This window comes from Halomonas sp. TA22 (genome assembly GCF_013009075.1).
Taxonomy (GTDB): domain Bacteria; phylum Pseudomonadota; class Gammaproteobacteria; order Pseudomonadales; family Halomonadaceae; genus TA22.
Window position 1 is genome coordinate 571,747 of record NZ_CP053108.1, and the last position, 57,465, is coordinate 629,211.

Genomic DNA, 57,465 nt, shown 5'->3' on the forward strand with positions numbered 1-57,465 from the left:
CCGCGGCTCGTCGCCCCCCAGTCGGCAGTGATTTCGCGCAGGCTCGGCGAGCGATAGCCGGTTGAAACGCCCCCCTTGAGGGTCCACATCGGCGCCACGTTCCAGACGCCATAAAGGCGCGGACTGAGGTGGCTGCCGTAGTTGTCGTCATCGTCCAGGCGCAACCCCGCCGTCAGCGCAAAGGCATCCGTCATCAGCCATTCATTCTCGGCAAACAGCGAGTACTGGCTGTGGTCGACGTAGGTGCGATCGGAGATTCGGTTCGTGGTCGAGTCATCGAGCTCTTCATAGATGTAGTTAGCGCCAGCAGTGACGATATGGTTGCCAAGCGGTACCACCCAATTGGTGTTGGCCACCGTGTTGGTGATCTCGATATCGCGCTCCTTGTTGATGGTCGACTCACGCTGTACGTAGCTGGTGGAGGTTGCCACTCCCCAGCGGCCGTTATGGGTCAGCGCGGCATATTCGCGTTCATGCTCATTGAAGGAGTACTCATCGGCCGAGCGACCTGCATGGGATTCGCGCTGAGTGTTCTGGTGCCCCGCCTCAAAGGCAAAATCATGGTTGTCGAGCGGGGTCAGTGTGAGGCGTGCCGTCAGGTTCTCGAAATCACGGCTCTCGTAGCCGTTGATGATGTCATCCTCCTGACGGGTGTTGTACTGACCATAGACATGCAGACCCAGGAGGTTCGGCACCAGCGGGCCGGCGACGTAGATCTGGCTCTGGTGAGCATTGCCCGAATCACTGCTCTCCTGGATGGTGCTCTCCAGACGCACGTTACCGTGCCACTCCTCGGCGACCTTGCGGGTAATGATGTTGATGACCCCACCGATGGCGTCGGAGCCATAGAGTGTCGACATCGGCCCACGGATCACCTCGATGCGCTCGATGGCCATCAATGGTGGCAACCAGTCCTGTTCGAAGCCTGCACTACCATTGGGCCGTGACTCCCGCGAGCCCTGGCGGCGGCCATCGACCAGCAGCAAGGTATACTGCGCCGGCATGCCGCGCATGCTGACATCGACCCCGTTATCGCCAGCGCCGCCACCGGTGACGATCACCCCCGGCACACTACGCAGCGCATCGGTGATATCGCGATAGGCTCCCGTCTGCAACTCTTCTCGAGTAATCACGCTGATCGAGGCGGGAGCGTCCTGGACGCTCTGGGCGTACCCTGCAGCGGTGACGACCACATTGTCGAGTTCCAGATGGTTCTGGGCATTTGCTTGAATACTAGCAAGTGCCGCGATGGCTGCAGCCAGAGTGGTAGGACGGAAACGTGACACTAATGAGCTCTCCTTGAACACCAACGAGAACGGAAGGGATATCGTTACCAACAGCCAATAGCAATCGTTATCATTTGAATTGTGCATGAATCGTTCATTCGTGTCGTGCTACCAGCGTGTTGCGTATTGGGGAACGATCAGGCAGGAGGCGAGCGCCGAATTCCGGCAAGTAGCGGGTTGCCCGTCTCCGGGTCGGGGATCAAGGTGCACTCGATGCCGTAGAGGCGGCGTACCAGCTCAGGAGTCACGATGTCACGCGGCGGGCCTTCGGCAATGATGGCTCCGTCGAGCATGGCCACCAAGTTGTCGGCGTAACGGCAGGCACTTGCCAGGTCATGGACGACCATGACTATCGTGCGTCCGGCGGACGCCAGGCGGCGAATCAATTCGAAGACTTCGATCTGGTGGCCCAGATCCAGCGCCGAGGTGGGCTCGTCGAGCAGCAGTAGCGGGGTCTGCTGGGCGATGGTCATGGCGATCCAGGCGCGCTGACGCTGCCCGCCGGAGAGCGCATCCAGGTTGCGCTCGGCGAGTTCGTCGAGATCGGCGGCGGCCAGCGCCTCGGTCACCACCTGCTGGTCCTCCATCGACCACTGACGCAACCAACCCTGATGGGGCTGGCGCCCGAAGCGGATCAGCTCGCTGACGGTCAAGCCTTCGGGAGCATGGGTTTCTTGCGGGAGCAGCGCCAGACGGGTGGCCAGCTTGCGCGACGGCAGACGCTGGATGTCCTGGCCGTCGAGCAGTACGCTGCCGCGGCTCGGGGCATGCAGGCGCGCCAGGCCGGCCAGCAGCGTGGACTTGCCGCAGCCGTTGGGCCCGACGATCGCGGTCACCTTGCCCTGGGGCAGGGAGAGGCTCAACGACTCGATCACCGAGAGGCGGCCATAGGCCAGTCCCAATTCACGGGCTTCGAGGCCGGACGATGCGCTCATGCGAGGCTCCTCGTGCGTAACAGAATCCATAGCAGGTAAGGCCCGCCGACTACCGCCGTGACGATGCCCACCGGGATCTCGATGGGCGCGAACAGGGTGCGCCCGACGAGATCGGAAAGCACCATGACCAGCGCCCCGGCCAGCGCCGAGGCGACGATCGGCACACCGCGCGTGGACGAGAGGTAGCGGGCGATCTCCGGGCCAATCAGCCCGACCATGCCGACCGGGCCGGCCACCGCCACCGCCAGGGCCGTCAACACGACCGACAGGATCAGCGCCTGATGGCGGCGCCGGTTGACCGGCTGCCCCAAGCCCTGGGCCACCGATTCGGAGAAGCGCATCACCGAGAGAGCGCGGGCCAGCCACAGGGCGGCCATGAGCCCGAGCGGGAGCCCCACGGCCAGCGTCGTCACCGCGCTTTGCGGGCGTGCATTGAGGGTGCCCACCGTCCAGGGATAGGCGGCATTGGCCACGTCGATGGAGACCCGCGCCAGCAACAGTTGCGTCAAGGCGCCGAATACCGCCCCGACGCCGATACCGGCGACGATGAAGCGATAGCCGCGTACCCCGCCGCCGCCGACCAGGCCGAAGGTGAGCGCCGTGGCGGTGACCGCCCCGGCCAGCGCCATGGCCGGCGGCGCTATGCTCACGCCGATCCCCACCACCGAGGCCACGGCGAACGCCGTGGCGCCGTTGTCGATACCGATGATGCCGGGCGTGGCCAGGCGATTGCGGGCCAGCGTCTGCATCAGGCACCCCGCCAGTGCGAAAGCGGCGCCGGTCATGCAGGCCACCGCCAGCCGCGGCAGGCGCAGGTCGAGCACCATGAACGAGGCCATCATGTCTCCGCGTCCGGCCAGTACGGCCCAGAGTTCCGCAGGCGACAAGCGCATGCTGCCCAGGCTCAGGTAGGCCAGGGAGGCCAGCAACAACGCCGCGAGCAGCAACGCGTTGGCGGTGAAGGCACGGCGGTCGATCAGCAGACTGTTGTCATGGTCCCAGGCGATGCGCCAGGTACCGTTGGGTGCCCGCACCTCCTCGGGGGCGGGAGTCGAAAGCGTCATGGGCTGGCCGGATGGTGGAAACATCGAAGTCATGGCGTACCCTACAGTGTCGGCAGGCGGCGTGCACGCACTACGGCCACCAGCACCGGAGCGCCGCACATGGCGGTGAGCACGCCCAGCGGCAGCTCCGAGGGGGCGACGAGCAGTCGCGAGACGATATCGGCAAGGATCACCATCAGCGGTCCCAGCGGCAGGCAGAACCACAGGGTGCGGCGAATGTCCGGCCCCGCCAGCGCCCGCGCGGCGTAGGGCACCACCAGGCCGACGAAGGCGATGGGGCCGGCCAGGGCGGTGGCCGCCCCCACCATCAGGGCCACCGCGACGATCACCAGCAGGCGCACCAGCCAGGGACGGTGCCCCAGCCCGGTGGCGACCCGTTCGCCCAGCGCCAGCGACGCCAGCGGCCGGGCGATCAGCAGCGTGATCGCCCCCGCGACGATCAGACTGGGCGCGACGACGACCAGATCCTCCAGGCGCCTCCCGGAGAGGCTGCCCACCACCCAGAAGCGAATCTCGTCGGCGGCGCGCTGATCGTAGAGCAGCAGCAGCGAGGTCAGGGCACCGAGCAGCCCGGAAAAGGCCGCCCCGGCCAGCACCAAGCGCACCGGGTCGCCGCCCACTCCGCGCAACCGGGCCACGCCCAGCACGCAGAGACAGCCCACCAGGGCGCCGAGCTGGGCCACCCCCACCCGCAGGGTGGTAGCGCTGGCACCCAGCACCAGCACCAGCGCCACGGCGAAGGCCGCCCCGGCACTGACACCGAGCAGGCCCGGTTCCGCCAGAGGATTGCGCGCCACCGCCTGCAACAAGGCCCCCGCCACACCCAGCGCCATGCCTACGGCCAGTCCGATCAACGCCCGCGGTCCGCGCAGCGACGAGAGCACGAAGCGCGCCTCTTCATCGCCCTCCCCCAGCAGCGTGTGGAGGCCGCGCAGCGGCCCCACCTCCCCGGCGCCGAATAGCAAGCTGGCCAGGCATACCAGTATCAGTAGCCCGGCCAGCATCAGCCATGTCTGCATCAAGCGCGGCGGGGCCCCTGCCGCGGCTAGTTTGACCTGCATATCAATTCACGGCATCCCGTTCTTCTATCGTGTCGATCACGCCTTCCAGCACATCGAGAATGGCCTGTGCCGCCAGCGGCCCCATGGCGCTGGAGAAGAGCTGCCCGTCCACCGGCACCACCCGGTCGTTCCCGACCACCGAGAGGCGCTGGAAGGCCGGCGAGGTGCGTGCCGCCTCCAGAGCCTCCTCGCCCTCCTGATTCAGAGTGGCGAGGAACATCCAGTCCTGATCGATCCGGGAGAGGTTCTCCAGACTCAGCGGATCGCTGTGCGGCACGCCCTTACGCACCAGGCCGGCATCGGTCACCTCGAAGCCGGCAGCGGCAATGAAGCCGGTGCCGAACAGGTCTTCGTTCATCACCATCGGACCCTGCGGCATCCAGCGTACCAGGGCGGCAGTGGGCGGCTCGTCGCCAAGGCGCGCGGCGAGCTCGGCGGCGCGCTGGTCCACGTGCTCAATCAGAGCTTCCGCTTCCGCCTCGTCCCGGCCCAGCGCCTGGGTGAAGACGCGCAGTTCCTCGCGCCAGCTATCGGCGGTGAAGCCGCCGCTGGGCGGCACCACGACCGGCGCGATCCGCGAAAGTAGCTGGTACTGCTCCTGGGGCAGCAGCGGCGAGGCGAGGATCATGTCCGGCTGCAGGGCGACCACCGCTTCCAGGTTGGTTTCCCGGGCGGTGCCGACGATGGAGATATCCGATACCTCATCGGCGATATAGGTGGCGACATGCTCACCGCCACGAGTCGCCACCGCGCCCAGCGGGGTGACACCCAGGGCGATGGAGGCATCCAGCGCACCCTCGTAGAGCGTGACCACCCGCTCCGGCTGGCCCTCGATCTCAACGTTACCGTAAGCGGTTTCCAGCATTCTGGCCATTGCCGGGGCAATGCTCAGGGCAACCATGAGCAACGCAGCGCCCCACAGGCAGCTGAGACGAAGCGTACGTTGATGAATTCCGTATAGACGGGTCGGCATGGAGTACATTCCTGAGAGACGTGTGGCGCAGAATGATAATCACTATCAAAATCGGCTGCATGTTTCAAAGCCGCAACAGCGCGTTCCTCATTATGCAACACAGGCATAGATTTAGCATTCAATTGCATTCGTGAATGATTTTCAAGACTATTCTGCTGTGCGAGACTGTCCTCTACCACGGTCACTCGCTTAGAGAGCCTCCATGCACGATCTCGACGAATTAGCTGCTTTCGTAGCGGTAATGGAATCTGGCAGCCTGACCCAGAGTGCTCGTACGCTAGGCGTCGCGAAATCCACCTTGAGCCGGCGCATCAATCAGCTCGAGAGCCGGTTGTCGCAGCCGTTGTTGCGCCGTCAGGCCAACCGGCTCATCCCCACCGAAGCGGGCACTCTGTTTCACGCCTACAGCCAGCAGATTCTACGTCTGGCGGAGCAGGCGCAGCAGGCACTTGAAGCGTTGCGGGAGGAGGTCAGTGGTGAACTGATCGTATATACCCACGAGGGCTTTGCCAGAGGGTGGCTCGCCAGCCAGATGGAAGCCTTTGCCGAGCGTTATCCGGGCATACGCCTGACGCTGCGCACCCAGTTGTCGCCTCCCCAGCGCCCGGAGGATGCACCTCTGTGCCTCTGGCTGGGACCGCCTCCCGAATGCGGGCTGCGCCAGGAGAACCTGGGCATCATGAGACGTGGACTCTATGCCCACCCCGCCTACCTGGCGCGTTACGGCACCCCTACCCACCCCCGCCAACTGGCCGACCATGCCTGGGTCGACCTGATAAGAGAGGGGGAAGACGGCGTGTTCCTGCAGCATGCCGATGAGGGCGAGTACCACCTTATCCCTCCCCGTACATGGCTGAGCGTCGACCAGCATGCACTGCATATCGACGCTATCGCACGCGGCAAGGGGATTGGCATCATGCCGCACTGGATGGCCCAGCAGCGCTTGAAGCATCACCCCGACACGCTGACGCGCTGCCTGGAGGCATGGCATCCAGCGCCACTACCCGTCACACTGCTCTACGCCTTCGGCAGGCAACCCTGCAAGGTCTCCACCCTGCTCAAGCATCTGCGCCAGTCGATACCCGATGCGTGGCGCGTCGAGTACAGCGAGATGCTTGCCCAGAGCAATACCCACCTTTTGGAACATTGATCCGCACCAACTTCGTGCAACGCTCTATCTTTGCACTCAATCCATGCATCTTTATCCGCAACCTGGGCCGGTATTAAAGGCTCTCGATCTCTTAACCGACTGGTAAATCGGCTTTTTAGCGCGACTGGCAGACTTCTTGTAGGGATAAATGGAGTCCATGGGGTATCGGCAGCACAGCTGCCAGACAATTTGCTTTCCAATGGATGGCTAGGGTTCCGATCGCATCAATATTCACCCCAGATGCGATGACTGGTCCGAGAGCCATCGACCCGGCGCCTATCAGGCGCAAGGTTACACGGCGGGGGAAAAGCCCGGGAGGATAAGGTGCAGATGACTGCGCCGATGCCCTCGAGTTACCCAACGTCAATTGGAGGCCGTTATGCCCCGCACTCTGCCCAATCGCTCTATCCTTGCAGCGACGCTATCCACCACTCTACTCGCCACGGCCCTAAGTGCACCGATGACTCAGGCCCAGGAGCGCGATCAGTTCAGCGTCTGCTGGTCGATCTATGCCGGATGGATGCCCTGGGCCTATGCAGACATAGAAGGCATCGTCGACAAGTGGGCCGACGAATATGGCATCAGCATTGATGTCATCCAGGTCAACGACTATGTGGAATCGATCAACCAGTTCACTTCCGGTAATGTCGATGGCTGCGCCATGACCAACATGGATGCCCTGACCATTCCCGCAGCCAGCGGCGTCGACTCCACTGCCTTGATCATCAACGACTACTCCGATGGCAACGACGGTATCGTGCTCAAGAACAGCGACGATCTGGCCGACATCGAGGGGCGTCGGGTCAACTTGGTACAATTCAGCGTCTCGCACTACTTCCTGGCTCGGGCCCTGGAGAGCGTCGGCCTGACCGAGCGTGATATCGAAACGGTCAATACCTCGGACGCCGACATCGTCGGGCTATTCAGCAGCGCCAGCACCGAAGCTGTGGCGGCCTGGAATCCCCAGCTCAGTGCCATTGCCGACATGCCGGACAGCAATGTCGTCTATACCTCCGCCGAGATTCCCGGCGAGATTCTCGACATGATGGTAGTCAACACCGACACCCTGGCCGCCAATCCTGACTTCGGCCATGCCCTGGTCGGCGCCTGGTACGAAGTCATGGCGCTGGTCGAGGCTAGGGATGAACAGGCCCTCTCGATCATGGCCGATGCGGCCGGCACCGATCTCGAGGGGTATCTTGCCCAGCTCGATGCCACCTACCTCTATACCGATCCCACCGAAGCCATAGCACTAATGGAGGGTGATGAGCTGCTCGAGACTATGCAGCGCGTCGCCGAATTCAGTTTCGAGCATGGCTTACTCGGCGACATGGCGCCCGATCCTGGCGTGGTCGGCGTCGAGACGCCCAGCGGCGTTTACGGCGATGAAAGCAATATCATGCTGCGCTTCGATCCCAGCTATACCCAAGCCTATATCGACTCCCGCCAGTAAATGCGAGTGGGCGGCCTGCCCTGTCGGCCAGGCCGCCCACCGGTCACTTGTCCCGATGCGGAGTTCGCCATGAAACGCCTGATCAATCTTACGCCCTCCTACGGCGGTCGCTGGTTACTTGGCCTGGCACCCTTTGTGCTGCTGGCGATGGTGTATCTCAGCCTGTCCAATGCCCGACTCGCCGAGAACCCAGGCGATCGACTGCTTCCTGCGCCCACCACCATGGCCCAGACCTTCTACAACCTGGCCACGGCGGAAAACGTGCGTACCGGTCAGATCACTCTCTGGGCCGATACCCTGGCCAGCCTCGAACGGCTATTGCTCGGGGTGGCGATCAGTGCGCTGATCGGCCTGGTTGTAGGCATCGTCAGTGGCGGCCTGCCATTAATCCGCGCCAAGCTCTCCCCCCTGGTCACAGTGGCCTCACTGATCCCGCCGATGGCAATTCTGCCGATACTATTCATCGCTTTCGGCACCGGCGAGATGGCCAAGATCGGACTGATCGTGATCGGGGTGGCGCCTTTCCTGATTCGAGACCTGCAGGGACATGCGCTGCGCCTGCCCGACGAGCAACTAATCAAGGCCCAGACGCTGGGCGCCAGCTCGTGGCAGGTGCTGATCCGCGTACTGCTGCCACAATTGACGCCTCGCCTGCTCAACGCCACTCGCCTGGCGCTGGGCAGCGCCTGGCTGTTCCTGATCGCTGCAGAAGCCATCGCCTCCCAGGAGGGGCTTGGCTATCGCATCTTCCTGGTACGCCGCTACCTGTCGATGGACGTGATCCTACCCTATGTCGCCTGGATCACCCTGCTCGCGTTCCTGCTCGACCAGGCGCTTGCCTGGACCTCGCGCCTGGCATTCCCCTGGTATCACGCCGGTGAGGGGGATCAAAAATGAGGAACTCAAGATGAGTCTGCTCGAAGCGAAGCGCCTGGAGAAGCGCTACGGCAATCATATCGTGCTCGAAGGGCTCAATTTTCACGTCGAAGCCGGCGAGTTCGTCACCTTGGTGGGTGCCTCGGGTTGCGGCAAAACCACCTTCCTGAAGATGCTGCTGGGTACCGAGCGTATCTCGCGCGGCTCGCTGACCCTTGACGGCCGGCCGATTCCCGACGAGCCGGGCCCTGATCGTGGCGTGGTGTTCCAGAAGTACTCGGTGTTCCCGCATCTCACCGTACTCGGCAACGTGATGATCGCCGAGGAACTACGTCAATCGAAGCTGCTCGGGAAGTGTGTTGGAGCCGCACGCCGCCGCGCCCGAGACAAGGCCATGGAGCGAATCCGGGAAGTCGGGCTCGACCATGCGTTGGACAAGTATCCGCATGAGCTTTCCGGCGGCATGCAGCAGCGTCTGGCGATCGCCCAGGCACTGATGATGCGCCCCCGTATCCTACTGCTCGACGAGCCTTTCGGTGCTCTCGATCCGGGTATCCGCCAGGACATGCACAGCCTGATCACCCGCCTGTGGGAGGAGCAGCAATTGACCATCTTCATGATCACCCATGACCTCAAGGAGGCCTTCACGCTAGGCACACGGCTGTGGGTGTTCGACAAGACACGCCACGATCCCCAGGCTCCCGAGGCCTTTGGCTCCACCATCACCTACGACCTGCCGATCGACCAGCGCCAGCTACCGGAAGACCTTCCGGCGCAGCTTGCCGAGCGCGGCATCAAGACGCTGTCACAGGAGACGCTGCTATGAGCACGCCATCGGATGTGCACTACATCACCCATCTGCCGGGCGGTCATCACTGGTCGCTTCGGCTACGTCGCGGCACCACGTTGACCTTGACCGCCCATGAGGCGGACACCAATGTCGGACTGCTCTGCTATAACCCCGAAAATCTGCTTGAGCGTTTGAACCTGCCCGATACGCTGAAATGCCAGCACACTTTCAAGCTGACCCGGGGCCACTGCCTCTATTCCGACATGGGGCGTATCTTCGCCTCGATCGTCGAGGATGACCTAGGCTGGCACGACAGCGTCAGTGGCAACTTGATGCCTCGCCACCTGGTCGCCAAGGGCTGGCAGTCGGTCAGCTACCAGCAGGGCCACAACGAGTGGACACGTACCGGCCATGACGCCTTCCTGGTCGAGCTGGCCAAGTATGGCCTTAGCCGTCGCGATCTCGCGGCCAACCTCAACCTCTTTTCGCGCGTCGAGAGCGATGACGGGGGCAGACTGCGCTACGTGCCTGGTCACTGCCAGCCCGGTGCAAGCGTCACGCTACGTTTCGAGATGGACACTCTGGTGCTATTGCACACCTGCCCACATCCGCTGGATCCAAGTCTCGAATATCCGCGCCGCGGCGTGGAGATCGCACTGGGCACTGCGCAGCCCCCCACCGAGGAGGATATCTGCTACCGCTCGCGACCGGAGAACGCTCGCGGCTTCGAAAACAATCGCCTCTACCACCTCGGTCTGTAAGGGAGAACACCATGATCATCGCAAGCACCCTACGTCCCGAGAATGCGCTCAGTCGCACTACCGTCGACGCCGGCGATCACTTCATCGGCATCGTCAAGGCCGGCCAGACCCTACGTATCCTCGACCTGGAGGGCAATCAGGCCGCCGACACCCTGTTCTTCAATGCCCATGACAGCGCCGAGCGCTACAGCGCCATGGACACGGTTCGCGAGCAGGGCGCTGTCTATCTCACCGCCGGCTCGCGCCTGCTCTCCAACGACGGCAACCCGATGCTGACCATCACCGCCGATACCTGCGGGCGTCACGACACCCTGGGTGGCGCCTGTGCCAGCGAAAGCAACACCGTGCGCTACGACTTGGAGAAGCGCCACATGCACTCCTGCCGGGACAACTGGATGCTGGCAATCGCCAATCATCCCGAGTATGGCATCACCAAGCGCGACATCACCCACAACATCAACTTCTTCATGAACGTGCCGGTCACCGCCGAGGGCGGCCTGACCTTCGAGGATGGTATCTCGGCACCCGGCAAGTACGTGGAGATGGTTGCCGAGATGGATGTGGTGGTGCTGGTCTCCAACTGCCCCCAGCTCAACAACCCTTGCAACGGCTACAACCCGACGCCCATCGAACTGCTGATCTGGAAATAATGAGGCGCTGGCTCCTGGGACGACCCACGGAGCCCGACAAGGACGCGGGACGACCCGCACCATCATTAGGGACGAAGCACGATGTTCTCCAAGGTCCTGATCGCCAATCGCGGCGCCATCGCCGCCAGAATTCTACGTACCCTCAAACAGCTGGGCACCGGTTCGGTCGTCGTGTATGCCGAGGCCGATCGAGACGCCCCCTACGTCCATCAGGCCGACGAGGCGTGGTCGCTGGGTGAAGGCGGTGCCGCCGACACCTACCTGGATATCGGCAAGCTGATCGACATCGCCAGGCAGAGCGGCGCCGAGGCGGTGCATCCCGGCTACGGCTTTCTCTCCGAGAACACCCGCTTCATCGCCGCCTGCGAGGCGGCCGGGCTGGCGTTTCTTGGCCCCACTGCCGATCAGATCCGCGATTTTGGCTTAAAACACGAGGCACGTGCCTTGGCCGAGCGTGCCGGCGTACCGTTGGTGCCGGGCTCCGGCCTTCTCGCCAGCGTCGAAGAGGCCGTTACCGAGGCTGCACGCATCGGCTATCCGGTGATGCTCAAGTCCACCGCCGGCGGCGGCGGCATCGGCATGCAGGTCTGCGAGGATGCACCGGCCCTCGAGCGCGCCTTCGACTCGGTACGCGGCCTGGGCGAGCGCAACTTCGGCGATGGCAGCGTCTTCCTTGAAGCCTATATCGCCCGTGCGCGTCATCTCGAAGTGCAACTGTTCGGCGATGGCCGGGGTAAGGTCGTGGCACTCGGCGAACGTGACTGCTCCACCCAGCGCCGTCACCAGAAGGTGCTCGAGGAGTGCCCGGCTCCCAACTTGCCCGAGCGCGTGCGCAGCGAGCTGCACGCCACCGCCGTGCGCCTGGGCGAGGCAGTCAATTACCGCAATGCCGGGACCGTGGAGTTCATTTACGATGCCGAGCGCAAGACATTCTACTTTCTCGAGGTCAACACTCGGCTGCAGGTCGAGCATGGTGTTACCGAGGAGGTGTATGGCGTGGATCTCGTTGAATGGATGGTGCGTCTCGGCGCCGACGAACTTCCCGATCTCGACATATTGACCCGAGACCTCGCCCCGCAAGGCCACGCCATCCAGGCGCGTCTCTACGCCGAGGACCCGAGCCACGATTTCCGCCCCAGCGCTGGGCTGCTCACCGAAGTGGCATTCCCCAAGACGCCAGGCCTGCGCGTCGATCATGCCATTGAGGCGGGGCTTGAGGTCTCGGCGCTGTTCGATCCGATGCTCGCCAAGATAATCGTGCATGCCAAAGATCGCGATAACGCCATCGAGCGCCTGGCCGACGTGCTTGAGCAGTCCAGCGTCTATGGCATCGCCACCAACCGCCGCTGGCTCTCGCATGTGCTGCGTAATGCCCGCTTCCGGACGGCTGAGGTGCACACCCGTTGGCTGGGCGAACTCGACTGGGCGCCACCGGCCATCGAGGTGCTCAGCGCCGGCACCATGACCACGATCCAGGACTATCCCGGGCGCCAGGGGCATTGGGACGTGGGCGTGCCGCCCTCCGGCCCCTTCGACGACTGGTCGTTCCGCCTCGGCAACCGCCTGCTCGACAACCCGGCTGACGCCGCCGGGCTCGAGATCACCCTGACCGGCCCCACGCTGCGCTTTCATCGCGCCACCCAGATCGCGCTTGCCGGAGCAGAACTGCCCACCACCCTCGATGGCGACCCCGTGGCGTTCTGGCAGGTGCTCGACGTGCCCGCCGGAGCGACCCTCGCGCTGGGCAAGGCCAGCGCCGGTGCGCGTGCCTATCTACTGGTACGCGGCGGCATCGATTGCCCTGCCTACCTCGGTTCGAAAGCCACCTTCACCCTCGGCCAGTTCGGCGGCCACGCTGGGCGCGCCCTGCGCAGCGGCGACATGCTCGACCTGCCCGAGCTGGACGCTGCGCCGCCGCGTGCTCTGCCCGAGGCGCTCAAACCCCCAATCGGCGGCAAGGAGGCGAGCCATGACTGGGAGATCGCCGTGCTATACGGCCCGCATGGCGCGCCGGACTTCTTCACAGAAGCCGACATCGACACTTTCTTCGCCCATGCCTGGGAAGTGCACTACAACTCCAGCCGCACCGGCGTGCGCCTGATCGGTCCGCGTCCCGAATGGGCACGTGCTGACGGCGGCGAGGCCGGCCTGCACCCCTCGAACATTCACGATAATGCCTACGCCTTCGGTACCATCGACTTCACCGGCGACATGCCGGTGATCCTCGGTCCCGATGGCCCCTCGCTGGGCGGCTTCGTCTGCCCCGCCACGGTGGTGCGCGCCGAGCGCTGGAAACTCGGCCAGCTCACCGCCGGCGACCGCATTCGCTTCGTGCCAGTGGATCTGGCCATCGCCCGCCAGTTGGAAGCGCGCCAGCAAGCCCAGCTCGCTTCCCTTAGCGAGCAGCCGGCCATCGCTGTCGAAGAACGTCGCGGCAGCCCCATTCTGCGCGACGTGCCGGCCGAGACTGCCGGCGAGCGCATCGTCTACCGCCGTGCCGGCGACGACTTCTTGCTGGTCGAGTTCGGTGCCATGGAGCTGGACATTGCGCTGCGCTTTCGTGCCCATGCCTGGATGCTATGGCTTCAGAAAAACGCGCTACCGGGCCTGCGTGAGCTGACGCCCGGCATTCGCTCGCTGCAGGTCCACTACGAACCCAGCGAACTCGCGCTCGACAAGTTGCTTGCCCACCTGGAACGCGCCGAGCGCGAGCTGCGCGACGTCGAAGCACTCGAGGTCGAGGCGCGTACCGTGCACCTGCCGCTCTCCTGGGACGATCCGGCCTGCCAGGAAGCCATCGACAAGTATCAGAGAAGCGTGCGCCCGGATGCGCCCTGGTGCCCAAGCAACCTGGAGTTCATTCGTCGTATCAATGGGCTGGATGCCATCGAGCAGGTGCGCGACATCGTTTTCAATGCCCGCTACCTGGTGATGGGCCTGGGCGACGTCTACCTCGGTGCACCGGTGGCCACGCCGCTCGACCCCTCCCAGCGACTGGTCACCACCAAGTACAACCCGGCACGCACCTGGACCGCCGAGAACTCGGTGGGCATCGGCGGCGCCTATCTGTGCGTCTACGGCATGGAAGGGCCCGGCGGCTATCAGTTCGTCGGCCGCACCCTGCAGATGTGGAACCGTTACCGCCAGACCGAATATTTCGAGAGTCCCTGGCTGCTGCGCTTCTTCGATCAGCTGTGCTTCTTCGAGGTCAGCCACGAGGAGCTCACGCAGATTCGCCGTGACTTCCCCCATGGGCGCTATCCGCTCGAGATCGAGACCACGCACTTCAAACTCGCCGACTACCAGGCCGATATCGACGCCCGCGCCGAGAAGATTGCCGTGTTCCGGGAACGCCGCGAGACCGCCTTCCAGCAGGAGATGGCCAACTGGCGCGCCAGCGGCCAGCTCACCTTCGAAGACCAGGCCCCCGTGACCCTTGAGGCCGCCGAGCTTGGTGCGGGAGAGAGCGGCATCGACAGCCCCGTGACCGGCAGCCTGTGGAAGCTTCTGATCAGCGAGGGCGACTCGGTCGAAGCCGGCCAGGTCATCGCCCTGGTCGAATCGATGAAGATGGAGGTCGAGGTCACCGCCTTTCAGGCGGGCCGCGTGGCGCGGCTACCGATACACGAGGGAGCGGCCGTGGCCCCGGGCCAGCCACTGGTAATTCTGACCGCACTTGAGGAGGGCATGGCATGAGCGCACCGCAACCCGATACCCGCCTGGAGGAGTTCCAATCCATCCCGGTGATCGATATCCAGGCGCTGCTCGGCGATGACATCGAGGCCCGCCAGGCAGTCGCCAGCGAGCTCGGCCGTGCCGCTCGCGAGGTCGGTTTCTTCCAGATTGTCGGCCACGGCATTTCCCGAGCAATGCGGAAAAACCTGATCGAGCAAGCCAAGGCATTTTTTGCCCAGCCGCTCGACGCCAAGATGATGCGCTACATCGGTAATTACGATCATCACCGCGGCTATGTACCCCAAGGGGAGGAGGCACCCGACCCCAACAAGCGCGACCTCAAGGAAGCCTTCGACCTGGCCTTCGAACTGCCCGCCGACGACCCGGGCGTGCGCGCCGGCACCCCGCTGCTCGGCCCCAACCCCTGGCCGGATCTTGACGGCTTCCGCGAGCCCGTCGAAGCGTATTATCAGGCCACCTACCAGGTCGGGCGGGCGTTGATGCGCGGCTTCGCGCTGACGCTCGGCCTGCCAGAAGAGCACTTTCTGCGTTACGTCAACAAGCCACCCAGTCAGCTGCGCTTGATCCACTACCCCTTCGACCCCCATGCCGAGGATGTTCAGGGCATCGGCGCGCACACCGACTACGAGTGCTTCACTCTGCTGCTGCCCACCGCACCCGGGCTCGAGGTGATGAACGGTGCCGGCGAATGGATCGAGGTGCCCTACCGCGATGACGCCTTGGTGATCAATATTGGCGACATGCTGGAGATCTGGACCAACGGTGAGTTCGTCGCCACCTCGCACCGGGTACGCAAGGTGAAGGAGGAGCGCTATTCGTTTCCGCTGTTCTTCGCCTGCGACTACCACACCGTGGTGGCACCGTTGCCCGAACTGGTGGCACGACACGGCGGCGAGCCCCGCTACGCTCCACTCAAGGCCGGCGATCATCTCTATGCCCAAACCATCCAGACCTTCCGCTACCTGCAACAGCGCCTGGCGCGCGGTGAGATCGACCTGCCCGAAGGCGCACGAAATGTGGGCACTCTCGGCCAGCACGGTCGCCATCAGGAGGCAGACACATGAGTGTCGCCTGGCCCAACCTCCCGACGGCTTATCGCGGCGTGTGGAAGCGTACCCTGTATGCCGAGCCCAGCGCGCCGCCTCATACCCAGCTCGACACCACCACCCAGGTGATCTGGCTGCAGACGTCGAGCTGGCATGCCGACCTGCGCCTGCCCGCCGAGCGCCCCGACTTCACCGGCGTCAGCGGCCTCGCCGGCTGCTCACGCGAGCAGCTTATCTGGCTCGCCAGCCTAACGGCCTTCGCCGGGCTGACCCAGGTGGAGGGCGAGCTTTGCAGCTGGCATCGCCTGGCCGACCTCGCTCCGAGCCTTGAGCGCGACGTCGGCGCGATGCGCTTTCTCGACACCAACGCACTGGAGGAGCGCCATCCGTACGGCCACTATCTGGAGCACTGGGAACGATTAGCAAGCACCGGCGAAGAGCATCTGATCCTCAATGACAGGGGTCTGCCGACCTGGATGCAGCTCGGCGATCATGCCATCGCCATCGTGCACCGACCGTCTGGCCCGGGTGTCGAGGCTCTGTTCACGCCACCAGAACGCCTCGATGACGACACCCTGCGTTGGCGCGCAAGCCTGCGTTTGGACTACCTGTGCCGAGAGACCGACGGCTGGCGCGTGACGCTCTCGACTCATCCCTGGCGGGAAGAATTGACTTGTCGCCACTCCGTTTTGACCGAAGGACATGCCTCATGAGCGCTCAACGCCTGGATATCAACTCCCTGCACGCTGCCTATCGTCGCGGCGAATTCACCCCGAAGTCACTCATCGACACCTTGCTCACCGAGGCTGACGAGCGAGGACACGACCCGGCCTGGATCACCCGCCTGTCCCGCGAGCAGGTCGCACCCTATCTCGCCCGCCTGGAGAGCGAATCGCCGGACACTCTGCCGCTTTACGGCATCCCTTTTGCGATCAAGGACAATATCGACCTGGCGGGCGTGCCGACCACCGCCGGCTGCCCCGCCTTTGCCTATACCCCGGATGAGCATGCCTTCGTGGTGAAGCAGTTGATCGATGCCGGCGCCATTCCGCTGGGCAAGACCAACCTAGATCAGTTCGCCACCGGCCTGGTCGGCGAGCGAGCGCTCGACGTCTATGGCGTACCGGGCAACGCCTTCGATGCCGACTACATTCCCGGCGGCTCGAGCAGCGGCTCTGCGGTGGTGACCGCCGCCGCCCAGGTGAGCTTCGCGCTGGGGACCGACACTGCCGGCTCGGGGCGCGTTCCGGCCTGCTTCCATAACCTGTTCGGCGTCAAGCCCAGTCTGGGGCTTCTCAGCACCCGCGGCGTGGTGCCGGCCTGTGCCACGCTCGACACCATCAGCCTGTTTGCGCTGAGTGCCGACGATGCCCAGGCCGTATTCAGGGTGGCCAGTGCCTTCGACCCCGAGTGCGCCTGGTCGAGGCGACACGATTTCGCCGTGCACTGCAAGCGCTACGGTCAGACGCCCTCGCGTTTTCGCTTCGGCGTGCCGCCCGAAGCGCAGTGGCATACCGACGAGGCGTACACGACCGGCATGCACGCAGCGATCGCCGAATTCGAGGCCCTGGGCGGCGAAAAAGTCGAGCTCGACTGCTCCTCGCTGCTCGCCGCCGCCCGGCTGCTCTACGAGGGCCCTTGGGTCGCCGAGCGCTATCACGCCATTCGTGACCTGCTCGCAAGTAATCCCAACGCCGTGCATCCGGTAACCCACCAGATCACCGAAGGCGGCGCCACGCCGCTCGCCGTGGATGCCTTCGACGCCCGCTACCAGCTCGCCGAGTACAAGCGTCAGGCCGACGCCCTGCTGGCCGAGGTGGATGTGATGCTCTCGCCCACCACCGTGACCCACCCCACCAAGCTGGAAGTGGCGGATAATCCGATCGGCGTGAACTCGCGACTCGGCACCTGGACCAACTTCATGAACCTGCTCGATTACAGCGCCCTTGCCGTACCCACCGGGTTCACCGAGTCCGGCCTGCCCTTCGGCGTGACGCTGTTCGGTGCGGCATTCGACGATCTCAAGCTGCTCTCGCTCGGCCGCGCCCTGGAGGCCCGGTTGATGCTGCCGCTGGGCGCGACCACGCTTGCGCGTACCGCCTTGGACGATCTCGCACCGGCCCAGGATGGCACGCTGGAACTGGCGGTATGTGGTGCGCATCTTGATGGCCTTCCGCTCAACCATCAACTCACCCAGCGTGGCGGCGTACTGGTCGAGGTAGCCGCAAGTGCGCCGCGCTACCGCCTCTACGCCCTCGCCGGCGGCCCGCCTGCACGGCCGGCGATGGTGCGAGACGAATACAAGGGCGCCGCCATTGAGGTAGAGGTGTGGCGACTGCCCATCGAGACGCTCGGTAGCTTGCTCTCCGGGATTCCAGCCCCGCTCGGCCTAGGGCAGGTGGAACTGGCCGGCGGCGAGTGGAAAACCGGTTTCATCTGCGCCGAAGGCGCACTGCATGAAGGTGGAGATGCCCAGGAGGTCACTCAATATGGCGGGTGGAGAGGGTGGCTTGCCAGCCAGTCCAAGTGAAATGACTCTGCCCAGCATCGCTGGGCAGAGTCATGCAAAGGCAGCAACTTACAGGGGAGTCGCCTAGCGCTGCCCAAACAGATGGCGACGCGCCTCATCGTCCATCTTCACGTTGTTGTCAGGATTGATGTCGTCCACCAGCGCATAGGCGCGCTTGACGGCGGGACGCGCCTCGATCGTGCGAAACCAGCGCAGCACGTTGGGGAAGTCCTCGATATCCTGACCCTGGTTTTCATAGGGCTTGATCCAGGGCCAGATCGCCATGTCGGCTATCGAATACTCCTCGCCGCCCACGAACGCATTCTCGTCGAGGCGCTTGTCGAGCACGGCGTATAGGCGCGCAGTCTCGTTGATGTAACGCTCGATGGCATACTCGATTTTCTGCGGCGCGTAATTGCGAAAGTGATGATTCTGGCCAGCCATGGGGCCAAGTCCGCCCATCTGCCAGTAGAGCCACTGCAGGATCACATAGCGCTCGCGCCCCTCCCTTGGCAGAAACTTGCCACTCTTGTCGGCCAGGTATTCAAGTATCGCCCCGGATTCGAACAGGGGTAACGGCTGTCCCCCATCCAGCGGTTTCTTATCGACAATGGCAGGAATCCGGTTGTTGGGGGCTATCTCCAGAAACTCGGCTGCAAACTGCTCTCCCCGCCCGATATTGATCGGCTTGAGGCGATACTCAAGGCCCGCCTCCTCGAGGAAGATCGTGACCTTGTGACCGTTGGGCGTCGTCCAATAGTAAAGATCGATCATGCGAACCTCCTGTTGCTCGTCATTGATACCTCTCGCCCTATGCACCTCATCATGGCACATCGCCACCGTTTGAGTGACTCAGCGATAGGCACCCTTCACATCGGTGATACGCATCGCCTCCCGGCCCAGGCCGCCATGGAGATCGAGCATTCTCTCGAGCCAGGCATAGACCGGATCGGCGTTCGAGACGAGATCCGCCGTCGACACCACACGAGCCCACATGAAGCTGCCAACGACCAGGTAGTCGGCCGCCGCCGGGGCATCGCCATCGAGAAAGTCGGATTCGGCAAGTCGGCCACGCATTGGCTCCAGCGCCTGATCGAGCATCGACAACCCCTTGCTCGGCGAGTGCAGGTCCTCAAGGCTGCGCCCGAAGCGCTTCTCCCGGCTCTCACGGAAGTAGTCGCGATCCTCCGGGGCAATGGCATTCAACAGATCCATGACGATGGTGCGCATGATCGCCGGGGCGAGCGAGCGTTCAGCATAGAACTTGAAGAAGCGGGCCCGGGCTTCGGCGTCGACACCGCCCAGCAGCGGCTTGTCGGGATAGTTACGATCCAGGTAGCGCAGGATCTCGTAGCTGTCGGACACCACCTCCTCGCCATCGACCATTACGGGCACGGTACTCTGCCCTGAGAATTCGAGAGCCTGCTTTTCACTAAAGCGCCAAGGACGGGTCTGGTAATCGAGCCCTTTGTGAGCAAGCGCGAACTTCACCCGCCAGCAGTACGGAGAAAACCGCAACCCATCATCGACACCACTAAGGTCGTATAGCAAACGGGACATATTCTTTTCCTTTTCTCAAAGCGTATTTATTACATCACGCCACTTTTCATCATTGCCACTTGGCGGTGTTTAAAGGCTATGTTGCCAGCCTACTCCTTGTTGTCCATTAGTCGAACGAAAAGCGGGAAATAGAGCAAAAAAAGCCTACAAATCCGCCATACAAACCTGCATAAATTATTTAAAAACAAATAATTATTGTTATTCACATATGACTACACTGCGCTGGTAATACCAATTATCCAAGTGTAGTCAAAGCCCCCTCTATCCGCTTATCTTGCCCTTGTCACCGCAGGGTTTCACTTGCCAAAAAACATGACAGCAAAGCCGGCTACCACTACTACCCGGACCACTTGAGCAGAACGACATGCCGAATAAAGCCAAGAGGAAGACTCCCTCATGAATCAGACAATACTCGCGCTACTTGCCTTCGCGCCATTGCTGCTGGCCGGTGTACTGTTGATAGGCTTTCGCATGGCCGCCAAGGTTGCCATGCCGATCGTCTTCATCGTCGCCGCGCTGATCGCGCTCTTCGCCTGGGACATGACCTTCACTCGGGTCGTCGCATCGTCGCTACAGGGCCTGATCCTCACCGCCTCGATCCTGTGGATCATCTTTGGTGCCATCCTGCTGCTCAATACCCTGAAACACTCAGGCGGTATCGCGGCGATTCGTAACGGCTTCTCGGGGATCAGCCCCGACCGCCGCGTACAAGCCATCATCGTCGCCTGGCTGTTTGGCTGCTTCATCGAGGGCGCCTCGGGCTTCGGCACTCCGGCGGCCGTGGCCGCACCACTGATGGTGGCACTGGGTTTCCCGGCGCTGGCAGCCGTCGTGGTTGGCATGATGATTCAGTCCACGCCGGTCTCCTTCGGTGCCGTGGGTACCCCGATCGTGGTGGGCGTCACCGGCGGCATCAATCAGGCCGAGATAAGCGCAGGCCTGATCGAACAGGGTTCCAACTGGGAAGAGTACTTCCGTCTTATCACCGCCGAAGTCGCCATCACTCACGGCATCGTCGGTATCTTGATGCCGCTGATCCTGGTGGTGATCATGGTGCGCTTCTTCGGCGCCAATCGCTCCTGGTCGGAAGGCCTCTCGATCACCCCCTTCGCCATCTTTGCCGGTATCTGCTTCGTGGTGCCCTACATGCTGGCCGGGGTACTGCTGGGGCCAGAGTTCCCGTCGATGATCGGCGCCATGGTCGGCCTAGCCATCGTGGTACCGGCAGCACGCAAGGGATTCTTGATTCCCAAGGACATCTGGGATTTTCCCGACGCCAAGTCCTGGCCGGACGAGTGGATCGGCAAGCTGGAGATCAAGCTCGACGATATCGCCGGCAAGACGCCGATCTCCACCTTCATGGGCTGGGTGCCTTATGTGCTGCTGGCCGTGTTCCTGGTCATCTCGCGCACCGTTGCACCGGTTCGCGAAGCGCTCAACTCGGTCGTGTTCGGCTGGAGCAACATTCTCGGTGAAGCGGGTGTCTCCGGGACGCTGGCCCCGCTCTACCTGCCTGGCGGCATTCTGGTCTTCGTCGTCCTGATCACCATCTTCATGCACCGCATGCGCGGCAATGAGGTGAAGGCGGCCTTCAACGAATCGACCCGCACCATTCTGGGCGCCGGTTTCGTGCTGATCTTCACCATCCCGATGGTGCGCATCCTGATCAACTCGGGCGTCAACGGGTCGGATCTGGTCTCGATGCCGGTCGCCATGGCCCAGTTCGTGGCCGACAGCGTGGGTGGTGTCTATCCGTTCTTCGCACCGGCAGTCGGCGGCCTGGGCGCCTTCATCGCCGGCTCCAACACCGCAGCCAACCTGATGCTGGCGGACTTCCAGTTCAACGTGGCTCAGCAGCTTGGCCTCTCTACCGCGATGATGGTCGCTTTGCAGGCCGTCGGTGCCGCCGCGGGGAACATGATCGCCATCCACAACGTGGTCGCGGCCTCGGCCACCGTTGGTCTGCTGGGACGTGAGGGTGAGACGTTGCGCAAGACCATTCTGCCAACGATCTACTACTTGATCTTCACCGGCATCATCGCGCTGATCGCCTTCTACGTGATCGGCGTAACGGACCCGCTGATGGGAAGTTGATCGTCTGACGCCACGCGTGGCATATAATTAAAGCCACCACGACCTCCCGGTCGTGGTGGCTTTATCTTTTCTCGCTAGTGGCTTTTTTAGCCGATGCGCTCGATACCCTGCGCATGCAGCCGGCCTCGCTCAACGTAGCTCGCCGAATTCTTCTTCAAGCCTTCCAAGGCTTCGGCAGAGAGCTCCCTGACCACTTTCGCAGGTGCCCCCACGATCAGGGTATTGTCGGGGAATGATGCCCCCTCCTTGACGACCGCACCCGCCGCCACCAGGCAATTCTTTCCGATCACCGCGCCGTTGAGCACCACCGCCTGGATGCCGACAAGGCTCCCATCGCCGATCGTGCAGCCATGCAACATGGCCTGGTGCCCGACCGTCACGTTCTTGCCCACCGACAAAGGGAAGCCCGGGTCGGCATGCAGAATGGCACCATCCTGAATATTGCTTCCTTCATCGATGGTCAACCATTCGGTATCGCCTCTGAGGACCGCCTGATACCAGACGCTGGCATTACGCTTCAGCACCACCTGTCCCATCACATCCGCCGTCTCGGCAACGAAGACATCGTCAGCGATCTGCGGCGCCTGTTCTCCATAGCGGTAAATAGCCATGTGCTCTCCTTTTTTGTCTCTTGGGTCTGTTGCCTGGATCCGCTCTCTAGTTCCATTCTCTAGATCGATGCTCTAGGCTCGGCATGGCCAAGTGCCTGCGCCAATAGACGCGCCACATGCATCGCTTCCCGGGCGGCCCCGTCCTTGATCTGATGACGACAGCTGGTGCCATCGGCGATCAGCACGGCATCCTCCCCCTTGGCACGAATCGCCGGCAACAAGGATAGTTCGGCCATCTTCAGTGAAGCATCGTAATGCTCTGCTTCATAGCCAAAGCTACCGGCCATGCCGCAACAGGAGGACTCGATGGTTTCCATCTCGAGGCCAGGAATCCACCTGAGCACCTGTTCGATCGGACGCACCGCATCGAAGGCTTTCTGATGGCAATGGCCATGCAGCAGCGCTCGTGAGACGCCTATCGGCTTGAGTTCGAGGGTCAGCGCTCCCGCCTCGTGCTCCTTGACCAGGAATTCTTCGAACAGGTAGGCCGAGTCGGCAAGCGCCCTGGCTTCCTCGCCATAACCGTACTGCAGGAACTCGTCGCGCATGGTCAGCAGGCACGAAGGCTCGAGCCCCACGATCGATACGCCGCGGCGAACATAGGGCAGGAGATGCTCGAGCGTTCGCTTGGCCTCCGCCTTCGCCTTGTCTACCTGGCCTGACGAGAGATAGGTGCGACCGCAGCAGAGCGGTCGCTCGTTCTGGCGAGCGTTCAGGTGCACATGGTATCCGGCTGCTTCCAGCACGCGCTTGGCCGCGACGGCGTTCTCGCCCTCCATATAGTTGTTGAAGGTATCGATGAACAGCAGTACTTCGCGAACACCGGCCGCCGGGACAGTGACGCCTGCCGCGCCAGCCAGGAAATTGCCATCAAAGGCCGGCAGGTCACGCTGAGGTGCCAGCCCAAGCATCTGCTTGATCGTGCGCGAGATGAACGGCACGCGCTCGGCCGTACGCAGTAGCCCTGACAAGCGGCTGGCGTAGGGGGCATATCTGGGCATTTCGCCAACCATGCGCTCGCGCAGCGAGAGTCCCTTGGCTGTGGCACGTGCCGCTCGCGCCTCGATCTTGAACTTGGCCATGTCCACCCCGGTCGGGCAGTCGCGCCGACAGCCCTTGCACGAAACGCACAGATCCAGCGCCGCCTTCACGTCATCGCCCGCCAATCCCTCCTCGCCCAGCTGGCCGGAGAGCACCAGGCGCAGGGTGTTGGCCCGCCCCCGAGTGAGGTGCTGTTCGTCTCTAGTGATGCGATAGCTGGGACACATGGTGCCCGCATCGAACTTGCGACAGTGGCCGTTGTTGTTGCACATCTCCACCGCCATGGCGAGGCCATGAGTAGGGTCGCCGGCACTGCCGGGTTCGCTCTCCTCGCCAGTGAGCGGGTCGCGCTTGACGTTCCAGGCCGACCAGTCGAATACCGGGGTCACGGGTATCGCCTGATAGTGCTTAGGAAAGCGGAAATAGCGCTCGTCGTTCATCCGAGGCGTATCGACGATCTTGCCCGGGTTGAATACCCCCTTCGGATCGAATAGCTGCTTGATCTCCTTGAAGGCGTCATTGAGCGTCTCGCCGAACTGCCAGGCCACCCACTCGCCGCGGCAGATCCCGTCGCCATGCTCACCGGAGTAGGCCCCCTTGTATTCGCGCACCAGGGCGGAGGCCTGTTCGGCGATCTCGCGCATCTTCGCGCCACCATCACGACGCATGTCCAGTATCGGACGCACATGTAGCGTGCCGACGCTTGCGTGGGCGTACCAGGTACCTTCGGTACCGTGCTGGTTGAAGACCTGGGTCAGCTTGTCGGTGTACTCCGCGAGGTGCTCAAGCGGTACCGCGCAATCCTCGATGAACGACACCGGTTTGCCATCGCCCTTCATGCTCATCATGATATTGAGGCCAGCCTTGCGCACGTTCCATAGCGCCTTCTGCTCATCACCGCCGGGCATGTCGACCACACTCTCCGGCAAGCCGAGGTCGCCCATCAGCTCGTTGAGCTTGCGCAGCGTATCGAGCAGCGCCTGCCTGTCGTGCCCGGCGAACTCGACCAGCAGAATGGCGTCAGGCTTGCCGATCAGCGCCTTCTCGATCACCGGGCGGAACGCGGGGTTCTCGATGGAGAGATCGATCATGGTGCGGTCGACGAGCTCGACTGCCGTGGGCCCCAATTTATCGATATATTGGGCAGCATCCATCGCCTGGTAGAAGGTGGGGAAATTCACCACCCCCAGCACCTTGTGGGTGGGCAGTGGCGAGAGTCGTAACTTGACCCGTCGGGTCAGCCCCAAGGTCCCTTCCGAGCCAACCAGCAGATGCGCCAGGTTGACGCGTCCGTCAGGATCGTAGGGCTTGGGGTTCTGGCAGTTGAAGAGATCGAGGTTATAGCCCCCGACCCGCCTCAGTACCTTGGGAAAATTCTCGCGAATCTGCGGATCGACACGCTCGGCGATCTGCTTGACCCTGTCGGCAATCAAGCGCACCCGGCCGGCCTCCGGAAGCTCATCGACAAAGCCGAACGTGGCCTCGCTGCCATCGGCCAGCAGCGCCTCGACCCCGAGCACGTTGTGCACCATGTTACCGTAGTAGATCGATCGCGAACCGCAGGAGTTGTTGCCGGCCATGCCGCCGATCGTGCACTGCGCGCTTGTCGATACATCCACCGGATACCACAACCCGTACGTCTTGAGCCAGGCATTGAGGTGATCGAGCACGATACCCGGCTCCACCACCACGGTGCGCGCCTGCTCATCGAACTCGACGATCTGATTCAGCCAGCGCGACGTGTCCAGTACCAACGCCTCCCCCACGGTCTGGCCGCACTGGCTGGTACCGCCCCCCCTCGGCAGCACCGGCACGCCGGCATCGAGGGCGATATCCAGCGCCACCTTCAGGTCCTGCTGATGGCGCGGAACCACGACCCCGATCGGCATGACCTGATAGATCGAGGCATCGGTCGCGTAGCGCCCCCGCGAGGCATGATCGAAAAGCACCTCACCGGCGACCTCGCTTGCCAGTCGCGTGGCAAGCTCGGAAATCGGCTTGATGCGTGCGTCAGGTGATCGCGTATTGTTCTGATTCAAGGACGTCATCGTTCACTCCTGCATTACACCTGTGATCGCGCCACTAGCGAGCGACTGGGCTCAGCGGGTTTTGAACGAAATACTCCAATGCCGCCGTTACGCCACTCGACTTGAGCTCGACACCCGCCAGCTTGAGGCCCGCCTCGCACCCTCCCAGGGTGGCAATCAGCGTCAGATCGTTGCAATCGCCCAGATGTCCGATCCGGAACATCTTGCCCTTGACCTTGCCCAGCCCCATTCCCAACGACAGGTCGAAGCGCTCGTAGATCACCTTGCGGATCGCATCGGCATCCACCCCCTCCGGCATCATCACGCCAGTCAGCACCGGCGAGTAGACGGCCGGGTCCTGGCACTGGATCTCAAGCCCCCACGCCTGGATGGCGGCACGCACCCCCGCGGCCCAGCGCTGGTGGCGCTCCAGGACATGGTCGAGCCCCTCATCGAGCAGCATGTCGAGCGCCTCGTTCAGGCCATAGAGAAGATTGGTGCTCGGCGTGTAGGGGAAATAGCCGGTCTTGTTGGCTTCCAGAATCTCGTCCCAGGCCCAGAAGCTTCTGGGCAGCCGAGCAGTGGCGCTGACCTGGAGGGCCTTGTCGGAAATCGCATTGAAGCTGATCCCGGGGGGCAGCATGAGCCCCTTCTGGGAGCCGGAGATCGTCACATCGACACCCCACTCGTCATGCCGGTAATCGGCACTGGCAAGCCCCGAAATGGTATCGACCATGAACAGCGCCGGATGGCCTGTGGCATCGATGGCGCGGCGAACCGCCGCGATATCGCTGGTGACCCCGGTGGAGGTCTCGTTATGCACCACGCACACGGCCTTGATGGTGTGGTCGACATCCTCTTTCAGGCGCGCTTCGATCATCTCCGCCTGCACCCCCCGCCGCCACCCTTCATTCCCCGGCAGGCCGATGAACTCAGGTTCCAGTCCCAGGCGAAGGGCCATTTTCTGCCACAGGGTGGCGAAGTGACCGGTTTCGAACATCAGCACCTTGTCGCCGGGCGACAGGGTATTGGCCAGCGCCGCTTCCCATGCCCCAGTTCCCGAGGCGGGATAGATGATGACCGGATTCTCGGTCTTGAATATCCGCTTGGTCTTGGCCAGCAGCTCAAGCCCCAGGGCACCGAACTCTGGACCTCGGTGATCGATGGTGGGCAGACTCATGGCGCGTAGAATGCGATCCGGTACCGGTGAGGGGCCGGGAATCTGCAGAAAGTGACGACCGGAAGGGTGAAAATCGAGATTCAACATGATGACTCCTTGGAATTATTGAATTTAGGATAATGAATTCAATTTTGACGATGAAATCGCTACTTGATGCTGCCTGCCTCGCGCAGTTCATGTATCGCCTCGGCAGACAAACCGATGCCTGACAGCACCTCGTCGGTATGCTGGGCGAACAGTGGCGCCGGGCTGCGAATCTTTGATGGCGTACGGGAAAACTTGCTGGGAAAACCGATCGTCTTCATTCTGCCGATCACCGGGTGCTCCATCTCCTGCACCATGTCACGCGCCAGATAGTGCTCATCTTCCATGGCCTGGGCGAAGTCGTTGATTGGTCCCGCCGGCACACCGGCCTTGTCGCAGCGATCGAGCCAATGGGCCATGTCCTGCTCGACCATGATGGCCTCGATCAGGCTCTCCAGCTCATCGACGTGCTGGCCTCGGGCAAGATTGGTCACGAATCGCGCGTCGCTGACCAGATCATCACGCTCGAGCACGTCCTGGGCGAAGCGCTCCCAGGTACGCTGATTGGCACAGCCGAGCATGATGTAGCCATCGCGCGTTTTGACCGCCTGGTAAGGCGCCGAAACCCGATGCCGCCAGCCGGTGGCTTCGGGTACCTTGCCCTCGGCGAAGTAAGCCGCCGCCTCCCAAGTGAACCATGGCAGGCCGCATTCAGTGATGGCAATGTCGATATGCTGGCCTTCACCGGTATTCATCTTGTGGATATGCGCCGCCAGGATCGAGTAGACCGCGGTGATGCCCGCCCCGATGTCATATACCGCGATGCCGGTCTTGAGCGGCCGCCGGCCGGCCTCGCCGGTCATCGACATCAAGCCGCTCATGCCTTGGGCGACCAGGTCGAAACCGCCCCGATGGCTGTAGGGCCCGGTCTGGCCATAGCCGGAAATCGAACAGTAGACGATACCCGGGTTGATCTCCTTGATCGTGTCGTAGTCGATCTTGAGCGATTGGGTCACGCCCGGTCGGTAGTTCTCGACGATGACATCGGCATCCCTGGCCAGGCGGTAGAAGATCTCGCGGGCCCGCTCATCCTTGAGGTTGAGCGACACGCTCTTCTTGTTGCGGTTGATCTGCGAAAAGCAGGTCGACTCGTCATTGACGTAAGGCCCCATCTGGCGGCTGTCATCGCCGCCCTTGATCTTTTCGATCTTGATCACCTCGGCGCCCATGTCGGCAAGCACCATGGTGCAGTAAGGCCCGGCCATGATCTGGGAGACATCCAGCACTTTCAGATTCTGTAGAGGTAGCATCTCGGCACTCCGACTGTTGCTTACTTACCCGTCCACTCGAAGGGCGTCTTGTTGATGAACTTGTCGACCGCCGCATTGAAGTCGCGGCTCATGTAGCAGGTCGTGACCCAATCGTCGCTGGCATCGCGCGCGGCACGCCGGTGCTCCTGCACGCGCTGGATCAGCGCCTTGCTGGCCTGAATCGTCAGTGGCGCGCGCTTGGAGAACTCATGGGCCCGCGCCTCCACCTCGACGGCAATCGAGTCGGCATCGAATATCCCGTTCACCAGCCCCGCCTGCAGCGCCTCGTCGGCGCTGAACAGCCTGGCCGCCATCAGCACTTCCTTGGTGCGGGCCAGGCCGACCATATCGATCAGGCGCGAGACATTGGTGATCGACAGGCAGTTGCCCAAGGTCTTGGCAATCGGTACGCCGAACTTAAGCGACGGAGTGCAGTAGCGAAAATCGCAGACCATGGCCAAGGCCGCCCCGCCACCGATACAGAAGCCCTCGAGCATGGCAATGGTGGGCTTGGCAAGCGTCTCGAGCTTGCCCACCACCCGGTCGATACGCCTTTCATAGTCGATGGCATCTTGCGGCTCGCTGAAGTTGGCGAACTGCGTGATGTCGGTACCGGCCACGAATGCCTCGCCGCCGCACCCGTGCAGTACCACGGCATGGATCGAATCGTCCTGGGCGAGCGCATCGCAGCAGCGCTCGAGTGCGTCATACATTTCCCAGGTCATCGCATTGCGGCTGGCCGGGCGATTGAAGCCGATCCAGGCAACGCCTGAGCGCTTTTCGAACGACAGACTCTCTGTGTTCATCTCTCTCTCCTGCCCATTAGCCGTAAACGAAGTTGACCAGTGCCAGCGCAAACGCCGGGATGTAGGTATTGATCATCAGGATCGCGAACAGTACCCCGATGAACCACAAGTTGGTTTTCGAGGTCGCCCAGATATCCGACTTGGCTATCGAGCACGAGGCGATGAGCACACTCGCCACTGGCGGTGTCTGCTGCCCGATCGCCAGGTTGAGCGTCACGATCAGGCCGAAGTGCAGCGGATCGATCCCCACGGCAATGATCAGCGGCAGGACGATCGGCACCACCAGGATGATCGCCGCGGCGGAGTGCAGGAAGATGCCCAGGATCAGGAAGACGATATTGAGCAGCGCCAGGATCACGTACTTGTTGCTAGTCATGTCACTGATCTGCATGGCAATCGCCTGGGGCACCCGAGTTTCGGTCAGATAACCGCCGACCACCGCCGAGGCCGCCACCAGCAGCATCACCACGGCGGTCTGCACGCCTGCACTCATGCAGGAGGCGAGAAAGGTCTTGATGGTGAACTCGCGATAGACCACCGCGCTGATGAAGATCGCGACCACCACTGCAAGGGCGGCGCCTTCCGTTGCCGTCACGACGCCACCGAAGATACCGCCAAGGATGATGACCGGAATCATCAGCGCCCACAGCGCATCCTTGAAGGCGGTCCACAACCGCGACAGCTGGAACTTGCCCTCCGAGGGGAAGTTGTACTTGGTTGCCAGGTAGTAGCACATGCCGGCTAGAGCCAGCGCACCGAGCAGCCCTGGGAAGATCCCCGCCACGAACATCTTGACCACCGACTCGCCGGACATCACCGCATAGAGGATCATCGGAATCGAGGGCGGCAGGATGATCGCAAGGCTCGCCGCGGAAGAGGAGATCGACGCGGCGAACTCCTTCGAATAGCCCTTCTTGCGCATGGCCGGGATCATGATGCTACCAATCGCCGATACCCCTGCCACCGAGGAGCCGGAGATCTCGGCAAAGAATACCGAGGCCCCGATCGTGACCATCGACAGGCCACCGCGAATGAAGCCCAGCATCGCCGAGGCCAGATCGATCAGGCGACGCGAGATGCTGGAAGCATTCATGATGGCGCCGGCCAGGATGAACAGCGGAATGGCGATCAACGGGAAGTTGGTCGCCCCTTCGAACATGGTCATGCCTACCGTGGGCATGGCCAGGCTGCCATAGGACATGAAGGTCGCCACGGTACCCACGATGGCCAAGGCCACGGCGACGGGAACATTGATCAGGATCAGCACGATCAATGCCAGAAACATGTAGAGAATGATCATCGATCCTATCCCCTCGCCTGAGATGTAGTGGCTTCCTTGATGTCTTGCGCATCGATACCCGCCTCTTCAAGCTCGTGATCGATGAAGCCATGACCGCGCGCGCTTTTCAGCACATCCGGAATACGCAGCAACTCGGCGAGAATGAACAGGGCGGAAGCGATGGGAATCGCCGACTGGGTCACCTGCATTGAGATCGCGGGAATGCTGACCATGTTGACCCCTTGCAGGATCATCATGACCTGGAAGCTGGCATAGCCCAGGAACACGAAGAAAGCGATGGTAATCGCTTCGGCCAGCAGGGCGACCGGTACCCGCACCGCCGGGGGACACATATTGAGTACGCTCGGGCAGGTGATATGCGCCCCCTTGGCCGCCGCCAATGCCGCACCGTAATAGGTGAGCCAGGCAAGCAGCACCGCCGCCACTTCGTCGTACCAACTCAAGGGCGAACCAATCAGCCGAGACGAAAAGCCGACGATGACCACACCGGCCAGGGCGATGATGTTGACGACAACAATGCTTTCAAGCAGCTTGAAATAGGCACTCTTGAACTTGGTATAAGAACTCATCGAGACCTCCAGAGAGAGTGAGGGAGCACATCACCGTCGCTATCGCGATGACGTGCACCGTCGCGTTGATGGTACGGCTTACTCTCTGAGTGCAATGACGGCGTCGAGCAGCGTCTGACCGCCATCCACCTCACTGGAAAACTTCTCGTAAATGGGCGTAGAGGCTTCGAAGAAGGCTTCGAAGTCCACCTCGTTGACTTGCATGCCGGCTTCGCGCATCTGCTCGAGAGTCTCCTCATCGAGCCGCTGACCCTGCTCGAGAACGAAGTCCTCAAGCTCAAGTGCCACCTCCTCGAGCACTTCGCGAACCTCTTCCGGCAAGCGGTTCCAACTCGCCCCCGCAATCAGGTAAGCCGGCGTATAGACGTGGTTGGAGATCGACAGATACTCCTGCACTTCATGAAAGCGTGATGAGAAGGTCTGGATGAGTGGGTTCTCCTGGCCATCCATCGCGCCGGTCTGGAGGGCGACGAAGACCTCCGATAGCGCCATGGGGGAAGGGGCCGCGCCATAGCTGCGGAACATCTCGATCCGCCACACGCCGCTAGGCGTGCGCAACTTGATCCCGCGAAGATCCTCGGGCGTATTGATGGGGCGGCGATTGTTGGTGATCTGCCGGAACCCGTTCTCCCAAACGCCGAGGATCCTGAAACCGCGCTGCTGGGCAGCTTCATAGAGGTCTTCGCGAACCACTTCGTCACGCACCCGCTTCATGTGCTCTCGATCAGCGATCAGATAGGGCATCTCGAATAGCGCGAATTTTTCCGACTCGGAACTCATGATGGTGGAAGGAATCGAGAGGTCCAGGCTACCCAAGCGCAGGCGTGTCATCATCGACTCGTCGCCCCCCAGCTGGCTATTGCCGTAGATATTGACCTCTGCCACCCCCTCCAGACGCTCATTGGCGAGCTCGGCGAATCGATTGGCGCTGATCTCAAACAGCGAGCCTGGCCCGCCCACATGGCCAAGTCTCACTTCGATCTCGTTGGCAGTGGCATTGCCCGCCTGCACTCCACACATCAGTACGGTTGCGGCGAGAGCTGTTCTCAGGAATTTCATCGTGCGCTCCACTATCGGTTTGTTGTTATCTCGGTGTCGTCACCGGAGGGACGTCCCGCGTCGGCATGCTCCAGCGTGGACGGCAGCCAGGTACGGCTGACTACCAGGCAAGACCCAGGGCAGCATATTGGCGATGATCACCACCCAGCCAGATCTCTAGAATTCAATTTGAATTCAAAATACAAAATTAGGTACTCAACTTTAGTCGCGGCGATTTATCCAAATCACACCAGGCGTTTGGAATCAATGAGTTAAGGTATAAAGAGAGCGATAGCGCAGCGTGCCCGGCCGATATTCGGCCGGGCACGAGATGGAAAGGTTGGCTGACGTTCGCTATATGGGTTCGCGTCCCCAGCCAAGACCGGCAGCTTCGATGCCAGCAATGGCAGCACTTTCATCCTCGGCGGAGGAGGCACCACTGATGCCTACGGCCCCTATCACCTGCTTGCTGGCATCGAGTATGAGCACCCCACCGGCCACGGGAATGTAGCGGCCGCCGGAGGCGGCGGCAACGCTTGCGAGAAACGCCGGACGCTCGGCGTTTCGCTCGCCGAGGACACCGCTCGACACGCCATTTCCCAACGCGGCGAACGCCTTCCCCTCGGCCACCGGATAGCGCAGTGGCGCGCAGCCATCCTCGCGCTCGGCAGCGATAGTGTGTCCGCCGCCGTCCAGCACTATCGCGGTGAGAGGGTCCAGTGAGGCCTCTCGGGCAGTCCTGAACACTTCATCGATGATCTTGCGCGCCTGTGCACGCTTCAGCTGAACGCTACAACGGTAGACTTTTCCCATGGTCGGCTCCTGATTGTCATTGTTTTGCCTTGCCCATACGGCGGTCATGGCTGGTATGGTCAGCCATGCTTGAGCGTATTTTGAATTCATAATAACTTTTACACAGTGGTGCCAATGCGGCAACAATCGACCAAGCGATTCGGATTCGGGTAGCGATGCATAAGGTATCGAGCCGGGATACCTCGTAACGGGATTCAATCTATGAGCAAGATCCAGCAACGCAATCTTTATCGGGAAGTGGCTGACCGTATCCGAGACCTGATCGAATGTGGCGAGTTGCGTCCGGCTGAGCGCATCTCGGAAAAGAAGCTATGCGAGAGTTTTGGTGTCTCACGGACCCCGCTCAGGGAGGCCTTGAAGGTGCTGGCCTCCGAAGGGCTGGTGGAGCTGCTGCCCAATCGCGGCGCGCGAGTCATGCAGCTGACCATGAAGCAGGTCAAGGATACCTATGACCTGATGGGCGCCCTGGAGGGGCTGTCGGGAGAGCTCGCCTGCCAGTTCATCAGCGATACCGAAATCAACGCCATCTGCGATCTGCACGATAGGATGCTCGAGCATTATCGCCAAAGGCAGCTCTCCGACTACTTCAGGGTCAACCAGCAGATTCACGAGCGTATTCTGGCCGCCTCGAACAACGAAGTGCTCCAGGAGATGTACAACAATCTCAGCCAGCGGGTGAAGCGGGTGCGTTACTCAAAGAAGATGACCGATAGTTTCTGGCGCAAGGCAGTCAACGATCATGAGAAGATGATCGTCGCTCTCAAGGCCCGGGATGGCGCGCAACTCGGGCAGATCCTGCGCGAACACCTGTGCAACAAGCTCGAGGTCGCCTCCCTGTCAGGCGTCATCATGGACGAGAGCACCGCCAACGCCGTCAATTCCTAGCCGCCTTCCTGGCGCGTCAGCCCTACTCCCAAGCCTCCAGCCGCATCGACGAACGTTCCAGGCGCTGATCCTCGGCTTCGATCTCGCGCAGGTTGTCGCCGATGCTGGAGAGATGCTCCAGGGCCACCCGCCTGGCAAGCTCCGGCTTGCCCTGCACGACGGCATTGTGCAGCCGGGCATGTTGGCGGTTGATCATGTCGCGGGGCTTTGGACGGTGATAGAGATTTTTCACCGAGGCGAACACCGAACTCAACAGCAGGTCGGTGAGACTCTGCAGGGTGTGGACCAGCACCGGATTATGGGAAGCCTGGCAGATCGCCAGATGGAAGGCGTGATCGAGCCTGGCCAGATGCTCGACCTCGATAGGCTCGGCATTGTCGATATAGTCGGCCATCTCCTTGAAGCGGCGGGTGATCAGTACCCTGTCGGCGGGCGTGCCGCGGCTCGCCGCCAGCCGCGCGGACTCTCCCTCCAGCAAGGCACGCACCTCGAGCAGATCGTAGAGAGTGCGCGGGTGATCGCGAAACAGGTGCATCAGCGGGCTATCGTCGCGGGCCGGCAGCAGTTGGGCGACTCGCGACCCCTTGCCATGCAGCGTCTCGAGAATCCCCCTGCCGCGCAGCACACGCAGGCCCTCACGCAACGAAGAGCGCGACACGCCCAACCGCTCGCACAGCCGGCGTTCGGAAGGCAGCAGCTGCCCAGGTGGAAACACGCCATCCAGAATCAGGCGTTCGAGCTTTGCCGCCACTGCGTCGGGCATGCGCACGCCCACCGCTTCCTGACCTGCTGCCGACATGACCCCTCCTTCGCTGACGTTGCCTCGTAGTTCAGGCACTTCGCCACCTTATACCAAAGTCTGGTCAGACCACTACACCACAGGCTGGACTTTGCCCGGCTTAGCTCACAGATTAGCGAGCAAGGTCCCGTCATGAGGACCCTGCGACCTACCGTGCCCGGATACTTGGGAGTCAGCATGAATATCCTCTACGACGCGACGCTCGACGGCGAGTTGCCGCACAACGACAAGGCCGACGTGCTGGCAAGACTCAGCCAGGCCGTGCCGGACATGACCCTGCTGCACCGCGAGGAGGACCTGCGCCCCTTCGAGTGCGATGGCCTGTCGGTCTATCGCGTGCTGCCCATGCTGGTGGCGCTGCCCGACAAGCTCGAGCAGGTCGAGGCGCTGCTCAGAACCTGCCACGAACTCGGCGTACCGGTGGTTACCCGCGGTGCCGGCACCGGGCTCTCCGGCGGTGCGCTGCCGCTCGAGCAGGGCGTACTGCTGGTGATGTCACGCTTCAAGCAAATCATCGAAGTGGACCCTGACGCGCGCGTGGCACGAGTGCAGCCTGGCGTGCGCAACCTGGCGATTTCTGAAGCCGCCGCGCCGTACGGCCTCTACTACGCTCCGGATCCCTCATCGCAGATCGCCTGCTCGATCGGTGGCAACGTCGCCGAGAACGCCGGCGGCGTGCACTGCCTGAAGTACGGCCTCACCGTGCACAACGTGCTCAAGATCGAGGTGATGACCATCGAGGGCGAGCGCATGACGCTTGGCAGCGAGGCCTTCGATGCCCCCGGCTTCGACCTGCTGGCACTGTTCAACGGCTCCGAAGGCATGCTCGGCGTGATCACCGAGATCACCGTCAAGCTGCTGCCCAAGCCGGAGTCCGCCAAGGTGCTGATGGCGAGCTTCGACGATGTCGAGAAGGCTGGCCGAGCGGTGGGCGACATCATCGCCGCCGGCATCGTTCCCGGGGGCCTGGAGATGATGGACAAGCTGGCCATCAAGGCCGCCGAGGATTTCGTGCGTGCCGGCTATCCGGTGGAGGCCGAGGCGATCCTGCTGTGCGAGCTTGACGGCGTCGAGGCCGACGTCGTCGAGGATTGCGCCAAGGTGCGCCGCGTGCTCGAGAATGCCGGCGCCACCGAGATCAGCCAGGCCCGCGATGATACCGAGCGCGCCAGGTTCTGGGCCGGACGCAAGGCAGCCTTCCCCGCCGTGGGCCGCATGTCGCCGGACTACTACTGCATGGATGGCACCATTCCACGACGCGAACTGCCGCGGGTGCTCAAGGGCATCGCCGCACTTTCAGCGGAGTCCGGGCTGCCGGTCGCCAATGTTTTTCATGCCGGCGATGGCAACATGCATCCGCTGATCCTGTTCGATGCCAACAAGCCCGGTGAGCTGGAGTTGGCCGAGGAGGTCGGCGGCAAGATACTCGAGCTGTGCGTCGAGGCCGGCGGCAGCATCACCGGCGAGCATGGCGTAGGCCGCGAGAAGATCAACCAGATGTGCGCCCAGTTCCAGCCCGACGAGCTCACCACCTTCCATGCCGTCAAGGCGGCGTTCGATCCGCATCGGCTGCTCAACCCGGGCAAGAACATCCCGACCCTGCAGCGCTGTGCCGAATTCGGCGCCATGCACGTGCACAACAACGAACTGCCGTTTGCAGAATTGCCGCGTTTCTAATGCAGAGTGTTGCCGCGTTTCTGAGCGCGTTGGAGAACCAGTCATGCAGCATGAACAGGACCACTACCCGACCCACGCCGAACGCAGTGCGGGTCACGACGGAAGCCTCGACCAGGATAGCGCCGAGGCGCTCTGTGAGCGTGTTCGTCAGGCCAATGGCGACCGGACCCCGCTGCGCATCGTCGGCGGCGATACCAAGGCATTCTACGGCCGCGCCGTGAAGGGTGAAGCGCTCTCGACATGTGAGCATCGCGGTATCGTGCATTACGACCCAGTGGAGCTGATCGTCTCGGCACGAGCAGGCACGCCGCTTGCCGAGCTGGAAGCCGTGCTCGACACCCAGGGCCAGCGGCTGGCCTTCGAGCCACCCCACTTCGGCGAAGGTGCCACCGTCGGCGGCACCATCGCCACCGGACTCTCCGGTCCGCGTCGTCCGTGGGCCGGCAGCGCGCGCGATTTCGTGCTCGGCACGCGGATGATCACCCATGAGGGCAAGCTGCTACGCTTCGGCGGTGAGGTGATGAAAAACGTCGCCGGCTACGACTTGTCGCGGCTGATGGCCGGCGCCCAGGGCACGCTTGGCGTGATCGCCGAGGTCTCGCTCAAGGTGCTGCCCAAGCCGGCGGCAACCCACAGCCTGCGCCTCGAGATGCCACTCGACAGTGCTCTTACCCGCCTTGCCGAATGGGGGCGCCAGCCACTGCCGCTCTCTGCGGTGGCCTATGTCGAAGGTGCCCTCTACCTGCGCCTGGAGGGGGGCAACAGCTCGGTGGCGGCAAGCCGCGAGCGACTGGGCGGCGAGGGAGTGGAGGCACGCTTCTGGGAGGAACTGCGCGAGCACCGCCTGGCATTCTTTTCGCCACAGGATGACCGCCCGCTATGGCGGCTGTCGCTACCCAATCACGTGGCCACCATTGCACTACCCGACATGCAGCAAGATGACGTGCTCTACGACTGGGCCGGCGCCCAGCGCTGGGTGAGAAGTGCGGCCACCGCCGAAACCATTCGCAACGCCGCCGCCAAGGTCGGCGGCCATGCCACCTGTTACCGCAGCCAGCGGAACGCAGACGCCATCGAGCCGTTCACGCCGCTTGCGCCGGTGGTTGCCAAGTATCACCGCAACCTCAAGGCCGAACTCGACCCCAACGGGATCTTCAACCCTGGCCGGCTCTACGCGGCATTGTGAGACATAGCGGGGAGAGTTGAAATGCAAACACATTTTACCGACGCCGATCTGCAGAAGCCGCATATCCGCGAAGCGGACCGAGTGCTGCGTTCATGCGTGCACTGCGGGTTCTGCAACGCCACCTGCCCTACCTACCAGCTGCTCGGCGACGAGCGCGATGGGCCGCGTGGACGCATCTACCTGATGAAGGAGCTGCTCGAGAGCCGTGACGACGACGACCAGGTGACCGAAGAGACGCGCCTGCACCTGGACCGCTGCCTCACCTGCCGCAACTGCGAGACCACCTGCCCCTCCGGCGTCGAGTACCACAAGCTGCTCGATATCGGCCGTGCCGAGATCGAGCGCCGGGTGCCGCGCAATGCACGTGATCGCGCGCTGCGCTATGGCCTGCGCAAGGCGCTGGTCGAACCCAAGCGCTTCCAGGCCCTGCTGAGCCTTGGCCAGACGTTCAAGCCGCTGGTGCCGGGGGCTCTCAAGAGCAAGATGCCGGGCAAGCCGGTGGATGCCGGCACCCGCCCCGACCACAAGCGCCACACCCGACAGATGTTGATTCTGGAAGGATGCGTTCAACCGGGGCTCTCGCCCAATACCAACGCCGCCACGGCGCGGGTGCTGGACCGGCTCGGCATCGGTCTGACGCCGATCGCACAAGCGGGCTGCTGCGGCGCCATCGACTTCCACCTCAACGCCCAAGAGGCGGGCCGTGCCCGCATGCGCGCCAATATCGACGCCTGGTGGCCGCAGGTGGAGAACGGCATCGAGGCGATCGTCCAGACCGCCAGCGGTTGCGGTGCCTTCATCAAGGAGTATGGCGAGATGCTTGCGGGCGACACGCAGTACGCCGAGAAGGCGGAGCGCATCAGCGCGCTGGCCAAGGATCTGGTGGAAGTGCTGCGCGCAGAGGATCTCGAGGCACTCAGCGTCGAGGAGACGCGCAAGCTCGCCTTCCACTGCCCCTGTACCCTGCAGCATGCCCAGAAACTTGGCGGCGCCGTGGAGGGGGTACTGACGAAACTCGGTTTTGCGTTGACACCGGTACGCGATGCGCATCTATGCTGTGGCTCGGCAGGCACCTACTCGATCACCCAGCCGGAGCTCTCACGGCAGCTGCGCGACAACAAGCTCGATGCCTTGGAGGCCGGCAAGCCCGATGCCATCGTCACCGCCAATATCGGTTGCCAGACGCATCTCGCCGGAGCAGCCAGTACACCCGTAAGACACTGGATCGAGATCGTCGATGACGCTCTCGCCAGCCAATCAATGAGGAGAACTGCATGAAAACCAAATCCGTCCTGACCCTTGCCGACGTCAACGCCATTCTCGATGCGGCCCAGAAGGAAGCCGAAGCCAACAGCTGGGCAGTGACCATCGCCGTGGCCGACGATGGCGGTCATCTGCTCGGCCTGCGGCGTCTCGATGGCGCGGCACCGATGACGCCAAGCGTGGCATCCGAAAAGGCCAGAAGCTCGGCACTGGGCGCCCGCGAGACCCAGGCCTTCGAGGAGATGATCAACGGCGGACGCAATGCCTTCCTCTCCGCCCCGCTGCAGGGGCTGCTCTCCGGCGGTGTGCCGGTACTGGTCGATGGCCAGGTCGCCGGCACCGTGGGCGTCTCCGGCGTCAAGCCCGACCAGGACGTGCAGATCGCCAGGGCGGGTGTCGCCGCCGTCGCCTGAGCCGCCCCTGGCCTGCCAGCAAAAAAACCGGCCGCGGCACTGCATCAAGCAGTGTCGCGGCCGGCTTCCCTTAGCAGCTACTCACATGGACTTGGCTGTCCCAATCGGCCCCGTTCAGGCCGCGGGGCGTTTGCGCCGCAGCTGGCGCAGTTCGCCATTCAGCGCCTTGACGATGCTGTAGCACATCAGAAGCATCACGATGGAGAACGGAATCGCCGTCGCAGTAACGCCCGCCTGAAGCGCCGCCAGCCCCCCACCGAGAAGCAGTACGATGGCAATCATCCCCTCCACCGTTGCCCAGAACATCCGCTGCGGCCTGGGTGCATCGGTCTTGCCCCCGGAGGTGATGGTGTCGATCACCAGGGAGCCGGAATCCGACGAGGTGACGAAGAAGATCAGCGCCAGAACGATGCCAAGGGTGGACATCAGGCCAGTCAACGGCAATTCATTGAGCATGCCGAACAGCGAAAGCTCAGGGCTGTAATTGTCGATCACGTAGTCCTTGACCAGGCTGGTGTCCGGGCTTGCGTAGAGCTGGTCGAGCGCAATGCCGCCAAATACGCCCATCCAGATGAAGATGAACAGGCTGGGAATCAGCAGCACGCAGACCACGAACTCGCGAACCGTGCGCCCCCGCGACACCCGGGCGATGAACATGCCAACGAACGGTGCCCAGCTGACCCACCAGGCCCAGTAGAAGATCGTCCATGCCTGACGATAGGCGTCATCGTCACGTCCGAAGGGTGCCGACAACGGCACGAACTCCGTCACGTAGGTCGTAAGTCCCGTCCATAATCCATTCAGGCCCACCAGGGTCGGGCCGGCGAACAGCACGAAGAAGAAGAACAGCACGGCCATGATCATGTTGATCTCGGAGAGCTTCTTCACACCGTCCTCGAGTCCGCGCCAGACCGACACCAGTGCCACCGCCGTCACCAGCACGATGATGATGACCTGAGCGGTGGTGCTGACCTCCAGGCCAAAGATGAAATTCATCCCCGCATTGGCCTGTTGTGCCCCGAGCCCAAGCGTCGTGGCCAATCCGAACAGGGTCGAGAATACCGCCAGAATGTCGATTGCATGGCCCCACCAGCCCCAGACACGCTCACCGAGAATCGGGAAAAACGCCGAACGAATGGAAAACGGCAATCCCTTGTTGTAGGTGAAGATGGAAAGTGCCAACGCCATCACCACATAGACGGCCCAGCCATGTATCCCCCAATGCAGGAAGGTACCGGCAAGACCCATGGCGATTGCATCGGGAATGGCCTCCGGGTCGAGTTCGCCATCGGCTCCGAAGGGAGAAGGAATACCCAATGGCAGGGAGACGTTGGCGTGATAGACCGGCTCGAGCACCCCGAAGAACAACAGCCCGATGCCGATACCAGCGGCGAATAGCATCGCGAACCAGGAGAGATAGCCATAATCCGGCCGGGCATCGGGACCGCCCAGCCTCACCGAGCCATAGGGCAGGACGACGAGCGCGATACAGAATAGGATGAAGAAATCCACCACGAGCATGAAATACCAATCCAGCGTCCCGGTAGCGAAGCCGACAATGGCCTGGAAGACACCTCCCGCCCTCTCCGGAAACAGCAGGGTCAGTGCGATGAAGACGAGCGAAGCGAGGGCCGATACGACAAAGACCCGATTGTGAATATCGAAACCGATGGGTCCCAGCCGCCCTTCGATATTGTCCTGGCCAACGGTGTAATCCGTCTGCATGTCGCTAGTGACGGAGGGCGACTCCGGGTCACTCGGACTATTCATACGCTGCTCCCTCTTGTCATAATGTAAACCACTTAGATTTTATTCTCGTAAGCCTACCGCTTGGACCCTCACGCTTGATTGCCGGAAGGGTTGGCGTGTGCCGCACACCATAGGCGCTCCCTATGACCAAGTGCAACACGGCAGCTGATATCCCAGCCTGCGCGAGCGGCTTACATAACGCTCAAGGAGCTGGCTGTACCAGTGTCGTCCCGGCATCGGCCCGCCCAACTGGCGCCAGCCGCCGGATATCCAGAGTCGCAGTTCGCCGATGGCTCCCGGCGAGATGGTCTCTTTCGATCTCAATACCGGGTGGCGCCACCTGCAAGTACCTATCTCGACCGCGACATGCTCGAGTCGCGCCTGCGGGTCCTGGCCCGACAGGGCTGAAATCCAATGTAGCCGGTCGCGCATTAGCCCGGCACCGATAGATGTTGGGCACTACACTCAGAAAGCGGAGACGCTCGGCTTTCGCCGATTTCAGTACACAAGAACAACAAGGAGAGTAGCAATGATCAAGTCACTGTTTGCCACACTGGCACTGATGCTGTTCGCGTCGGCGGCCTGGGCCCACACCTGCCCCGCGCTGATGAGCGAGATCGACCAGGCGCTGGAGGACGATGCGATCGTCGCCCAGCTCAGTGAAGATGAGCTTGCCGAAGTCCGCGAGCTGCGCGAGCGGGGCGAGGCGTACCATATCGAAGGCGAGCACGATCAGTCCGAGGAGACGCTGAACGAAGTCAAGGACATGCTCGGTATCGCATAGAGGGAGGATGCGCCATGGCCCATGGCTGGGCACGCGACGGCGCCGTGCAGGAGCAGATCGACAGCACGTCGCGGACGCCCTTGAGCGGGCACGCAGCCAGCTGCGCTGATCGGCCCATGTCGGCTCAGGCAAGAACATCGATTGCCGAGCATGACAGCGGTATAGTGTGTCCTTGTACTTGCCAGTTCCTGCAAGGCCCCGCCGATCCGCGCCGGGGCCTTCTTCGTCTGCATGAGGTCGACATGCCGCTGCTCTACTTTCTCGCCCCGCTCTGCGCGGTACTGATCTGGTCGGGCAACATGACCATCAACCAGCTCACGGTGGGCGCCATTGCCCCCAGCAGCATCGCCTTCCTGCGGTGGATATTGGCACTCGCGGTGCTCTCACCCTTCGTGTTGCCCTCGGTATGGCGCCACCGTCATACGCTCAAGCGCGCATGGCCCAAGCTCGCCTTTCTTGGACTGCTCGGCATGGCGATGTGGCAGGGGCTCGCCTACGTGGCGGCCGAGACCACCTCGGCGACCAACATGGGTATTCTCGCCGCCACGGTACCGCTACTCACGGTGCTGCTCAGCGCCGTGATCCTGCGCGAGGTGCCAAGCCTGGGCGGTGTGACGGGTGGACTCATCGCGCTGGTGGGTGTCTTCATCCTGCTCGGGCGCGGTGACCCGCTCTCGCTGCTGGCGCTCGACGTGGCGCTAGGTGATGCGCTGATGGTGGTCGCCGCCACCTGCTACGCCGCCTATGGAGTGATGCTCAAGCGCTGGCCGATGGATCTGCCGCCCTGGGTGATGCTCTACGTGCAGGCGGTGTTCGCCAGCCTGCTGCTGCTGCCACCCTACCTGCTTGGCCCGATGACGCCGGTAGATGGCCATAACGTGTGGCTGATTCTGTATGCCGGCATTCCAGCCTCGATCATCACCACTTTTCTGTGGATGCGCGCGATACGCCAGATCGGCGCGAGCAAGGCGAGCATTTTTCTCAACCTGATGCCGCTGTTCAGTGCGGTCATTGCCATGGTCTTCCTTGGCGAGCGCCTGGCCAGCTGGCACCTGCTCGGTGGCGGGCTGACACTGTGCGGTGTCATGATGGCCCAGACATTGACGCAGCCGTTGCTGCGTAGGGCCACGCTAAGACAATAGCACCCCAGGTGACGCGCCATGTCTCTCCACCCTCCACCTGATAGCGCATGCAGAATAGTAAGATAGTTAGCGAACTTACCTGACCTAGGTAATGCTCTCAGTCTCTGGACTCTCCAGCTCGAGAAATTTACGTACACGATCGGTCTTGGGTCGCTGGAAGAACTCCTCTGGTGGAGAGTTCTCAATGATTACTCCTTTTTCAAGGAATACCACTTGGTCAGAAACATTCCGAGCGAACTCCATCTCGTGGGTGACGACCACCATTGTCATGCCTTCACGAGCCAGTTGCTTCATGACCGCGAGCACCTCGCCGACGAGTTCCGGATCTAGCGCCGAAGTCGGCTCGTCGAACAGCATCACATCAGGCTGCATTGCCAGGGCGCGGGCAATAGCCACACGCTGCTTTTGGCCGCCAGAGAGGGTGTAAGGATAGTTATCGCGCTTTTCGGTCATTCCTACCTTTTCAAGCAATTCTAATCCGAGCCGCTCTGCTTCAGCCTTGGCCATGCCCTGTACGTGAATAGGCGCTTCGGTGACATTACGCAGCACGCTCAGGTGCGGCCACAGGTTGAAACTCTGAAACACCATGCCTAGCCGTGCGCGACGCTTCGCCAACTCGCGGCGAGACATAGGCTTGCCATTGACATTGATACCGATACGGTCGCCAGCGACACGAATCTCACCATGGTCGGGTACCTCTAACCAATTAATGCAGCGCAACAAGGTTGACTTACCTGAACCGGAAGAGCCCAGGATGCTTACCACCTCGCCCCGCTTGACCTCTAGATCAACGTCTCGTAACACTTCCACGTCGTCGAAACTCTTGGATAAATTGCGAATGCTCACGGCGGCTGTCTCAGCCATTCTCGAATCCTCTCTTCGTGCCGAAACGGCCTAATTGCTTGATGAAGACATCCAGCCCAAGGCTGATCGCCCAGTAGAAACCGATTACCACTATGAAAGCTTCCATCGGGATGAAGTAGGTTGACGACAGGCTGTTGGCGGCTGCCGTCAACTCACGCACAGTGATGATGACAAGAAAGGCCGTGTCCTTGAGACCGATGATCAATTGATTGCCAATCAAAGGGCGCGTCCTCAGGATCAGCTGTGGCAAGATGATGCGCAGGAACATATTGGGAATGGAAAAACCCTGCGCCGTTGCCGCCTCAATCTGGCCTTGAGCCAGTGTCGAACGACTTCCACGAAATATCTCAGCGAAGTACGCTCCGTGATAGATAACTAACGCAATGATCCCGGCCGTCCAAGCATTCAGACGAATCCCCAGGCTGGGCAGTCCATAATAAAGAAGATATGCCAACACCAGGAACGGCAGCATGCGCATGCCATCGATGAATATGCGCAGCGGCACACGCAAGCGCGGTCTCGCTCCCTCCAACAGGAACACCACCAGACACCCAAGCAAGAAGGCCAATAGTGATGAGAAGCCAAAGATTTGCAGGGTACTGAGAAAGCCACGCCAGAATACATCTCGCGCCGACCAGAGTATTTCCCAGTTGCTCATGATGCCTTCTCCTTACACAGCCAGGCGGTTGGCCTTTCGCTCAGCGACACGTTGCAGCCATACCAGCAGGCTGATGATCGCCATGTACAAAACCGCCGCAGCCAGGATCGGCGGCAGGGGCTCATAGGTCACCGCCGAAATGCGGTTGGTGACTCGCGTTAGATCGACGATGCCGATCACCGCAATGGCCGGGCTTCCCTTGATCAGAAACGACATTTCGTTGACCAGCCCAGGCAGACTGGTAATGGTAATTTGCGGCAACATGATGCGCCGAAAGTAGACGTATGGCGTCATGCCGATGGCCATCGCCGCCTCACGCTGCTCGCGGGAGAAATTATTGAATGCCGAGCGCCAAATCTCGGCATTAAAGGCTGCCGTATTTAGTGTCAAAGCCAAAATACCGGCGACATTGCGGTTGAGGCTGATTCCAAAGGTCGGTGCCGTCATGAAGATGAACAGTACCAAGGTGACCAGTGGGGTAGCTCTGGCGATGCTGATATAGAGTCCCAGCACTTGATGCACGAAGGGAATCCGAGCGGTACGAAGCAGTGCAATGACCAAGCCCAGCACCACGCCAATGGCGATCGATACACCAGAAATCCAGGCGGTGGTCCAGGCGCCCTGAAATAACAAGCCCCAAGCTCCGCTAGTCATCATGTTCCCCTCGATAAGCCTATCTTTCATTACCCCTCACTCGCCGACATTGCGAGTGAGGGCTTCGTTGTGCCAGCGTATGGCCAGCCAGGCTCAGATCAGTTCATGCCTGCCATTTCGTGATATTCCTCAACAGTAGTAATCGGGACATGAGGCAGATCATCGAAGGATTGACCGAACCACTTTTCCTGAAGCTCAGCCAGACGGCCGCTTTCGCGCATTTCGGTCATAAAATCAGTTAGGTATTCGAGAAGCTCGGGGCTGTTCTTGGGAACGGGCCAAGAGGCGAACCCAGGGCCGGATACGGCCTGCCCCATGGCAAAAGTATCTCCTCTCACGCTTACCAGATCATTTAGCGGCACCACGGCATCCACAACAAAGTCGAGCCGGCCATTGGCCAGATCAGCGTGTGCCTCAGGATAGGATTCATACTCGACAACTTCGCCGAGCCTTCCACCCTGCTCCTCTAGCGTTGTAGCCAACTCAGATAAACGGCTCAGGCCTACGCTACCAGCCTGAGCGCCAACACGTTTGCCGCTCAAATCTTCAACACTGTTAATACTATCGTCATCGATACGCTTGACATAAAAGATCTGTGCAGAGGCGTAAGGAGGAACAAAGTTGAAGACACGCAGGCGCTCCTCGGAAACCAAGGCGCCCGTCGTGGCTACGTCGTACTGGCCAGTAGCTACCGAGGCTAATAGGCCAGTCCACGGCAGAATGTCTTGGCGGATTTCAAAATCAGCATATTCACGCAACTCCTCAAGCATATCCGCCGTGAATCCCTCCGGTTCACCGTCGGCAATAAAGTTGAAGGGGGCATAATTGTCCTCGGTCGCCACATTCATGTAGCCACGGCTCTCGATTTCAGGGAGGTCGACAGCAGCGGCCTGCAGAGAAAGGCTCAGTGCGATACCGCCAAGGCTCATCGAAAGCGCCTTGAATAGTGCCTTGTGCTTGGGCCAGCCACCCTTGGTGGTAGATTGGGAGTGGTAAATCGCCATGTTACAGCCCTCTTTTTGTGTGTTGGAAATCAGGGTCGAAGCGGCCTCGACAGGCAGTGCCGAATTCGGCCTCATTGCCTTGCCTTCACCCTAGAGATTTCCCTCGTCATCCATTAGAGCCAGATGCGCGCGATTCGAAGGACAGCCTTTGAGCTGTCTCATGGCACGCATATTGCTTTGATACAATAGGGATAAAATAATTGTTTCGAGGGTTGCCATGACGATGCTTTGCTTGACGCTTGAAAATGGTGCTACTAGTTGTCTGCAGGAGCAGCTTCGTGTGGCCTTGCTCGAAACGATCCGGCTCAATGCGATTCCAACAGATGAAGCACTACCCTCATGCCGGAAATTATCGAAACAGCTAGGAATTTCGCGCAACACTGTCGCTATCGTTTATGAAGGGCTGGTCGAGGACGGTTATTTAGTAAGTCGTCCTCGCAGTGGTTATTACCTGCATGAAAACTACCATCAGGAGGGCTTAGCGCTGGAGGAGATCCCTCACCAGACCAAGCTTGAAGCACCATCTTGGAGCAAGCGTTTCACTCACCGCCCCAGTAATTATCAAGGGGTACTCAAACCCAGCAATTGGATGGAATACGACTACCCTTTCATCTATGGGCAGCTTGATACGCAACTGTTTCCTCTGGAGCAATGGCGCGACGTTAACCGTCGGCTGCTCAGCGGCCGAAGCGACAAGCACTGGTTAGGTGATCGCATCGACCAAGACGATCCACTGCTGATCGAGCAACTACGCAAGCGAGTATTGCCAAAGCGCGGTATTTTTGCACGCAGTGACGAAATCTTGATCACAATGGGCTCACAAAATGCACTGTTCTTGATCGCTCAATTGCTCCTCCATAGCGAAACTCGTATCGGGTTGGAGAATCCAGGCTATCGAGAGGCAGTTAATGTATTTGCGCGACAGGGTGCCAAGCTACAATTGCACGGCATAGACAATCAGGGAATTTTGTTAAATGAAAACTCCAAGGCCTGTGATTATCTCTATGTCATGCCCAGCCATCAGGTGCCAACGGGAATAACCATGAGCCACACCCGCCGCGAGGAGTTGATCGCACAAATACAGGCTCATGATCAGATCGTAATCGAAGATGATTACGATGCCGAAATGCATGGCGATCAATTCGCACTGCCCGCACTAAAGGCTAGCCGTGCTGGCCAACGAGTCATCTATATGAGCAGCTTCTCGAAAGCGCTTTCTCCCGGACTTCGCCTAGGCTATATAGTAGCCGACTCCGAACTGGTCGAAGAATTACGTGCGCTGCGGCGAATGATGTACCGCCACCCCCCTTCCGGCCTGCAGCACCAGATGGCACAGTTTTTTTCCCAAGGACACTACGAACGATATCTACGCTTCTATACGGACGACACTCAGCGCCGTCGCGAGCGGCTGGGTAAGGCGTTGGAAAGAGAGCTGGAGGGCTGTCGACGAATCAATGGCAGCCAAGCCAGCGCCTTCTGGCTGGAAGCGCCCAACAGCCTGGATACGCAACATTTGGCTTGGCAAGCTGCTCAGCTTGGCGTGCTGATCGAGCCAGGGTTTCAGCATTTCTTTAATCAAGCACCGCCAAGAAATTTCCTACGCTTGGGATTCGGTGCAATCGATTGTGAGCGCATCGATTCTGGAATCTCGCGCTTGGCTCAAGCTTTTGACAGAGTAGCTTGAGCCAAGCGGCAGATACCGAAAGCCCATAAGACCAGTTATCAGGATGTCACAAAAAGGCCTGACAACTGACTCTAATGAGTCGGATTTGACTCGCTAGAGCCATGTAGGCATAGGTAGCTTATGCAGGGGATGACGGGGCTGGTAATGGCTAAGCTACTACGCTTTATCTGAAGCATTAGCCAGCTCGCCAGCATTCTATACTTCAAGCCCTGAAAACATTTAAGTAATTTGTATGGCAGCAAGAAGGGGAATGAGCGAAGGTATTTGTAATCATTTCTCAGCGCTGGCTCCCGGCTATCCTGAGCTCTTCTTAGTGAACCTTTACGGCCTGGCCTTTGAGGAGATAACAGCATCAAAACTACTGACCTGTGATTTTCACGGCAATGTTGTGGACGGCGCAGGAGAACCCGAGGCCACGGCTTTCTATATTCATGGTCGGCGTACTGATCGAACCGGGCTTTCAGCACTTTTTCAAACTGCACCCCACCTCGCCACTATTTCCGCCTTGGCTTCGGCGCCATTGATGCCGAACGGATCACTCCAGGCATTCAACTACTGGCCAAGGCATTTCATGCCATGTAAATGAACTCGCCGCCCTTGATGGGCGGCGAGTTCATTCATGCATTCAACGAAACGCACCTACTTGACGAAGCGGGGCGATAGCTCGCTTAACACCTCGTCGAGAATGCTCAACCCCTGTTCGACCTCCTGTGCAGACACCGTGCAGGGCGGGACCACATGGATGCGGTTCTCGACGATGAAAGTGAGTAGGCCTTTTGCCGCAAGCGCACCCTTGAGCTCTGCCATGCCAGTGCCTGCAAGTGGCTCACGCGTTTCGGGATCAGTCACGAATTCGAGGGCATGGAATACACCGAGGCCGCGCCGCTCGCCGATAATGGCGTGCTTGTCTGCCAGCGTATCGAGCCCCGACGCCAACACACCGTTGCCTACGCGGTCGGCATTTTCGATGATGCCCTCTTCTTCCATGGCATCGAGCGTAGCGACGATGGATGCCATGGCAAGCGGATGCCCGGAGTAGGTCATGCCACCCACGAAGAAGTGATCATCAAAATAGCGGCTGATCCGCTCGGAGATGATCACCCCACCCGTGGGGACATAACCGGAGTTGACGCCCTTGGCGAAGACGATCAGATCCGGCTCCACCGCAAAGTGATCGAAGGCGAACCAGCTCCCGGTACGCCCGAAGCCTGCCATGACCTCGTCGAGAATCAGCATGATGCCAAACTCGTCGGCAAGCGCGCGCACGCCCTTGAGATACTCCTTCGGTGGCACGAGGATGCCCGCGGTACCGGGAATGGTTTCCAGCAAAATGGCGGCAATGGCTTGGGGGCCTTCGCACTCGATCACCCTACGCAGGTGATGCAAGGCACGTTCACACTCTTCCTCCTCTGAGCTCGACCAGAAATCGGTGCGGTACAGATAGGGATTGAAAAAGTGGGCATGGCCGCGAGCAAATTCGTTGGGTACGCGCCGCCAGTCACCCGTGGCTGCGATGGCCGACCCGGTATTGCCGTGATAGGAGCGATAGGCCGAAAGCACCTTGTCGCGCCCGGTGACGATACGCGCCATACGAATCGCGTTCTCATTGGCGTCGGCACCGGCGTTGGTGAAGAACACCTTCTTGAAGCTATCGGGGGCGCGGGCCAGGATGCGCTTGGCGGCTTCGCCGCGTGCCAGGTTGGCGTGCGCCGGCGCCACCGTGGCGAGAGTCTCGGCCTGCGCCTTGATAGCAGCCACTACCTTGGGGTGCTGATGGCCGATATTGGTATTGACCAGCTGGCTACTGAAGTCGAGATACTCCTTGCCGGCGAAGTCCCACAGCTTGCACCCCGACGCACCGGCGATCACCAGCGGATTGAGGCTGCCCTGTACAGACCAGGAGTGGAAGATGTGCTCTCGATCCAGTTGGTATACGTATTCGTTCGATTCTTTATGAGACATGTGTGCCTGCTTCCGTCATCTGGTTAAAAATCCGAGCCTCTACGCGGCATCGTTTGGGCCTCGTACAACTGATTCGTTTACAGGCCCACGTCGTCATGCCGGTGACGATGGACGACCAGACTAGAAAAACGCTCACCTCCCCCATAGAGCCAGAACGGACCGGCCGCCTGGACAGACGCGATGGACGGAGATGTCCCGAGCAACCGCCTCATCTGGCCCTATGAGCAACCCGAGCAGTTTTCTAGAGTAACGCCACGTCAACCACAAGGAACTGAAACGACGTGAGTTTACTGCCCGCCATGCTCATCGTGTTCTTCGCCGGCGTGGTACGCGGGTACAGCGGCTTTGGCTTTGCCATGATCGTGGCGTTGGGGCTGATGTTCTTCATGCCGCCGGTGCATGCCATCCCGATGGCACTGCTGCTGGACCTAGTGTGCAGCCTGGGACTGCTGCGCCGAGCTATGCATCGCATGCATCACGCCATGACGCCTCGGCTCATCGTCGGCATGCTGATCGCAACACCGCTCGGCGTCTGGCTGGTCGCCTACTTGCCGGCTGAGAGAATCAGCACACTGGTGGCGGTGGTGTCACTGCTGGGTGGTTTGTCCATCCTATTCGGACGCAAGCCTAGGGCGCCGGCAATCGAACCAGCTACACCTGGGCGGCTGGAAAGATACGCCATCCCGGCGGGGGGCGTCTCCGGTCTCTCGATGACCATGGCCTCTGCGGGGGGACCACCGCTGATGCTGTATCTCCTCAACACATCCTTGCCGCCGACAGTCATGCGTGCCACGGCCATCGTGTTCTTCATGGCCAGTAGCAGTTGTTCCTTGCTCGGTTTCGCCCTAGTCGGAGCATTGACGAGCGACATCCTCACCTGGGGAGCGATGCTGGTGATCCCAGCGCTGGGAGGCAGCCTGGGGGGTCAGTGGTTGTTCCATCGCTCACCGCCAGCCTCCCTGCGCTGGTCGGTTGCCCCTCTGCTGATTGGTCTCTCGCTATGGGTACTGCTGGGCCAGCCGGCGCATTGATGGGATCGAATCGAGTGTTAGCTTATTGGCAACACATGACACCAATCGCTTGGCACCAACCGTGCCGGGCCACATAGACAGAAGGAGCTTTTCGATGAGTCACATTGCTTTCATTACCGGGGCGACCTCCGGATTCGGCCGCGCCTCGGCACGCCGCTTCGCTCAGGCAGGCTGGGGACTAGTGCTTACCGGGCGCCGCCAGGAGCGCCTGGAAGAGCTGAAACGCGAGCTCGAAGGCAAGGTGCCGGTGCACATCGTGGCGCTGGACGTACGCGACGCCGAGGCTGTAAAGCAGGTCGTGGCCGAGTTACCCGCCGAGTTCCGCCAAATCACCTCACTGATCAACAACGCCGGCCTCGCGCTGGCGCCGGAACCGGCGCAGCAGGTCGATCTAACGGATTGGCACACCATGATCGATACCAACGTGACCGGGCTGGTCAACGTTACTCATGCGCTGCTACCTATGCTGATCGAAACCGGCCAGGGCGCCAGTATCGTCAACCTTGGCTCGATCGCTGGCAAGTGGCCCTATCCCGGCAGCCATGTCTATGGTGCCTCCAAGGCCTTCGTCCAACAGTTCAGCTATAACCTGCGATGTGATCTGCTCGGCACTGGTGTGCGCGTGACCGATATAGCTCCCGGTCTCTCCGAAACCGAGTTCACCCTAATACGCACCCGCGGCAACCAGGCCGCCTCGGATGCTCTCTACAGTAATACAACACCGCTCAGACCCGAGGATATCGCCGAGCAGATCTTCTACGTCGCAACACTGCCTGACCATATCAACATCAACCGCCTGGAAGTGATGCCGACACGCCAGGCCTGGTCACCATTTGCTATCGACCGCGATAACTGAGGTCAGCAGAAAGAAAAGGCAGTGCACCGGTAGTCGGTGCACTGCCTTTTGCTTTTGAGCCATTTTCCATGTAATGCTGCCCACAGGCTTCCTGATCCCGCCATTCTGCCAATGACGCTCGATACCACGCTCATCAATCAACAGCGCATGATCCTCAAGGAGGGTGCCGACATCTGGCTGTTCGGCTACGGTTCGCTGATCTGGAAGGCCGAGTTTCCCTACCACGAACGACGCCCTGCGCATATCGAAGGCTGGGCACGCCGTTTCTGGCAAGGCTCCCACGATCACCGAGGCACTCCGCCATCGCCCGGCCGCGTCGTCACCCTGATCAAGGCACCCGGCGCTACCTGCCAGGGCATGGCCTACCGTATCGACGCCGAGACGCTTGGCCCGCTGGATGTTCGCGAAAAGAATGGCTATCTTCGCGAAGTCATCACGCTACACTTCACCGATGGCAGCCCCGCCGAAGGGCTGATCTACCTCGCCACCGAAGACAACGCCGCCTTCCTGGGTGACGCCCCGCTCGATGCCATGGCAAAACAGATTGCCACTCGCCACGGCCCCAGCGGCGCCAATCGCGACTACCTGCTCAATCTCGCGGAATCACTGGAAAGTCTGGGTGCGGAAGACCGCCACGTGTTCGAGCTAGCAAAACGGGTGCGGTGTTACTCTCGTCGTTGACGCGCCACGGCAAATGCTCCTGCCTGAGCTAGGTTCAGGCTGTCCAGAAACCACCCATGAAGGAAGCATGCATGACCACGCAATGGATCGACCTCACCGCCCGCGATGGCGGCACCTTTCAGGGCTACCTGGCCCTTCCTCCGGCGGGCAAGGGTCCCGGCATCGTGCTGCTTCAGGAGATCTTCGGCGTCAACGCCCATATTCGCAGCGTTGCCGAGCAGTACGCCCAGGATGGCTATGTGGTGCTGGTGCCCGATCTGTTCTGGCGCCAGGAACCAAGCGTCGAGCTCGGCTATGACGGCGAGGACAAGGAGAAAGCCTTTACGTTGATGAAGGCCCTGGACAATGTCCAGGCCATTGACGACATCAGCTGCGCCGTGACGAGCCTGCGCGCCCGCCCGGAGTGCGAAGGCCGTGTGACCTCGCTGGGCTACTGTCTAGGCGGCCGGCTCTCCTATCTCTGCGCGCTGGACGGCGGCGTCGATGCAGCGGTGTGCTTCTATCCCGGGGGCATCGCCAACCTGCTCGATCGCGTGCCCTCCCACGATATCCCTCTGCAGTTCCACTTCGGCGGGCAGGATGCGCATATCACCCAGGACCACATCGGCCAGGTCCGCGAGGCGATCGGGGAGCGAGGCAATGTGGACATCAACATCTACGATGATGCCGATCACGGTTTCAACTGCTGGGCACGCAGCGCCTACCACCGCCATGCGGCCGCCCTCTCCCATGGCCGTACCTTGAGCTTTATCGAAACCGTAGTGAACTGATACAGGCCTAGGAGATCGCATTCAGCCGCCGCAGCTCGCGCATCAAGCCACTGTGGTCGAGCTCGCCGTCGCCATACTCGACCATGGCGGCGAACAGTGTGTCGGCAACCCGTGCCACGGGCAGCTCCAGCCCCAGCGCTTCGGCGCGTGCCAAGGCGGTGCGCGTATCCTTGAGCTGATACTTCGCCGGGCCGCCCGGGGCGTAGTCCTGATCGATCATGCGCTTGCCGTGTTGACGCATGACCGGCGAATCGGCGAAGCCCCCACTCAGGGCGTCGCGTACCTTGGCAGGGTCGGCGCCACCCCGCTCGGCGAACAGCAGCGCCTCGGCCACCGCCGCGATGGTACTGGCCACGATCATCTGGTTGGCGAGTTTGGTCTGCTGACCGGTGCCGGCCGGACCGACATGCACCGGACGCCCCATCGCCGAGAGCATCTCACGGCACACCTCGAACACACTCGCCTCGCCGCCGGCCATGATCGCCAGGCTGCCTTCCGTCGCACCCTTCTGGCCACCCGATACCGGCGCATCCAGATAGCCTATCCTGCGCTCGGCGCAGTGCTGCGCCTGGTTCACCGCCGTCTCCACGGGAATCGAGCTCATCACGATCAGCGTGGCCCCCGGCATCATGACATCGATGGCGCCCCCGCCACGCTCATCGCCCTCCAACAGCAGCGCATCGCAGGTGGGGCCATCGCTGAGCATGCAGATCAGGGCGTCCACGCCGGTTGCGGCGTCGGCCGGCGTTGCGCAGGCGATCCCCCCGGCCGCCACGATCGCATCCAGCTTCGCCGTCGAGCGATTCCACGCCTGCAGGGTGTAGCCAGCCGTCAGTAGATTGAGTGCCATGGGCTCGCCCATCAGCCCGGTACCGATGAACCCGATGCGTGTCCTGTTCATGCCTTGTCCCCCTTAAGCGTGATGCCCTCATCCTCGATGTGCGCCTGAACGATCGACATGATGTCGTCATCCGCCTGGAAACCGAGCGCCTCGGCACGGGGCGTTGCCGCCCGTACCGGCCAGCTTTCGACGATACGCTGGATCTCGGCATCCGGCACCCAGTCGATCAGCTCACGCGTTGCCGTGCCCGCCACCCGTTCGAGCGCCTCGACCATCTGGGCGATGGTGACCGTCAGGCCCGGCAGCGCAATCGTGCGCTGCTGACCTAGCGTCTCGGCACTCAACGCCATGGCGTGAAGCATCGCCTCGAGCGCGCGACGCGGCGAGGAGATGAACACCGCGGTATCGGGCGTAACGGGGCACACCGCGCGCTCGTCGTTGAGCGGCTCGCGAATGATAGAGCTGACAAAGGTGGAGGCCGCCTTGTTGGGCTTGCCAGGACGCACGGCGATGGTCGGCAGGCGCAGGGTGCGGCCATCGACGAAGCCGCGGCGGCTGTAGTCGGCCACCAGCAACTCGCCGATCGCCTTCTGGGTACCGTAGGAGGAGGTCGGCGTGAGCGCGGTATGCTCCTGCACTGTCTCGGGCAGCTCGCCGCCGAATACCGCGAAGCCGCTGGCATACACCAGGCGCGGACAGCGATCCTGAGCGCGCAACGCCTCCAGCAAGTTGAGCAGGCCATAGAGATTGACGTCCATGCCCAGATCGAAGTCGGCCTCCGCCGCGGAGCTGACAACGGCGGCCAGGTGCCAGATCACATCGACATCGCGAGCCAGCTCGCCGACGGTCATTGTATCGTCGATATCCCCTATTCGAAGCTCGAGGCGCGGATCCTGCGGCAGGCCTTCACCGGGGAAGGCATCGAACAGGATGATCCTGCCGATCTCGCGAGGCCCTTCGCCTTCGAATTCGAGACTGCCCTGCTCAAGCAGGTGACGTGCGATACGCTTGCCGATGAAGCCGGTACCGCCGGTAATCAGGATGCGCAGAGGGTGGTGCATGAAGAGCCTCCTGGCGTGAGGTCAACTGTTGTTGTGGGTAACTGCCAGGGTGCCATTACTTCTCCGGCGGCGCTGCATTTTTTCCTAGCGAATGCCCGCGCGCAGGAACGACTGCACGAACTGGCGCTGAAACAGCAGAAAGGCGACCAGCAGCGGGGCGATGCTGAGCAGCGTGGCGGCACTGACGGTAGCCCAGTTGACGCCGGTTTCCGGTGCCGAGAATATCCCCAGCCCCACGGTGAGTGGGCGACTCTCCACCGAGTTGGTGACCACCAGCGGCCACAGGAAGTTGTTCCAGTGGTGGCTGATCGAGACCAGCCCGTAAGCCAGGTAGGTGGGCTTGGCGAGCGGTACATAGACCTTGAGCAGCACCGCCGTCCAGCTGCACCCCTCTATCCTCGCGGCATCCTCGAGTTCACGCGGGATGGTCTTGAAGGTCTGGCGCAGCAGGAAAATGCCGAAGGCGCTGGCGACATAGGGCAGGCCGATGCCGGTGATGGTATTGACCAGGCCCAGACCACTGGCGATACGATAGTTTTCGACGATCAGCACCTCGGGAAAGACGAACAATTGGATCAGCACCAGCATGAACAGGATGTCCTTGCCAGGGATCGGAAAGCGGGCGAAGGCGAAGCCCGCCAGGGTGCAGACCACGAATTGCGCAGCGACCACCCCGCTCACCAGCAGGAAGGTATTGAGGTAGTAGCGGGCGAACGGCGCCTGGGCCCAGGCATTGGCGAAGTTGTCCAGGGTGAGTGGCGCGAACAGCTCGAAGCGCACCATGAACGCAGGTGGATGAAACGCCGCCCACAAGGCGTAGAGCAACGGGAATATCCAGATGATCGCCAGCAGCCAGGCGGCGAAGGTTTCCAGGCTGGGCAGGCGCAGCCGTGCGGCCGGCTGCGTCGCGGCTACCGAGGAGGTCGTCATTGATAGTGCGTCCTGCGGTCGAGTATGGCGAACTTGAGTGTGGCCACCACGGCCAGCACCAGCAGGATCACCACGGTGATGGTGGCGGCGTAGGTGCGGTCGAAGAACGAGAAGGCATTCTCGTAGACGTAGTAGAGCAGCAGGTTGGTGGCGTTGTTGGGCCCGCCCTTGGTGAGGATGAACAGGTGATCCACCACCCGCACGGCATTGATCAGCGCATTGATCAACACGAACAGCGTGGTCGGCATCAGCAGCGGAAAGGTCACCCGCCAGAAGAAGCTCCAGCGGCTGGTGCCCTCCAGGTCGGAAGCCTCCTTGAGCTCCGGGGCGATGCCCTGCAGCGCCGCCAGGTAGAAGATCATGAAGAAGCCCGCCTCCTTCCAGACGCTCATCACGATCACCGAGCCCAGCGCCACACCGGGGTCGCCCAGCCAGTTGATCCCGGAAAACCCCAGCGCGCCGAGCAGCTTGTTGAACAGACCGATCTGAGGCGCGTAGAAGAACATCCAGATGTTGGCCGCGGCGATCATCGGCAGGATCGTCGGTGTGAAGTAGGCCATGCGAACCAGCCCCCGCCCCGGCAGCCGGCCGTTGACGAACAGCGCCATGCACAGCGCCAGCACGATCGAGGCGGGAATGGTACCAAGCGCATAGACTAGGTTGTTGCGCGCGACCTTCCAGAAGGTGGCGTCGTTAATCAACAGCGCGTAGTTCTCGAGGCCGACGAACTCGGCGGGCTGGCCGCGAAATCCGGGCACGAACAGACTGTTGATCAACGTGGCCACGGTGGGCAGATAGGCGAAGGTCGCCAGCAGCACCGCGGCGGGCAACAGCAGCAATGCGCCATAAAGCTGCATGCGTCGATCGGCATTTTGAATCACCAGGGCTTGCCTCCTGCACTGTATACGAGCCGGGGACAGGTCAAAGGGGAGGTCATTTGCCAGGGATGGCAAATGTAGCGTCCAGGGAGGGACTCACAGCGCCTCCTCTTTGACCTTTGTCCCCGGCGAAGCCCCCTCAACGTGAACGCGCGTAGCGACGCAGCGCCGTATCGGCTTCCGCCTGGGCCTGGTTGAGCGCTTCCTCGGGCGACATCTGGCCGGTCAGTGCGGCCTGCACGGCGTTGTCCAGCGCCCGGCGTACGCGCCCGCCCTGGTAGGTGGAAAGCTCCGCAGTGCCATGCTCGAGCTGATCACGGGCCACCGCTGCCGGCGGGAAGGTCTCGACATACTCACGCAGGGCGTCGGTCTCGTAGGCGGCCGGGCTGACGCCCATGTAGCCGGTCTCGATCGACCAGGCCGCTGCGCGCTCGGGGCCGGTCATCCAGCGAATGAAGGTCACCGCCGCGCGCTGCTCCTCGTCGCTTGAGCCCTTGAAGAGGTAGAAGTTGCCACCGCCGGTGGGGCTACCACGCTGGGTGTTCATCGGCAGCATGGCCACGCCGAAATCGAAGTCCGCCTCGTTGCGCACCGCGGTAAGATTGCCGGTGGTGTGCCACATCATGGCGGTGGACTGCTCGATGAAGTTCTGGCGCAGCGTGCCCCACTCGATGGTGCCGTCGGGCATCGCCTGATGCTCGCCAGAGAGCGATACCCAGTACTCCAGCGCCTCGATGGCGGCCGGGTCGTCGAAGTAGACCTCGGTGCCATCCTCGCTCATCAAGCGGTGGCCGTTCTGGAAGGCGAAGGCCTGGAACATCCAGTAGGGGTAGCCGGTGGAGGGCACCATCACGCCCCACTGCTCGCCGCCACTCGCCTCGCGTACCGTGGCGGCCATCTCGGCCATCTCTTGCCAATTTTCCGGCGGAGTCTCGGGATCGAGCCCGGCGGCCTCGAAGGCATCCTTGTTCCAGTAGAGCACGATGGTCGAGCGCTGAAAGGGGATCCCGTAGGTCTGGCCGTCGAGCTGGCCGTTCTCCATGAGCCCGGGGTAGAAGCTGTCGAGCCAC

52 protein-coding genes and 1 riboswitch (2 of these 53 cut by a window edge) are annotated in these 57,465 nt (G+C 61.7%); of the genes, 24 read left to right on the forward strand and 28 right to left on the reverse strand.

Annotated elements, in window-relative coordinates; translation table 11 throughout:
• The 5 genes from HJD22_RS02565 to HJD22_RS02585 form a co-directional block, all read right to left on the reverse strand.
• Nucleotides 1-1,286 carry the 5' portion of a ligand-gated channel protein gene (locus HJD22_RS02565; RefSeq protein ID WP_248730068.1) on the reverse strand. The gene continues 646 nt to the left of window position 1, outside the view, so only the first 1,286 of its 1,932 coding nucleotides appear in the window; its start codon is at nt 1,284-1,286; its stop codon lies off the left edge, out of view.
• Nucleotides 1,287-1,423: 137 nt separating this feature from the next.
• The gene (locus HJD22_RS02570) at nt 1,424-2,221 is read right to left on the reverse strand and encodes an ABC transporter ATP-binding protein (RefSeq protein WP_208655613.1); all 798 of its coding nucleotides are present in this window, start codon (nt 2,219-2,221) and stop codon (nt 1,424-1,426) included.
• On the reverse strand, nt 2,218-3,309 hold the full coding sequence (locus HJD22_RS02575) for an iron chelate uptake ABC transporter family permease subunit (protein WP_208656882.1): 1,092 nt from the start codon (nt 3,307-3,309) through the stop codon (nt 2,218-2,220). Before HJD22_RS02575 ends, HJD22_RS02570 begins: the two co-directional genes overlap by 4 nt.
• Before the next feature lie 17 nt (nt 3,310-3,326).
• A complete protein-coding gene (locus tag HJD22_RS02580) occupies nt 3,327-4,346 on the reverse strand; it encodes an iron ABC transporter permease (RefSeq protein WP_248730069.1) in 1,020 nt (339 codons plus the stop codon).
• Between the two features lies 1 nt (nt 4,347).
• Nucleotides 4,348-5,319 (reverse strand): iron-siderophore ABC transporter substrate-binding protein, encoded by a 972-nt coding sequence (locus tag HJD22_RS02585; protein ID WP_208655614.1) that lies wholly within the window; start codon nt 5,317-5,319, stop codon nt 4,348-4,350.
• Nucleotides 5,320-5,521: 202 nt separating this feature from the next.
• Between HJD22_RS02585 and HJD22_RS02590 the strand changes: the two genes are divergently transcribed.
• The 10 genes from HJD22_RS02590 to atzF all read left to right on the forward strand — a co-directional run bounded on the left by HJD22_RS02590 (nt 5,522) and on the right by atzF (nt 18,271).
• Nucleotides 5,522-6,469, forward strand: coding sequence for a LysR family transcriptional regulator (locus tag HJD22_RS02590; RefSeq protein ID WP_208655615.1), 948 nt, complete (start codon nt 5,522-5,524; stop codon nt 6,467-6,469).
• 196 nt (nt 6,470-6,665) lie between these two features.
• Nucleotides 6,666-6,789, forward strand: a riboswitch (guanidine-I (ykkC/yxkD leader).
• A gap of 59 nt (nt 6,790-6,848) precedes the next feature.
• Complete coding sequence (locus HJD22_RS02595) at nt 6,849-7,922, forward strand: putative urea ABC transporter substrate-binding protein (RefSeq protein ID WP_208655616.1); 1,074 nt, start codon at nt 6,849-6,851, stop codon at nt 7,920-7,922.
• A gap of 69 nt (nt 7,923-7,991) precedes the next feature.
• Nucleotides 7,992-8,819 carry an ABC transporter permease gene (locus HJD22_RS02600; RefSeq protein WP_208655617.1) on the forward strand — a complete coding sequence of 276 codons (828 nt, stop codon included), beginning with the start codon at nt 7,992-7,994 and terminating at the stop codon, nt 8,817-8,819.
• Between the two features lie 10 nt (nt 8,820-8,829).
• Complete coding sequence (locus HJD22_RS02605) at nt 8,830-9,624, forward strand: ABC transporter ATP-binding protein (RefSeq protein ID WP_208655618.1); 795 nt, start codon at nt 8,830-8,832, stop codon at nt 9,622-9,624.
• Nucleotides 9,621-10,349, forward strand: a complete 729-nt coding sequence (locus HJD22_RS02610) for an urea amidolyase associated protein UAAP1 (protein WP_208655619.1) — start codon at nt 9,621-9,623, stop codon at nt 10,347-10,349. Before HJD22_RS02605 ends, HJD22_RS02610 begins: the two co-directional genes overlap by 4 nt.
• Before the next feature lie 11 nt (nt 10,350-10,360).
• The gene (locus tag HJD22_RS02615; protein ID WP_208655620.1) at nt 10,361-10,999 is read left to right on the forward strand and encodes an urea amidolyase associated protein UAAP2; all 639 of its coding nucleotides are present in this window, start codon (nt 10,361-10,363) and stop codon (nt 10,997-10,999) included.
• A gap of 81 nt (nt 11,000-11,080) precedes the next feature.
• Complete coding sequence (gene uca, locus HJD22_RS02620) at nt 11,081-14,695, forward strand: urea carboxylase (RefSeq protein ID WP_208655621.1); 3,615 nt, start codon at nt 11,081-11,083, stop codon at nt 14,693-14,695.
• Nucleotides 14,692-15,759, forward strand: a complete 1,068-nt coding sequence (locus tag HJD22_RS02625) for an isopenicillin N synthase family oxygenase (RefSeq protein WP_208655622.1) — start codon at nt 14,692-14,694, stop codon at nt 15,757-15,759. The genes uca and HJD22_RS02625 overlap by 4 nt, the downstream gene beginning before the upstream one ends.
• Entirely contained in the window at nt 15,756-16,454 is a 699-nt protein-coding gene (locus HJD22_RS02630; protein WP_208655623.1) for a hypothetical protein, read from the forward strand. Before HJD22_RS02625 ends, HJD22_RS02630 begins: the two co-directional genes overlap by 4 nt.
• Nucleotides 16,451-18,271: an allophanate hydrolase gene (atzF, locus tag HJD22_RS02635; protein ID WP_208655624.1), complete on the forward strand. Its 1,821-nt coding sequence runs from the start codon at nt 16,451-16,453 to the stop codon at nt 18,269-18,271. Before HJD22_RS02630 ends, atzF begins: the two co-directional genes overlap by 4 nt.
• 63 nt (nt 18,272-18,334) lie before the next feature.
• Here atzF and HJD22_RS02640 read toward each other — a convergent pair whose 3' ends face one another.
• Together HJD22_RS02640 and HJD22_RS02645 are read right to left on the reverse strand one after the other, a co-directional pair.
• Nucleotides 18,335-19,024 (reverse strand): glutathione binding-like protein, encoded by a 690-nt coding sequence (locus tag HJD22_RS02640; RefSeq protein ID WP_208655625.1) that lies wholly within the window; start codon nt 19,022-19,024, stop codon nt 18,335-18,337.
• A 78-nt stretch (nt 19,025-19,102) separates the two neighbouring features.
• Nucleotides 19,103-19,810, reverse strand: coding sequence for a glutathione S-transferase N-terminal domain-containing protein (locus tag HJD22_RS02645; RefSeq protein WP_208655626.1), 708 nt, complete (start codon nt 19,808-19,810; stop codon nt 19,103-19,105).
• Between the two features lie 396 nt (nt 19,811-20,206).
• Between HJD22_RS02645 and HJD22_RS02650 the strand changes: the two genes are divergently transcribed.
• Nucleotides 20,207-21,904 carry an L-lactate permease gene (locus tag HJD22_RS02650; protein ID WP_208655627.1) on the forward strand — a complete coding sequence of 566 codons (1,698 nt, stop codon included), beginning with the start codon at nt 20,207-20,209 and terminating at the stop codon, nt 21,902-21,904.
• Nucleotides 21,905-21,990: 86 nt separating this feature from the next.
• Here HJD22_RS02650 and HJD22_RS02655 read toward each other — a convergent pair whose 3' ends face one another.
• From HJD22_RS02655 to HJD22_RS02695, 9 genes are all read right to left on the reverse strand, one after another.
• The gene (locus HJD22_RS02655; protein WP_208655628.1) at nt 21,991-22,515 is read right to left on the reverse strand and encodes a gamma carbonic anhydrase family protein; all 525 of its coding nucleotides are present in this window, start codon (nt 22,513-22,515) and stop codon (nt 21,991-21,993) included.
• A gap of 59 nt (nt 22,516-22,574) precedes the next feature.
• Nucleotides 22,575-25,604 (reverse strand): FAD-binding and (Fe-S)-binding domain-containing protein, encoded by a 3,030-nt coding sequence (locus tag HJD22_RS02660; protein ID WP_208655629.1) that lies wholly within the window; start codon nt 25,602-25,604, stop codon nt 22,575-22,577.
• Between the two features lie 34 nt (nt 25,605-25,638).
• Nucleotides 25,639-26,850 carry an alanine--glyoxylate aminotransferase family protein gene (locus HJD22_RS02665; protein ID WP_208655630.1) on the reverse strand — a complete coding sequence of 404 codons (1,212 nt, stop codon included), beginning with the start codon at nt 26,848-26,850 and terminating at the stop codon, nt 25,639-25,641.
• Nucleotides 26,851-26,909: 59 nt separating this feature from the next.
• A complete protein-coding gene (locus HJD22_RS02670) occupies nt 26,910-28,097 on the reverse strand; it encodes a CaiB/BaiF CoA-transferase family protein (protein ID WP_208655631.1) in 1,188 nt (395 codons plus the stop codon).
• 20 nt (nt 28,098-28,117) lie between these two features.
• Nucleotides 28,118-28,903, reverse strand: coding sequence for an enoyl-CoA hydratase/isomerase family protein (locus HJD22_RS02675; RefSeq protein ID WP_208655632.1), 786 nt, complete (start codon nt 28,901-28,903; stop codon nt 28,118-28,120).
• A gap of 16 nt (nt 28,904-28,919) precedes the next feature.
• Nucleotides 28,920-30,203, reverse strand: a complete 1,284-nt coding sequence (locus HJD22_RS02680; protein ID WP_208655633.1) for a TRAP transporter large permease — start codon at nt 30,201-30,203, stop codon at nt 28,920-28,922.
• A 5-nt stretch (nt 30,204-30,208) separates the two neighbouring features.
• On the reverse strand, nt 30,209-30,772 hold the full coding sequence (locus HJD22_RS02685; RefSeq protein WP_208655634.1) for a TRAP transporter small permease: 564 nt from the start codon (nt 30,770-30,772) through the stop codon (nt 30,209-30,211).
• Nucleotides 30,773-30,850: 78 nt separating this feature from the next.
• Nucleotides 30,851-31,831: a TRAP transporter substrate-binding protein gene (locus HJD22_RS02690; protein ID WP_208655635.1), complete on the reverse strand. Its 981-nt coding sequence runs from the start codon at nt 31,829-31,831 to the stop codon at nt 30,851-30,853.
• A gap of 333 nt (nt 31,832-32,164) precedes the next feature.
• On the reverse strand, nt 32,165-32,623 hold the full coding sequence (locus tag HJD22_RS02695; RefSeq protein ID WP_208655636.1) for a heme-binding protein: 459 nt from the start codon (nt 32,621-32,623) through the stop codon (nt 32,165-32,167).
• A gap of 201 nt (nt 32,624-32,824) precedes the next feature.
• On the opposite strand from HJD22_RS02695, the gene HJD22_RS02700 reads away from it, so the two are divergent.
• Nucleotides 32,825-33,508, forward strand: coding sequence for a GntR family transcriptional regulator (locus HJD22_RS02700; protein WP_208655637.1), 684 nt, complete (start codon nt 32,825-32,827; stop codon nt 33,506-33,508).
• 22 nt (nt 33,509-33,530) lie between these two features.
• On the opposite strand, the gene glcC is transcribed toward HJD22_RS02700, so the two are convergent.
• The gene (gene glcC, locus HJD22_RS02705; protein ID WP_208655638.1) at nt 33,531-34,307 is read right to left on the reverse strand and encodes a transcriptional regulator GlcC; all 777 of its coding nucleotides are present in this window, start codon (nt 34,305-34,307) and stop codon (nt 33,531-33,533) included.
• A 177-nt stretch (nt 34,308-34,484) separates the two neighbouring features.
• Here glcC and glcD point away from each other — a divergent pair, with 177 nt between their 5' ends.
• Genes glcD through HJD22_RS02725 form a run of 4 tightly spaced genes read left to right on the forward strand, consistent with a single transcriptional unit; the run spans nt 34,485 to nt 38,846 of the window.
• The gene (gene glcD, locus HJD22_RS02710; RefSeq protein WP_208655639.1) at nt 34,485-35,984 is read left to right on the forward strand and encodes a glycolate oxidase subunit GlcD; all 1,500 of its coding nucleotides are present in this window, start codon (nt 34,485-34,487) and stop codon (nt 35,982-35,984) included.
• 43 nt (nt 35,985-36,027) lie between these two features.
• Entirely contained in the window at nt 36,028-37,170 is a 1,143-nt protein-coding gene (gene glcE, locus HJD22_RS02715; RefSeq protein WP_208655640.1) for a glycolate oxidase subunit GlcE, read from the forward strand.
• A 21-nt stretch (nt 37,171-37,191) separates the two neighbouring features.
• Nucleotides 37,192-38,448, forward strand: coding sequence for a glycolate oxidase subunit GlcF (gene glcF, locus HJD22_RS02720; protein ID WP_208655641.1), 1,257 nt, complete (start codon nt 37,192-37,194; stop codon nt 38,446-38,448).
• Entirely contained in the window at nt 38,445-38,846 is a 402-nt protein-coding gene (locus HJD22_RS02725; protein ID WP_208655642.1) for a heme-binding protein, read from the forward strand. Before glcF ends, HJD22_RS02725 begins: the two co-directional genes overlap by 4 nt.
• 114 nt (nt 38,847-38,960) lie before the next feature.
• Here HJD22_RS02725 and HJD22_RS02730 read toward each other — a convergent pair whose 3' ends face one another.
• Nucleotides 38,961-40,616: a BCCT family transporter gene (locus tag HJD22_RS02730; RefSeq protein ID WP_208655643.1), complete on the reverse strand. Its 1,656-nt coding sequence runs from the start codon at nt 40,614-40,616 to the stop codon at nt 38,961-38,963.
• A gap of 508 nt (nt 40,617-41,124) precedes the next feature.
• Here HJD22_RS02730 and HJD22_RS02735 point away from each other — a divergent pair.
• Nucleotides 41,125-41,379, forward strand: a complete 255-nt coding sequence (locus tag HJD22_RS02735) for a hypothetical protein (protein WP_208655644.1) — start codon at nt 41,125-41,127, stop codon at nt 41,377-41,379.
• 242 nt (nt 41,380-41,621) lie between these two features.
• Nucleotides 41,622-42,521, forward strand: a complete 900-nt coding sequence (locus tag HJD22_RS02740; RefSeq protein ID WP_208656884.1) for a DMT family transporter — start codon at nt 41,622-41,624, stop codon at nt 42,519-42,521.
• Nucleotides 42,522-42,605: 84 nt separating this feature from the next.
• Here the strand turns inward: HJD22_RS02740 and HJD22_RS02745 are convergent, their stop codons facing one another.
• The 4 genes from HJD22_RS02745 to HJD22_RS02760 form a co-directional block, all read right to left on the reverse strand.
• Nucleotides 42,606-43,385, reverse strand: coding sequence for an amino acid ABC transporter ATP-binding protein (locus HJD22_RS02745; protein WP_208655645.1), 780 nt, complete (start codon nt 43,383-43,385; stop codon nt 42,606-42,608).
• Entirely contained in the window at nt 43,378-44,043 is a 666-nt protein-coding gene (locus HJD22_RS02750; protein ID WP_208655646.1) for an amino acid ABC transporter permease, read from the reverse strand. Before HJD22_RS02750 ends, HJD22_RS02745 begins: the two co-directional genes overlap by 8 nt.
• Before the next feature lie 12 nt (nt 44,044-44,055).
• A complete protein-coding gene (locus HJD22_RS02755) occupies nt 44,056-44,700 on the reverse strand; it encodes an amino acid ABC transporter permease (RefSeq protein ID WP_248730070.1) in 645 nt (214 codons plus the stop codon).
• A 95-nt stretch (nt 44,701-44,795) separates the two neighbouring features.
• Complete coding sequence (locus HJD22_RS02760; RefSeq protein WP_208655647.1) at nt 44,796-45,701, reverse strand: transporter substrate-binding domain-containing protein; 906 nt, start codon at nt 45,699-45,701, stop codon at nt 44,796-44,798.
• A gap of 223 nt (nt 45,702-45,924) precedes the next feature.
• Between HJD22_RS02760 and HJD22_RS02765 the strand changes: the two genes are divergently transcribed.
• Both HJD22_RS02765 and HJD22_RS02770 read left to right on the forward strand, forming a co-directional pair.
• On the forward strand, nt 45,925-47,385 hold the full coding sequence (locus HJD22_RS02765) for a PLP-dependent aminotransferase family protein (RefSeq protein ID WP_283101549.1): 1,461 nt from the start codon (nt 45,925-45,927) through the stop codon (nt 47,383-47,385).
• Nucleotides 47,386-47,617: 232 nt separating this feature from the next.
• The gene (locus HJD22_RS02770; RefSeq protein WP_208655649.1) at nt 47,618-47,971 is read left to right on the forward strand and encodes a class II aldolase/adducin family protein; all 354 of its coding nucleotides are present in this window, start codon (nt 47,618-47,620) and stop codon (nt 47,969-47,971) included.
• Between the two features lie 53 nt (nt 47,972-48,024).
• On the opposite strand, the gene HJD22_RS02775 is transcribed toward HJD22_RS02770, so the two are convergent.
• On the reverse strand, nt 48,025-49,347 hold the full coding sequence (locus HJD22_RS02775) for an aspartate aminotransferase family protein (RefSeq protein WP_208655650.1): 1,323 nt from the start codon (nt 49,345-49,347) through the stop codon (nt 48,025-48,027).
• A 281-nt stretch (nt 49,348-49,628) separates the two neighbouring features.
• Here HJD22_RS02775 and HJD22_RS02780 point away from each other — a divergent pair, with 281 nt between their 5' ends.
• The 4 genes from HJD22_RS02780 to HJD22_RS02795 all read left to right on the forward strand — a co-directional run bounded on the left by HJD22_RS02780 (nt 49,629) and on the right by HJD22_RS02795 (nt 52,685).
• On the forward strand, nt 49,629-50,378 hold the full coding sequence (locus tag HJD22_RS02780; RefSeq protein WP_217267808.1) for a sulfite exporter TauE/SafE family protein: 750 nt from the start codon (nt 49,629-49,631) through the stop codon (nt 50,376-50,378).
• A gap of 94 nt (nt 50,379-50,472) precedes the next feature.
• On the forward strand, nt 50,473-51,234 hold the full coding sequence (locus HJD22_RS02785; protein WP_208655651.1) for an SDR family NAD(P)-dependent oxidoreductase: 762 nt from the start codon (nt 50,473-50,475) through the stop codon (nt 51,232-51,234).
• Nucleotides 51,235-51,345: 111 nt separating this feature from the next.
• Nucleotides 51,346-51,915, forward strand: coding sequence for a gamma-glutamylcyclotransferase (locus tag HJD22_RS02790; RefSeq protein ID WP_208655652.1), 570 nt, complete (start codon nt 51,346-51,348; stop codon nt 51,913-51,915).
• 71 nt (nt 51,916-51,986) lie between these two features.
• Nucleotides 51,987-52,685 carry a dienelactone hydrolase family protein gene (locus HJD22_RS02795; protein ID WP_208655653.1) on the forward strand — a complete coding sequence of 233 codons (699 nt, stop codon included), beginning with the start codon at nt 51,987-51,989 and terminating at the stop codon, nt 52,683-52,685.
• Between the two features lie 7 nt (nt 52,686-52,692).
• Here HJD22_RS02795 and HJD22_RS02800 read toward each other — a convergent pair whose 3' ends face one another.
• The 5 genes from HJD22_RS02800 to HJD22_RS02820 all read right to left on the reverse strand — a co-directional run.
• Complete coding sequence (locus tag HJD22_RS02800) at nt 52,693-53,586, reverse strand: NAD(P)-dependent oxidoreductase (protein WP_208655654.1); 894 nt, start codon at nt 53,584-53,586, stop codon at nt 52,693-52,695.
• Nucleotides 53,583-54,587: a D-erythronate dehydrogenase gene (gene denD, locus HJD22_RS02805; protein WP_248730072.1), complete on the reverse strand. Its 1,005-nt coding sequence runs from the start codon at nt 54,585-54,587 to the stop codon at nt 53,583-53,585. Before denD ends, HJD22_RS02800 begins: the two co-directional genes overlap by 4 nt.
• Nucleotides 54,588-54,671: 84 nt before the next feature.
• Nucleotides 54,672-55,517 carry a carbohydrate ABC transporter permease gene (locus HJD22_RS02810; RefSeq protein WP_208655655.1) on the reverse strand — a complete coding sequence of 282 codons (846 nt, stop codon included), beginning with the start codon at nt 55,515-55,517 and terminating at the stop codon, nt 54,672-54,674.
• Nucleotides 55,514-56,374, reverse strand: coding sequence for a carbohydrate ABC transporter permease (locus tag HJD22_RS02815; protein WP_208656888.1), 861 nt, complete (start codon nt 56,372-56,374; stop codon nt 55,514-55,516). The genes HJD22_RS02810 and HJD22_RS02815 overlap by 4 nt, the downstream gene beginning before the upstream one ends.
• Before the next feature lie 160 nt (nt 56,375-56,534).
• Nucleotides 56,535-57,465, reverse strand: the 3' portion of a protein-coding gene (locus HJD22_RS02820; RefSeq protein WP_208656889.1) for an ABC transporter substrate-binding protein. It continues 365 nt past the right edge of the window; 931 of the gene's 1,296 nt are visible here — the last part of the coding sequence; its start codon lies off the right edge, out of view; the stop codon is at nt 56,535-56,537.

Coding starts and splice junctions, on each gene's coding strand:
- HJD22_RS02570 (WP_208655613.1), bottom strand. CDS start 2,221: ATGAGCGCATCGTCCGGCCTCGAAGCCCGTGAATTGGGACTGGCCTAT.
- HJD22_RS02575 (WP_208656882.1), bottom strand. CDS start 3,309: ATGTTTCCACCATCCGGCCAGCCCATGACGCTTTCGACTCCCGCCCCC.
- HJD22_RS02580 (WP_248730069.1), bottom strand. CDS start 4,346: ATGCAGGTCAAACTAGCCGCGGCAGGGGCCCCGCCGCGCTTGATGCAG.
- HJD22_RS02585 (WP_208655614.1), bottom strand. CDS start 5,319: ATGCCGACCCGTCTATACGGAATTCATCAACGTACGCTTCGTCTCAGC.
- HJD22_RS02590 (WP_208655615.1), top strand. CDS start 5,522: ATGCACGATCTCGACGAATTAGCTGCTTTCGTAGCGGTAATGGAATCT.
- HJD22_RS02595 (WP_208655616.1), top strand. CDS start 6,849: ATGCCCCGCACTCTGCCCAATCGCTCTATCCTTGCAGCGACGCTATCC.
- HJD22_RS02600 (WP_208655617.1), top strand. CDS start 7,992: ATGAAACGCCTGATCAATCTTACGCCCTCCTACGGCGGTCGCTGGTTA.
- HJD22_RS02605 (WP_208655618.1), top strand. CDS start 8,830: ATGAGTCTGCTCGAAGCGAAGCGCCTGGAGAAGCGCTACGGCAATCAT.
- HJD22_RS02610 (WP_208655619.1), top strand. CDS start 9,621: ATGAGCACGCCATCGGATGTGCACTACATCACCCATCTGCCGGGCGGT.
- HJD22_RS02615 (WP_208655620.1), top strand. CDS start 10,361: ATGATCATCGCAAGCACCCTACGTCCCGAGAATGCGCTCAGTCGCACT.
- uca (WP_208655621.1), top strand. CDS start 11,081: ATGTTCTCCAAGGTCCTGATCGCCAATCGCGGCGCCATCGCCGCCAGA.
- HJD22_RS02625 (WP_208655622.1), top strand. CDS start 14,692: ATGAGCGCACCGCAACCCGATACCCGCCTGGAGGAGTTCCAATCCATC.
- HJD22_RS02630 (WP_208655623.1), top strand. CDS start 15,756: ATGAGTGTCGCCTGGCCCAACCTCCCGACGGCTTATCGCGGCGTGTGG.
- atzF (WP_208655624.1), top strand. CDS start 16,451: ATGAGCGCTCAACGCCTGGATATCAACTCCCTGCACGCTGCCTATCGT.
- HJD22_RS02640 (WP_208655625.1), bottom strand. CDS start 19,024: ATGATCGATCTTTACTATTGGACGACGCCCAACGGTCACAAGGTCACG.
- HJD22_RS02645 (WP_208655626.1), bottom strand. CDS start 19,810: ATGTCCCGTTTGCTATACGACCTTAGTGGTGTCGATGATGGGTTGCGG.
- HJD22_RS02650 (WP_208655627.1), top strand. CDS start 20,207: ATGAATCAGACAATACTCGCGCTACTTGCCTTCGCGCCATTGCTGCTG.
- HJD22_RS02655 (WP_208655628.1), bottom strand. CDS start 22,515: ATGGCTATTTACCGCTATGGAGAACAGGCGCCGCAGATCGCTGACGAT.
- HJD22_RS02660 (WP_208655629.1), bottom strand. CDS start 25,604: ATGACGTCCTTGAATCAGAACAATACGCGATCACCTGACGCACGCATC.
- HJD22_RS02665 (WP_208655630.1), bottom strand. CDS start 26,850: ATGTTGAATCTCGATTTTCACCCTTCCGGTCGTCACTTTCTGCAGATT.
- HJD22_RS02670 (WP_208655631.1), bottom strand. CDS start 28,097: ATGCTACCTCTACAGAATCTGAAAGTGCTGGATGTCTCCCAGATCATG.
- HJD22_RS02675 (WP_208655632.1), bottom strand. CDS start 28,903: ATGAACACAGAGAGTCTGTCGTTCGAAAAGCGCTCAGGCGTTGCCTGG.
- HJD22_RS02680 (WP_208655633.1), bottom strand. CDS start 30,203: ATGATCATTCTCTACATGTTTCTGGCATTGATCGTGCTGATCCTGATC.
- HJD22_RS02685 (WP_208655634.1), bottom strand. CDS start 30,772: ATGAGTTCTTATACCAAGTTCAAGAGTGCCTATTTCAAGCTGCTTGAA.
- HJD22_RS02690 (WP_208655635.1), bottom strand. CDS start 31,831: ATGAAATTCCTGAGAACAGCTCTCGCCGCAACCGTACTGATGTGTGGA.
- HJD22_RS02695 (WP_208655636.1), bottom strand. CDS start 32,623: ATGGGAAAAGTCTACCGTTGTAGCGTTCAGCTGAAGCGTGCACAGGCG.
- HJD22_RS02700 (WP_208655637.1), top strand. CDS start 32,825: ATGAGCAAGATCCAGCAACGCAATCTTTATCGGGAAGTGGCTGACCGT.
- glcC (WP_208655638.1), bottom strand. CDS start 34,307: ATGTCGGCAGCAGGTCAGGAAGCGGTGGGCGTGCGCATGCCCGACGCA.
- glcD (WP_208655639.1), top strand. CDS start 34,485: ATGAATATCCTCTACGACGCGACGCTCGACGGCGAGTTGCCGCACAAC.
- glcE (WP_208655640.1), top strand. CDS start 36,028: ATGCAGCATGAACAGGACCACTACCCGACCCACGCCGAACGCAGTGCG.
- glcF (WP_208655641.1), top strand. CDS start 37,192: ATGCAAACACATTTTACCGACGCCGATCTGCAGAAGCCGCATATCCGC.
- HJD22_RS02725 (WP_208655642.1), top strand. CDS start 38,445: ATGAAAACCAAATCCGTCCTGACCCTTGCCGACGTCAACGCCATTCTC.
- HJD22_RS02730 (WP_208655643.1), bottom strand. CDS start 40,616: ATGAATAGTCCGAGTGACCCGGAGTCGCCCTCCGTCACTAGCGACATG.
- HJD22_RS02735 (WP_208655644.1), top strand. CDS start 41,125: ATGATCAAGTCACTGTTTGCCACACTGGCACTGATGCTGTTCGCGTCG.
- HJD22_RS02740 (WP_208656884.1), top strand. CDS start 41,622: ATGCCGCTGCTCTACTTTCTCGCCCCGCTCTGCGCGGTACTGATCTGG.
- HJD22_RS02745 (WP_208655645.1), bottom strand. CDS start 43,385: ATGGCTGAGACAGCCGCCGTGAGCATTCGCAATTTATCCAAGAGTTTC.
- HJD22_RS02750 (WP_208655646.1), bottom strand. CDS start 44,043: ATGAGCAACTGGGAAATACTCTGGTCGGCGCGAGATGTATTCTGGCGT.
- HJD22_RS02755 (WP_248730070.1), bottom strand. CDS start 44,700: ATGATGACTAGCGGAGCTTGGGGCTTGTTATTTCAGGGCGCCTGGACC.
- HJD22_RS02760 (WP_208655647.1), bottom strand. CDS start 45,701: ATGGCGATTTACCACTCCCAATCTACCACCAAGGGTGGCTGGCCCAAG.
- HJD22_RS02765 (WP_283101549.1), top strand. CDS start 45,925: ATGCTTTGCTTGACGCTTGAAAATGGTGCTACTAGTTGTCTGCAGGAG.
- HJD22_RS02770 (WP_208655649.1), top strand. CDS start 47,618: ATGGCAGCAAGAAGGGGAATGAGCGAAGGTATTTGTAATCATTTCTCA.
- HJD22_RS02775 (WP_208655650.1), bottom strand. CDS start 49,347: ATGTCTCATAAAGAATCGAACGAATACGTATACCAACTGGATCGAGAG.
- HJD22_RS02785 (WP_208655651.1), top strand. CDS start 50,473: ATGAGTCACATTGCTTTCATTACCGGGGCGACCTCCGGATTCGGCCGC.
- HJD22_RS02790 (WP_208655652.1), top strand. CDS start 51,346: ATGACGCTCGATACCACGCTCATCAATCAACAGCGCATGATCCTCAAG.
- HJD22_RS02795 (WP_208655653.1), top strand. CDS start 51,987: ATGACCACGCAATGGATCGACCTCACCGCCCGCGATGGCGGCACCTTT.
- HJD22_RS02800 (WP_208655654.1), bottom strand. CDS start 53,586: ATGAACAGGACACGCATCGGGTTCATCGGTACCGGGCTGATGGGCGAG.
- denD (WP_248730072.1), bottom strand. CDS start 54,587: ATGCACCACCCTCTGCGCATCCTGATTACCGGCGGTACCGGCTTCATC.
- HJD22_RS02810 (WP_208655655.1), bottom strand. CDS start 55,517: ATGACGACCTCCTCGGTAGCCGCGACGCAGCCGGCCGCACGGCTGCGC.
- HJD22_RS02815 (WP_208656888.1), bottom strand. CDS start 56,374: ATGCAGCTTTATGGCGCATTGCTGCTGTTGCCCGCCGCGGTGCTGCTG.